This window comes from Streptomyces sp. H39-C1 (assembly GCF_027158125.1).
GTDB lineage: Bacteria > Actinomycetota > Actinomycetes > Streptomycetales > Streptomycetaceae > Actinacidiphila > Actinacidiphila fildesensis.
The window spans coordinates 1-49,151 of the sequence record NZ_JAPVLS010000075.1; the positions used below are offsets into that span (position 1 = coordinate 1).

43 protein-coding genes and 5 pseudogenes are annotated in these 49,151 nt (G+C 69.9%); 28 read left to right on the plus strand and 20 right to left on the minus strand.

Annotation, left to right across the window (positions count from 1 at the left end; all coding sequences use genetic code 11):
- The 4 genes from O3W51_RS35660 to O3W51_RS35675 form a co-directional block, all read left to right on the plus strand.
- Positions 1 to 1,591: SulP family inorganic anion transporter (locus O3W51_RS35660; RefSeq protein WP_269288367.1), on the plus strand; the 1,591-nt coding region annotated here is incomplete at its 5' end.
- A complete protein-coding gene (locus O3W51_RS35665) occupies positions 1,588 to 2,037 on the plus strand; it encodes a pyridoxamine 5'-phosphate oxidase family protein (RefSeq protein ID WP_138351966.1) in 450 nt (149 codons plus the stop codon). The genes O3W51_RS35660 and O3W51_RS35665, both read left to right, overlap by 4 nt.
- 32 nt (positions 2,038 to 2,069) lie before the next feature.
- Positions 2,070 to 2,450 (plus strand): ATP-binding protein, encoded by a 381-nt coding sequence (locus tag O3W51_RS35670; RefSeq protein ID WP_138351967.1) that lies wholly within the window; start codon positions 2,070 to 2,072, stop codon positions 2,448 to 2,450.
- Between the two features lie 51 nt (positions 2,451 to 2,501).
- A complete protein-coding gene (locus O3W51_RS35675; protein ID WP_269288368.1) occupies positions 2,502 to 2,915 on the plus strand; it encodes an anti-sigma factor antagonist in 414 nt (137 codons plus the stop codon).
- 30 nt (positions 2,916 to 2,945) lie between these two features.
- Here O3W51_RS35675 and O3W51_RS35680 read toward each other — a convergent pair.
- From O3W51_RS35680 to O3W51_RS35695, 4 genes and pseudogenes are all read right to left on the minus strand, one after another.
- Positions 2,946 to 3,101: pseudogene (locus O3W51_RS35680) on the minus strand (aminotransferase); the annotation flags it as partial.
- 48 nt (positions 3,102 to 3,149) lie between these two features.
- Positions 3,150 to 4,355 carry a malic enzyme-like protein gene (locus tag O3W51_RS35685; RefSeq protein ID WP_164293193.1) on the minus strand — a complete coding sequence of 402 codons (1,206 nt, stop codon included), beginning with the start codon at positions 4,353 to 4,355 and terminating at the stop codon, positions 3,150 to 3,152.
- 55 nt (positions 4,356 to 4,410) lie between these two features.
- The gene (locus O3W51_RS35690) at positions 4,411 to 4,821 is read right to left on the minus strand and encodes a pyridoxamine 5'-phosphate oxidase family protein (RefSeq protein WP_164293192.1); all 411 of its coding nucleotides are present in this window, start codon (positions 4,819 to 4,821) and stop codon (positions 4,411 to 4,413) included.
- A gap of 240 nt (positions 4,822 to 5,061) precedes the next feature.
- Positions 5,062 to 5,259 carry a hypothetical protein gene (locus O3W51_RS35695; protein WP_138351971.1) on the minus strand — a complete coding sequence of 66 codons (198 nt, stop codon included), beginning with the start codon at positions 5,257 to 5,259 and terminating at the stop codon, positions 5,062 to 5,064.
- Between the two features lie 547 nt (positions 5,260 to 5,806).
- Between O3W51_RS35695 and O3W51_RS35700 the strand changes: the two genes are divergently transcribed.
- From O3W51_RS35700 to O3W51_RS35710, 3 genes are all read left to right on the plus strand, one after another.
- Positions 5,807 to 6,181, plus strand: a complete 375-nt coding sequence (locus tag O3W51_RS35700; protein WP_138351973.1) for a hypothetical protein — start codon at positions 5,807 to 5,809, stop codon at positions 6,179 to 6,181.
- Positions 6,182 to 6,331: 150 nt separating this feature from the next.
- Positions 6,332 to 6,694 carry an ArsR/SmtB family transcription factor gene (locus O3W51_RS35705; protein WP_138351974.1) on the plus strand — a complete coding sequence of 121 codons (363 nt, stop codon included), beginning with the start codon at positions 6,332 to 6,334 and terminating at the stop codon, positions 6,692 to 6,694.
- 34 nt (positions 6,695 to 6,728) lie between these two features.
- Positions 6,729 to 7,118, plus strand: a complete 390-nt coding sequence (locus tag O3W51_RS35710) for a CBS domain-containing protein (RefSeq protein ID WP_138351975.1) — start codon at positions 6,729 to 6,731, stop codon at positions 7,116 to 7,118.
- A gap of 661 nt (positions 7,119 to 7,779) precedes the next feature.
- Here the strand turns inward: O3W51_RS35710 and O3W51_RS35715 are convergent.
- Positions 7,780 to 8,148 (minus strand): ArsR/SmtB family transcription factor, encoded by a 369-nt coding sequence (locus tag O3W51_RS35715; protein WP_138351976.1) that lies wholly within the window; start codon positions 8,146 to 8,148, stop codon positions 7,780 to 7,782.
- A gap of 515 nt (positions 8,149 to 8,663) precedes the next feature.
- Here O3W51_RS35715 and O3W51_RS35720 point away from each other — a divergent pair.
- From O3W51_RS35720 to O3W51_RS35755, 8 genes and pseudogenes are all read left to right on the plus strand, one after another.
- Positions 8,664 to 9,173: a flavodoxin domain-containing protein gene (locus O3W51_RS35720; RefSeq protein ID WP_138351977.1), complete on the plus strand. Its 510-nt coding sequence runs from the start codon at positions 8,664 to 8,666 to the stop codon at positions 9,171 to 9,173.
- Positions 9,170 to 9,751 (plus strand): Rv1733c family protein, encoded by a 582-nt coding sequence (locus O3W51_RS35725; RefSeq protein ID WP_138351978.1) that lies wholly within the window; start codon positions 9,170 to 9,172, stop codon positions 9,749 to 9,751. Before O3W51_RS35720 ends, O3W51_RS35725 begins: the two co-directional genes overlap by 4 nt.
- Positions 9,752 to 9,939: 188 nt before the next feature.
- Positions 9,940 to 10,161, plus strand: a pseudogene (locus O3W51_RS35730) (hypothetical protein); the annotation flags it as partial.
- A gap of 100 nt (positions 10,162 to 10,261) precedes the next feature.
- Complete coding sequence (gap, locus tag O3W51_RS35735; protein ID WP_138351979.1) at positions 10,262 to 11,278, plus strand: type I glyceraldehyde-3-phosphate dehydrogenase; 1,017 nt, start codon at positions 10,262 to 10,264, stop codon at positions 11,276 to 11,278.
- Between the two features lie 77 nt (positions 11,279 to 11,355).
- Positions 11,356 to 12,099 carry an HAD family hydrolase gene (locus tag O3W51_RS35740; protein ID WP_138352089.1) on the plus strand — a complete coding sequence of 248 codons (744 nt, stop codon included), beginning with the start codon at positions 11,356 to 11,358 and terminating at the stop codon, positions 12,097 to 12,099.
- A 2-nt stretch (positions 12,100 to 12,101) separates the two neighbouring features.
- Positions 12,102 to 14,573, plus strand: a pseudogene (locus O3W51_RS35745) (glycoside hydrolase family 65 protein).
- 228 nt (positions 14,574 to 14,801) lie between these two features.
- Positions 14,802 to 15,293, plus strand: coding sequence for a Crp/Fnr family transcriptional regulator (locus O3W51_RS35750; RefSeq protein ID WP_269288372.1), 492 nt, complete (start codon positions 14,802 to 14,804; stop codon positions 15,291 to 15,293).
- A gap of 127 nt (positions 15,294 to 15,420) precedes the next feature.
- Positions 15,421 to 16,035 carry a helix-turn-helix domain-containing protein gene (locus tag O3W51_RS35755; protein ID WP_232486254.1) on the plus strand — a complete coding sequence of 205 codons (615 nt, stop codon included), beginning with the start codon at positions 15,421 to 15,423 and terminating at the stop codon, positions 16,033 to 16,035.
- A 126-nt stretch (positions 16,036 to 16,161) separates the two neighbouring features.
- Here the strand turns inward: O3W51_RS35755 and O3W51_RS35760 are convergent, their stop codons facing one another.
- From O3W51_RS35760 to O3W51_RS35780, 5 genes are all read right to left on the minus strand, one after another.
- Positions 16,162 to 17,127 (minus strand): carbamate kinase, encoded by a 966-nt coding sequence (locus O3W51_RS35760; protein ID WP_138351983.1) that lies wholly within the window; start codon positions 17,125 to 17,127, stop codon positions 16,162 to 16,164.
- Between the two features lies 1 nt (position 17,128).
- Positions 17,129 to 18,151, minus strand: coding sequence for an ornithine carbamoyltransferase (gene argF, locus O3W51_RS35765; protein ID WP_138351984.1), 1,023 nt, complete (start codon positions 18,149 to 18,151; stop codon positions 17,129 to 17,131).
- 70 nt (positions 18,152 to 18,221) lie between these two features.
- Positions 18,222 to 19,472, minus strand: a complete 1,251-nt coding sequence (locus O3W51_RS35770; protein WP_138351985.1) for an arginine deiminase — start codon at positions 19,470 to 19,472, stop codon at positions 18,222 to 18,224.
- 62 nt (positions 19,473 to 19,534) lie between these two features.
- Complete coding sequence (locus O3W51_RS35775) at positions 19,535 to 20,920, minus strand: amino acid permease (RefSeq protein WP_198359471.1); 1,386 nt, start codon at positions 20,918 to 20,920, stop codon at positions 19,535 to 19,537.
- Between the two features lie 117 nt (positions 20,921 to 21,037).
- Complete coding sequence (locus O3W51_RS35780) at positions 21,038 to 21,937, minus strand: slipin family protein (RefSeq protein ID WP_138351986.1); 900 nt, start codon at positions 21,935 to 21,937, stop codon at positions 21,038 to 21,040.
- 421 nt (positions 21,938 to 22,358) lie between these two features.
- Between O3W51_RS35780 and O3W51_RS35785 the strand changes: the two genes are divergently transcribed.
- The 3 genes and pseudogenes from O3W51_RS35785 (at position 22,359) to ppdK (ending at position 27,073) form a co-directional block, all read left to right on the plus strand.
- Entirely contained in the window at positions 22,359 to 23,945 is a 1,587-nt protein-coding gene (locus O3W51_RS35785) for an oleate hydratase (protein ID WP_164293182.1), read from the plus strand.
- Between the two features lie 240 nt (positions 23,946 to 24,185).
- Positions 24,186 to 24,335, plus strand: a pseudogene (locus tag O3W51_RS35790) (universal stress protein); the annotation flags it as partial.
- Between the two features lie 80 nt (positions 24,336 to 24,415).
- Entirely contained in the window at positions 24,416 to 27,073 is a 2,658-nt protein-coding gene (gene ppdK / locus O3W51_RS35795; RefSeq protein WP_138351989.1) for a pyruvate, phosphate dikinase, read from the plus strand.
- A gap of 67 nt (positions 27,074 to 27,140) precedes the next feature.
- Here ppdK and O3W51_RS35800 read toward each other — a convergent pair whose 3' ends face one another.
- The 4 genes from O3W51_RS35800 to pflB form a co-directional block, all read right to left on the minus strand.
- Entirely contained in the window at positions 27,141 to 27,635 is a 495-nt protein-coding gene (locus O3W51_RS35800; RefSeq protein ID WP_244809705.1) for a DUF5994 family protein, read from the minus strand.
- 49 nt (positions 27,636 to 27,684) lie between these two features.
- Positions 27,685 to 28,173 carry a universal stress protein gene (locus tag O3W51_RS35805; protein WP_138351990.1) on the minus strand — a complete coding sequence of 163 codons (489 nt, stop codon included), beginning with the start codon at positions 28,171 to 28,173 and terminating at the stop codon, positions 27,685 to 27,687.
- Positions 28,174 to 28,334: 161 nt separating this feature from the next.
- The gene (gene pflA, locus O3W51_RS35810) at positions 28,335 to 29,063 is read right to left on the minus strand and encodes a pyruvate formate-lyase-activating protein (protein WP_138351991.1); all 729 of its coding nucleotides are present in this window, start codon (positions 29,061 to 29,063) and stop codon (positions 28,335 to 28,337) included.
- Positions 29,060 to 31,321, minus strand: coding sequence for a formate C-acetyltransferase (gene pflB / locus O3W51_RS35815; protein WP_138351992.1), 2,262 nt, complete (start codon positions 31,319 to 31,321; stop codon positions 29,060 to 29,062). The genes pflA and pflB overlap by 4 nt, the downstream gene beginning before the upstream one ends.
- Positions 31,322 to 31,553: 232 nt before the next feature.
- On the opposite strand from pflB, the gene O3W51_RS35820 reads away from it, so the two are divergent.
- Positions 31,554 to 32,120, plus strand: coding sequence for an acetate--CoA ligase family protein (locus O3W51_RS35820; protein ID WP_269288375.1), 567 nt, complete (start codon positions 31,554 to 31,556; stop codon positions 32,118 to 32,120).
- A 103-nt stretch (positions 32,121 to 32,223) separates the two neighbouring features.
- Here O3W51_RS35820 and mgtA read toward each other — a convergent pair whose 3' ends face one another.
- The 4 genes and pseudogenes from mgtA to O3W51_RS35840 all read right to left on the minus strand — a co-directional run bounded on the left by mgtA (position 32,224) and on the right by O3W51_RS35840 (position 36,638).
- Positions 32,224 to 34,884 (minus strand): magnesium-translocating P-type ATPase, encoded by a 2,661-nt coding sequence (mgtA, locus tag O3W51_RS35825; protein ID WP_269288376.1) that lies wholly within the window; start codon positions 34,882 to 34,884, stop codon positions 32,224 to 32,226.
- Positions 34,881 to 35,168, minus strand: a complete 288-nt coding sequence (locus O3W51_RS35830; RefSeq protein WP_269288377.1) for a BON domain-containing protein — start codon at positions 35,166 to 35,168, stop codon at positions 34,881 to 34,883. The genes mgtA and O3W51_RS35830 overlap by 4 nt, the downstream gene beginning before the upstream one ends.
- A 189-nt stretch (positions 35,169 to 35,357) precedes the next feature.
- Positions 35,358 to 35,612 (minus strand): annotated as a pseudogene (locus O3W51_RS35835) (phosphotransferase); the annotation flags it as partial.
- Between the two features lie 216 nt (positions 35,613 to 35,828).
- The gene (locus O3W51_RS35840; protein WP_164293175.1) at positions 35,829 to 36,638 is read right to left on the minus strand and encodes a GbsR/MarR family transcriptional regulator; all 810 of its coding nucleotides are present in this window, start codon (positions 36,636 to 36,638) and stop codon (positions 35,829 to 35,831) included.
- 222 nt (positions 36,639 to 36,860) lie between these two features.
- On the opposite strand from O3W51_RS35840, the gene O3W51_RS35845 reads away from it, so the two are divergent.
- A complete protein-coding gene (locus O3W51_RS35845) occupies positions 36,861 to 37,529 on the plus strand; it encodes a DUF4097 family beta strand repeat-containing protein (RefSeq protein ID WP_269288384.1) in 669 nt (222 codons plus the stop codon).
- 139 nt (positions 37,530 to 37,668) lie between these two features.
- Here O3W51_RS35845 and O3W51_RS35850 read toward each other — a convergent pair whose 3' ends face one another.
- The gene (locus O3W51_RS35850) at positions 37,669 to 38,253 is read right to left on the minus strand and encodes a TerD family protein (RefSeq protein WP_138351997.1); all 585 of its coding nucleotides are present in this window, start codon (positions 38,251 to 38,253) and stop codon (positions 37,669 to 37,671) included.
- Positions 38,254 to 38,658: 405 nt separating this feature from the next.
- Between O3W51_RS35850 and O3W51_RS35855 the strand changes: the two genes are divergently transcribed.
- The 3 genes from O3W51_RS35855 (at position 38,659) to O3W51_RS35865 (ending at position 40,915) form a co-directional block, all read left to right on the plus strand.
- Positions 38,659 to 39,894 carry a GNAT family N-acetyltransferase gene (locus tag O3W51_RS35855; protein ID WP_269288378.1) on the plus strand — a complete coding sequence of 412 codons (1,236 nt, stop codon included), beginning with the start codon at positions 38,659 to 38,661 and terminating at the stop codon, positions 39,892 to 39,894.
- Between the two features lie 103 nt (positions 39,895 to 39,997).
- Complete coding sequence (locus tag O3W51_RS35860) at positions 39,998 to 40,381, plus strand: VOC family protein (protein WP_138351999.1); 384 nt, start codon at positions 39,998 to 40,000, stop codon at positions 40,379 to 40,381.
- Positions 40,382 to 40,489: 108 nt separating this feature from the next.
- Positions 40,490 to 40,915 (plus strand): DUF3592 domain-containing protein, encoded by a 426-nt coding sequence (locus tag O3W51_RS35865; protein WP_198359574.1) that lies wholly within the window; start codon positions 40,490 to 40,492, stop codon positions 40,913 to 40,915.
- Between the two features lie 25 nt (positions 40,916 to 40,940).
- Here the strand turns inward: O3W51_RS35865 and O3W51_RS35870 are convergent, their stop codons facing one another.
- On the minus strand, positions 40,941 to 41,279 hold the full coding sequence (locus O3W51_RS35870; RefSeq protein WP_198359573.1) for a HEAT repeat domain-containing protein: 339 nt from the start codon (positions 41,277 to 41,279) through the stop codon (positions 40,941 to 40,943).
- Between the two features lie 263 nt (positions 41,280 to 41,542).
- Between O3W51_RS35870 and O3W51_RS35875 the strand changes: the two genes are divergently transcribed.
- The 5 genes from O3W51_RS35875 to O3W51_RS35895 all read left to right on the plus strand — a co-directional run.
- A complete protein-coding gene (locus O3W51_RS35875) occupies positions 41,543 to 42,769 on the plus strand; it encodes a serine hydrolase domain-containing protein (protein ID WP_269288380.1) in 1,227 nt (408 codons plus the stop codon).
- A 334-nt stretch (positions 42,770 to 43,103) separates the two neighbouring features.
- Entirely contained in the window at positions 43,104 to 43,652 is a 549-nt protein-coding gene (locus O3W51_RS35880) for an FABP family protein (RefSeq protein WP_164293170.1), read from the plus strand.
- Positions 43,653 to 43,878: 226 nt separating this feature from the next.
- Complete coding sequence (locus tag O3W51_RS35885) at positions 43,879 to 45,099, plus strand: MFS transporter (protein ID WP_269288381.1); 1,221 nt, start codon at positions 43,879 to 43,881, stop codon at positions 45,097 to 45,099.
- Complete coding sequence (locus O3W51_RS35890) at positions 45,096 to 46,259, plus strand: aminotransferase class V-fold PLP-dependent enzyme (RefSeq protein WP_269288382.1); 1,164 nt, start codon at positions 45,096 to 45,098, stop codon at positions 46,257 to 46,259. Before O3W51_RS35885 ends, O3W51_RS35890 begins: the two co-directional genes overlap by 4 nt.
- A 303-nt stretch (positions 46,260 to 46,562) precedes the next feature.
- The coding region (locus O3W51_RS35895; RefSeq protein WP_269288383.1) for a tetratricopeptide repeat protein at positions 46,563 to 49,151 on the plus strand (2,589 nt) is incomplete at its 3' end.

The following is a 49,151-nucleotide window of genomic DNA, read 5'->3' on the forward strand; positions in this document are numbered from 1 at the left end:
GGCTTTGGGGTTCGGGGTCTCGTCCGGGCTCGGCGCGGAGGCGGGGCTGGCCACCGCTGTGGTGGCCGGCGCGGTGGCTGCCGTCTTCGGCGGGTCGAATCTGCAGGTGTCCGGGCCCACCGGGGCGATGACCGTGGTGCTGGTCCCGATCGTGGCGCGGTACGGACCGGGCGGGGTGCTCACCGTCGGGCTGATGGCCGGGCTCATCCTGATCGCACTGGCTGTGGCGAAGGCCGGCCGGTACATGAAGTACGTTCCGGCGCCGGTCGTGGAGGGCTTCACGCTGGGTATCGCCTGCGTGATCGGACTGCAGCAGGTGCCGGCCGCGCTGGGTGTGGCCACGCCAAGAGGAGAGAAAGTACTCGTCGTGGCCTGGCGCGCGGTGGAGGAGTTCGCGGCGCATCCGAACTGGACGGCCGTCGGCCTGTCGGCCGGTGTCGCGACGCTGATGCTGGCCGGTGCCCGTTGGCGTCCGACGGTGCCGTTCTCCATCGTCGGGGTCATCGCAGCGACCCTCGCGGCACAAGCCGCCCACTTCGACGTGGCCCGGATCGGGCATCTGCCGGCCGGCCTTCCCGCGCCCTCCCTCGGATTCCTGGACCTGTCCACAGTGTCCTCGCTGCTGGGTCCGGCGATCGCGGTGGCCGCGCTCGCCGCCCTGGAGTCGCTGCTGTCGGCGACCGTGGCCGACGGCATGACGGTGGGGCAGAAGCACAATCCGGACCGTGAACTGTTCGGGCAGGGCCTCGCCAACCTGGCCGCTCCGCTGTTCGGTGGAGTTCCCGCGACGGCTGCCATCGCGCGTACCGCGGTCAATGTGCGCTCCGGGGCGGGTTCCCGGCTTGCCGCCCTCACCCACGCCGTGGTCCTGGCGGCGATCGTGTTCGCGGCGGCGCCGCTGGTGGCCCGGATCCCGTTGGCCGCGCTGGCGGGGGTCCTGTTGGCCACCGCGATCCGGATGATCGAGGTCGGTTCGCTGCGGGCAATGGTCCGCGCCACGCGGGGTGATGCACTCGTCCTGATCCTCACCGCGCTGGCGACACTGGCACTCGACCTCGTGTACGCGGTAGTCCTGGGGCTGGTGGTCGCGGCGGTGGTCGCCCTGCGCGCGGTCGCCCAGCACGCCCGGTTGGACCGGGTCCCGCTGGAGCACGACCCGGCGGGCGATCACAGCGTCGAGGAGCATGAGCTGCTGGCCGAGCACATCGTGGCGTACCGGATCGAGGGGCCGCTGTTCTTCGCCGCCGCGCACCGGTTCCTGCTGGAGCTGACCGATGTCGCCGATGTGCGGGTGGTGATCCTGCGGCTGTCACGCATCACCGCCATGGATGCCACGGGGGCACTGGTCCTCAAGGACGCGGTGCACAAACTGAGTCGTCGCGGGATCACCGTGATGGCATCGGGCATCCAGGCCGGCCAACGGCAGGCTCTGGACGCGCTCGGTGTCCTGGATCCGTTGTATGCCAACGGCGGAGTCTTCAGCACCACGCCGGAGGCGATCCGCGCGGCCCGAACCCACCTGCAGCGCACGGGAGTTCTGGTGATCCCCGCTGAAGCCGCCAAAATCCCTACCGAGGAGCCGGCCGGATGACCTCCATGTCCCACAGAATGACGGAAATGATGGGGCCCGAAGCCCTGTGGCTGCTCAGAGGCACCACCGGTGGCCGTCTGGTGTTCGTCCAACGCGGGCTGACCCAGGTCCGGCCCGCAGTCCATGTCCTGGAGAACGGTCGTCTCATCGTCCGTGTCCCGGCGCCCGAAGGCGCCCTCGCGGGACCAGCCGTTGTGACGTACAACGCCGAGGAGATCGTTGCGGCACGGCGCAGCGGGTGGTCGATCAGCGTCACCGGACCGGTCGGACTGATCGTTGACGTCGACGAGGCCGCACACTACCGCCGTACGCTCCCCGGCTGGGTCTTCGGTCCGCATGACACGCTCGCCCACATCAGCCCGCAAACCGTTCGCGGCTATCGGCTCGCCGCTGCTACGGCCGCCACTGCGGAGATTGCCGATTCAGGAAGGTCGAACGGTTCGTGACCCGGATCGCTGACTTGCATCACCGGCACGTGATGACCGTTCCCATGGCGCCCGGTGCGGTGGCCCGGGCGCGTGAGACCGCCGAAGACGTCTACCGCGCCTGGGGCATCAACCGGGCTCACCCCGTCATGGGGCCCGCGCTGCTCATCCTGAGCGAACTGGTCGCGAACAGTGTCCGGCACGCCGCTACGGCGTCCCCGCAGGCCACCGTCACGTACGCGGCCGGGGCGGATGTTCTGGCCTTCGCGGTCCACGACCGTCATCCCCATCAGCCGGACCTGGTCGAGTTCGCCGTCGCCGGTGGTGGCCTGGCGATGATCGCCGAGCTGACCGCCGAGCTCGGGGGTACCTGCACGGTGCGTCCCGACGCCGACGGAGGCGGGAAGAACATGTGGATCACCCTGCCGCTGTAGAAGCCCGGCCCGCAGCGGTCACATCGAAGAAGGAAGAGCGAGAAGCAGAACATGACCATCCAATGGCACTACACCACCCTCGAGGGTCTGGGGCTCCTGTCCGTCTCCGGCTTCCTGGGCGCTGACTCCGTCTCCCGTTTCGGCGGAGCGGTGGGCTGGGTGCAGGCCCGAGGCGCCGGCCCCGTGATTCTCGACCTGGCTCTCCTGCGGGGATGGTCAGCAGCGGGGCAGGAGGCCGTGACCGAAGCGGCCCGCCGCCTCGCTGCCGCCGGCCGGCCGCTGGAACTCGCTGCGATCCCCGCCGACGGGCTGGTCGTCCCCGGCGAATCGCATCCGCCGGTGACCATCCACTACGACCTGGCCGCGGCCTTGTCAGCCCATTCCGTGTCTGCTGAGGACTCGAGCGGCCAGCAGGAGTGGCGGACCACCGGCTGGCCGGAGAACGGTCTGACACCCGCCACCTGAACCACCGCCGGACCGACTCGTCAGGGCTGGCTCCGGCGGGGCCTCGAAGCCGAAGGCCGCCGGGTTGCCGGTGTTGAGTTTCACGATGGGGTGCCCCGCAGCCTCCAGCCGCATTGCCTCGTGGAGCACTGGTCCGCGAATGTCGTAACAGACATTCGCCAGCTTGGCGGACTGGGTCACCTGCATGCGCATCGCCTTACGGGTAGAGAGCGACCAGGGGTGTGATCCCTGGGGTCAGACATCGGTGGGGTGCGAGGAGCCGGGCAGCAACGCGAGCGTCAGCGCCTGGACCAGCCCGGCTTGCCCGACCGGCGGCAGCAGGCCCCCTGCCGGAGCCCGTGCGGCCAGCGCCCGCACAGCGCTCACCAGGCCGTGCGGACCCAAGTGGCGGGTGCGGGCAGCGACGGTGAGCAAGGCCGGCAGTGCGTGAAAGGGGTGTGGCTGCTGAGTGCTCGCATGCAGAGGCGGCAGCTCCTGCGGGCAGGCACGCAGGACCGGAGTCCCGTCCCGGGGTGCCGGCAGACCGAATAGATCCACCACCAGATCAGCGGGAAACGGCGTGATAGGTGAGCCGGACGTATCGATGGTCAGGTCACGGATACCCGCGGACAGCAGTAGACCGGACAACTCGCAGCCGGCTTCGGGCCCGGACAGCACCACCCGCGCCGTGTCCAGCGGAATCCCTTTGCGGTCCAGGGCGTTGAGCGCGGCTGCCGCGGTGGCGACGGCATGGGCGTGGCAGACGGCATCGACGACGGGGGTCGAGGAGCCCTCCAACGCCGCCCGGACGGCATGGGCGTACAGCGGATGGGTGTGGATCAGGCACAGGACAGCGAAGCCGGGTGCGAGAGCGGTGGCGATCGTGGCGAGGGCCCCAGGGGTGTCTGCCGCCACCGGCAGGGGGTGAATGTCCAGGCCGGTGGCACGGCGCAAATGGACCGCGGCGGACTCCAGAGCGGGCAGCACACAGGTGACCGGCAGAGGACCCAGGCCGGCGACTGCGGAGGCGTTGGACAGCAGCGCGATGCGCCGACCCCGGCCGGTGTACCGGTCCACGTCACCGCGTTGGAGGAGCAGGTGCTCGATGACGCGCCGGTCCGCCGTGCTGTCCAGCAGGGCCCGATCGCGCTCAGAGGCGGCCGGCACGCACAGTCGCTGCGTGGTCTTGCCGGTGGCGGCCGCTTCGAACACGGGGTCCGCCAGGTGGATCAGGTCGTCGCCGAGCCGGTCACGCAGCAGGTTGCGCAGGCGGTGCAGGGTCTGCGGACCATCGGTGTCGACCATCACGCGCTGCGCACCGGTGTCCGGATGGATGTCCTCAGCGACCAGTGCCGCCCCTGCGGTCACGGCGAGGATCGCCGCCACCGTGGAGAACGCCGGACAGCGGAACGTCACCTCAAGGCCGTACTCGGGTCGCGTTCGGGCAGGGGGCTGGGTCATCGGGCATTCCCGCTGCTGGACGCTGCCGACCGGTGCGGCACCCGGAGTGCACCCGTCACCAGGTGTCGCGGGTAAGGCGGTATCCCGTGATGCGCCGGGGGTGGATGAGCAGGAAATGCTCGGCGTGCACCGTTGCTGTGGCACCCAGTCGCGCCCGGTAGTGCCTCAGGCGGGTGCCGGTGATCTGGTCGGCGAGACCGGTGACGATGACGGTCCATCCGGTGTGGTCCCGCATGTTGATCTGGTCGACCTGATAGGTGAGCTGCCTGGGGAAGGCGAACCGGGATGCCGGGGCGGGCCGTTGCGCGCGCAGGATGAGTTGTCCGTCGTCGAGCAGGTGATGCTGGACCGGGATGGCCGCCAGGGCAGGATCGCAGCGTGTCAGCCGGCCGGCCCTGTCGGACGCCAGCAGGGACCGGGCCATGTCCGCAGAGACGGGCAGCAGGTTGGGCAGAGCTTGCGTCATCGGTGGGCTCCAATGTGGGAAGCGCTCTGTGGGCATGGGGCGGCCGAGGCCGCAAGGGTGCGCGGGCGAGCTCCCACGGCCGGATCGCCTGCGGTGGAACAGGTCGGGCCGAATACCCGCGCCTCCTGTCGCGCACGAGCCCACGTCATGGCTCGGCGCCAGATCCCCCTCGCCCCGGGCCCCGGCACGGGGATCCGCGGTGGTGGCAGGAGGAGCTCGAGCCGCGGCACGACACCAAGATCACCTCTGCCTCACCGCGGCAGGCGGCACCGGGACCGGCAGTTCGACATCGTGCGTCCGTCCCAGACGCTGCAGTTCCTCCAGGTCGACCGAGTACACGGCGACCATCCACACGTCTCCCGCCTCGGCGGCATCAGCCAGCGCCTGACACAGCGTGGCCGCCTGCCGCTGCAGAGCGGCCCTGAATCCCTCGCCCATCAGCAACTCCCTTGTTTTCCGCCCACACCCGGTAGCGGGGAACGACGGACCGGCAACAGCCATCGGCGCACCTGTGCAGTGGGTGAAGTGGCCGCTCCGGATGTCAGGGCCCCGGAGCGGCCACTAGATGCCAACCTTAGCACTTGCTAAGATTGGCAACTATGAAGAATGGAATGAAGAGGCGGATGCGCATCACACCCATCCGCGGCGACGAAGCTCCGGTCCTGTTCTGCCCCGCCTGCACCCTGCGCTGCAGGCCCGCCGCCCTCGACGCGAGCAGCCGCTGTCCGCGGTGTGGGAACGACCGCATGCTGCACCCGTTCTCCAGCACCGCACGCCGTGCGGGCCGGAGCGCTCACGCGATGCCGCCCCATGAGAACGGCCAAGCCGGAGGCGACCTCGATCAACATCACCCCTGGCCGGGATGGCTCCCCTCCACATGGGCGCGGCGGTTTCGCGACGGGCACCTGGCACCAGGGCAATCGGTGGCCACCGCCGGCCCTGCGGGTGTGATCCCCAGCAGTGAGCGACGGGGGCGGAAGTAGCCATGGAGTGGAATTTCGAAGACCGCAACGGCACCGGCGTGCTGCATCTGTACGGCCATCTGGGCCGACGCGTTACCGACCGCTTCGCCGGAGCGGTCGGCTGGGCCCGGGCGCGAACCACGGGAACGCTGGTGCTGGACGTGTCCGGGCTGATGGGCTGGAGCCCGGACGGAGAGGCCGCGATCCTCGCTGCAGCGCCCGCCGGCTTGGCGCTGTGCGGGCTCCGAGGTCGCCCCACCCCGCTGCTGACGGAGAATGCCCTGGTCGGTGTCCGGGTCTTCCCCGACCTGGATGTCGCTTTGACGGCTCTTGCCCAGGCTCCGGAGCCCGCGGAAACCGGCCGACGGCGGCAGGCGGGGCCCTCGCGCGCCGCCTGAACGAGGAGAACCGCACGGAATTGCTAAAGTCGGCAAGAGATCAGTTCCTTGCTTCGCCCGGGTCGGGACAGGGTGCTCGCACGCCGTTGCTGCCCGGAATCCACCGACCATGTGCCGGGACCCGGCCCCGGAACCCTGGAGGCGGCCCACGTGAGCGCCCCGCTGTACCAACTCAAGGCCGATTTCTTCAAAACCCTCGGCCACCCGGTCCGCATCCGCGTGCTGGAACTGCTCAGCCAGCGGGAACACGCGGTGGCGGAAATGCTGCCCGAGGTGGGAATCGAAGCCGCCCACCTCTCCCAGCAACTCGCCGTGCTGCGCCGCGCGAACCTCGTGGCAACCCGCAAGGAGGGCTCCACCGTCTACTACCGGCTCACCAGCCCCCAGGTGGCCGAGCTCCTGACGGTCGCCCGCACCATCCTCAGCGGCGTCCTGGCCGGCCAGGCCGAGCTCCTGCAAGACCTCCGTGCCACCAATCCCACCCTGACGACCTCGCCACCCGGCCACTCCTGACCGGACCGCGGGCCCGAACCTTGCGGAGCCGACCATGACCGATGCCGCCCGCCCGACCGTCGCCGACGCCATGGCGCTCCCCGAGCTACAGGTGAGCGACCACACGACCATCGACCGAGCCCTCGCCGTGCTCCACGGCGCCCGCACCGACCACGTCCTCATCCGCGACGACGAGGGTCACTGCGCCGGCATCGTCACCCGCGATCAGCTCACCGCCCACAGCGCCCAGCCCTGGTATACCGAGGCCACCCGCGTGCGCGACATCCCCCACGACTGCAGTCCCTTCGCCCTCTCAGACATGCCCCTCAGCGAGGCCGAGGCCACTATGCGCGAGAGGTCACTGGCCGTGTGGCCCGTAGTGGACGACGACGGCGTTGCGCTCGGCGTCCTCACCCTCGGTCCGAATCCAAGGACGGCGGCGTGACGGCCACCGGCGCAGCAGCTGGAAGCGGTTCCGCCGAAGAAACGCTCACCTGTCATGCTGTGGCCAACCTGCGGCCCGGGCGGGGAACTGGGCCCTACCGCCCGCAACATGCCGCCTAGCGGTGCCTGCCCCTGCATTACGGTCCCACCGCAGGCACAGCTTGCGCGTTCCCGCTCTGCACAGGCTCTATAGTTGCTAACATTGGCAATTAACGAGTCTCGTAGATTCAGGTGGCCAACGGACCACCCCAGAGGGCCAACTTCCTGCGCCCGCCTGGTTCGACCTGACACCCACGAACGGCGGCCGCCCTGCAGGAGAACCCCCGCTCCGGCAATGCGGGGTGGCCGCTGCACCACGTGCAAGGCGCACCATCGATCGACGGGCAAGGGCCTGGATGATCCTGCTGCGCGGGATCCGCGACACCGGGCGGGTCGCGGAGGCCTCATCGCCACGACTCGTGCCGGATCCGCCTCCCGGCACGCGGACGCAACGCTGGTCACCGGACCATGACACGGAGCATTGCCGAGCCGCTGCACCGAACCGTCGCGGCAATGCCCCAGCCCTCTGAGGGTGGCGGTAGTTGATCGCGCGATCGACTGTGGTGAGTTCGCCAACGGCCACGGCACCCGGGGCGCGGTACCGGACGTCGCGCCACGGCGCTTCACCGGATGACCTGATCCCCGTTGACTGCGTCATCCGCTCCCTGGTCCGCGTGAAGTTCTGCCAGCAGTCCCTCCTGGCCCGCCAGCAACTGCCCCAGGGTCCGCCGTGCGGCTTGCAGCAGATCCGCCACATCCGCGCCCGCCAACTCATAGTTCACGGTTGCCCCCGAACGGCTGGCGACCACGATCCCCGAACGTCGTAGAACAGCCAACTGCTGCGAAAGGTTCGACGGCTCAACCTCAATTGCGGCCAGGAGATCCCGAACCGGCATGGGCCCAGCTTGGAGGAGCTCCAGCACACGGATGCGTACCGGATGCCCCAGCATTCGAAAGAACTCCGCTTTCGCCTGATAAAGCGGAATCTGCACGTTTGGCAACGTCTCATCTCCCACCTTCTGCAGCCTTCGCTTACGCCGAGCTCCGCCACGAACGCTGGGCAGCGTTCCGGTCCCCCAGCCGCTGCCCTCACGCCACGCGAGTCGACCTGTTCACACCTCACATCGATGAAGGGCCTCGTCACACCTCGCCAGTCGATCCTCATCCATTAAGCAGTCCGTTAAATGCCAAATTGAAGAACTCTTCAAGTGTAAGTCATGTTGGGCCGGTCGGACGGGCCTGCTGGTCACCCGGACCGCCCGACCAGCCGAACGATGAACACCAAGGCCCAACCCTGTGAACATCGCCGCCACCACCGCCGCGTGATGGCCAGGGTTCATGGGGCCGGTCGGGCCCTTGGCAGGGCCCTGCGGCCCCTCCCCCAGCGGGTTCACGGCCTTCAGGCTGGAACGGAGCCGGTCCGCCGGCCACCGGCGGGCTCGGGGACGGAGCGCGCTGCCGCGCCGCACCGAATTCGCCGGCTGTGAAAGCTGTCAGGAGACCTGTGATGACCGAACGCGTACTCGTCGCGTATGCATCGAAGAACGGCTCCACCGCGGGCATCGCCACGATGATCGCCGAGGCGCTGCGTGAGCAGGGTCTGGCGGCGGAGGCCCGGGCTGTCGGAGAAGTGCAGAGAGTCGGCCCCTACGACGCTGTTGTCCTCGGCAGCGCCCTGTACGCGGGCCGGTGGCGGCGCGAGGCGGTCCGCTTCGCCGGGCACCACGAGGCGGATCTGACCGAGCGGCCCGTCTGGCTGTTCAGCAGCGGACCTCTCGACGCCACAGCCCGTGGAGGCCTCATCTCTCCGGTGTCAGGTGTCCAGCGCCTCGTCGACCGTCTCAAGGCCCGCGGACACGTCACGTTCGGCGGCTGCCTGCAGGACGGCGCCAAGGGCCGGATCGCCCGCATGATCGTCAAGTCCGGCCGGGGCGGAGACTTCCGCGACCCGGAGCAGATCCGGCTGTGGGCACGCGGTGTCGCACGCGAACTGGTCAAGGAGGTCGCGACACCGTGAAGAAGCAACTGCGGTGGCGGCAGCGGCGGAGCAATCCGCTGTGCCGCCGCTCGGACGTGATCGAGAGTTGGGTGAACCTGGCAACGGCACTTGCGCTGTTGCTCCTTCTGCCCGCGGCCGCCTTCACCGCCGGGCGCGCGGCCCACACCGCCGCACTCCAGGCCTCGAAGGAGCAGCGGGCGTCGCGGCATCCCGTAACTGCGGTCCTGCTGGAGAACGCGCCGGAGGCGGTTCCGCGACCGGGCGGCGGCACTGTGCACTATGACGTCAAGGTGCGCTGGACCGCCGCCGCCGGAACCACGGGGACCGGTGCGGTGCAAGCAGATGCCGGAAGTCTGCGCGGTTCGAGGACCACGGTGTGGCTGGACCGGACCGGCCGGCAGGTCCCGGCGCCCGTGGCCGGCGAAGAGCTCACGTCGATGACGTTGGTCGGTGGTGCGCTGGGCGTCGGCTGCGCGGCATTCGCGATCGTCATGGTGCGCGGACTGGTCCGCCGGGGTGCCGATCGGCGGCGCATGACGGAATGGGAAAGGGCCTGGGCGTTGACCGCTCCCGAGTGGGGCCGGCGTCCGGTGTGACGACGAACCGCGCCTCGACGCCAGCACCGAACAGGTCGGACTCAACGTACCCGGCCGGCTGAACGGGCCCTCGGAGTAGGGACGTTCGGCCCGGTCGTCGGGACTGCGGGCCCCTGCGGTCCCGGCTGCCGCGACGGCACATTGAGAGCGGACGCGGTTGCCGCGTCCCTCCTCCAGATCCCGGAAGGGGCACCGCCATGATGGCGCTGATGTGGATGGCGGAATGGCCGCCGGCCCGCCACGCCTCCGACGGAACGCTGAGCATGTCCAGCAACCCGCTCGTCGACCACCACCTGCTCTACGCGGCGGTCATGATCGCGCTCGCCGTCGCCTCCGCCGGCACCGTCTGGGGCCTCGGCCGGATCTGGGCGCGACTGCCGGTCGTCCGCGACCACCGCAGGCTGCTCTGACCCCCACCCCGACACCCGCCCAGCACCGTTGCGTCCAGCCACGTCGCACGACCCGGCGGGACACGACGGACCATCACCGACCGAACGAGGAGACGTCATCATGGCCATACGTGTAGGCATCAATGGATTCGGCCGCATCGGGCGCAACTACCTGCGCTGTGTCCTGGACCGGGCAGACGCCGGCACCGCCCCGGTCGAGGTGGTGGCCATCAACGACATCGCCCCGGCCGCGACACTGGCCCACCTGCTGGAGTTCGATTCGACCTTCGGACGCCTCGGACGGGCGATCAGCCACGACGAGGAGTCGATCACGGTCGACGGCCGGCGCATCGTGGTGACCGCGGTCCGCGATCCGCCGGAACTGTCCTGGGGTACCTACGGGGTGGACATCGTCATCGAGTCCTCGGGCCGCTTCCGGACCCGCGACGAGGCATCGCTGCATCTGAAGGCCGGGGCTCGCAAGGTGTTGATCTCCTCGCCGGCCAAGGACGTGGACCTCACCGTGGTCATGGGCGTCAACGAGACCGACTACGACCACGGCCGGCACCACATCGTCTCGAACGCGTCCTGCACCACCAACTGCGTCGTACCGATGGTCCACGTTCTGCACGAACGCTTCGGGATCATCAAGGGCATGATGACCACCGTCCACGGCTACACCAACGACCAGGCACTGCTCGACGGCCCCCACAAGGACCTGCGGCGCGCCCGGTCCGCCGCCGTGAGCATCATCCCGACCAGCACGGGCGCCGCCCGCGCAGTGGGCATCGTGCTCCCCGAACTGGCCGGGGTCCTGGAGGGCATCGCGGTACGGGTTCCGGTGGAGGACGGGTCCCTGACCGACCTGACGGTGCTGCTCCGGCAGGACGTCACCTCCGAGGAGGTCAACGCGGCATTCACGGAGGCCGCCGAGGGGACGTTGCGAGGCGTCCTGCGAGTGACCGACGCGCCGATCGTCTCGCGCGACATCATCGGCGACCCGGCGTCGTGCATCGTCGACGCGGGGCTCACGCAGGCGCAGGGTGACCTGGTGAAAGTCTTCGGTTGGTACGACAACGAGTGGGGTTACAGCAACCGCCTGCTGGACCTCACCACCTACGTCGCGGCCCGGCTGTGACGACGGCGGGCCACGACGCCGCGCGACGGCTGCGCCCCCTGACGAAGGAGAACGCCGACGCGTCAGCGGCGACGCCGATGCTGCCGATCCTGCAGTCGGTCCGGGCCGTGGTGTTCGACACCGACGGGGTCATCACCGACTCGGCCCGGGTGCACGCCGCCGCCTGGCAGACCGCATTCGACGCCTGCCTGCGGGCAGCGGGAGACGACCGCCCGTTCGACCCGGTGGAGGATTACCGGCGCTACGTCGACGGTAGGAGCCGCCTCGACGGCGCGGCCGCCTTCCTCGCCTCGCGCGACCTGCGGCTTCCCCTGGGCGATCCCGACGACCCGCCCGGAACGAGCACCGTGCAGGCGGTCACCGCCCGCAAGGAGCAACTGTTCACGCGGCAGCTGCGGTCAGGTGGCATCGCCGCCTGGCCGGGCACCGTGCGGGTACTGCACGCGCTGCGTGCCGCCGGTGTGCCCTGCGCCGCCGTATCCGCCTCCCGCCACGCGCCCGAACTCCTCGCGGGCGCGGGCGTCCAGGACCTGTTCCGGACCGTGGTGGACGGCAAGGAAGCCGCCCGGTTGAAACTGGCGGGAAAACCCGACCCTGCACTGTTCCTGGAAGCCGCCCGTCGCCTGGGCGTACCCGCGGCGGAAGCGGCCGTGATCGAGGACGCTCTGGCGGGCGTGGAAGCGGGCCGGCGGGGCGGCTTCGGCCTGGTGGTCGGCGTCGACCGCACCGCGGGACCGACCAGCGCCACCGATCTGCGCGAACACGGCGCGAGCATCGTGGTCCGCGACCTGGCCGAACTGCTGATCGGTGGAGGAAGCTGACGATGCCGGACCGGACCTGGAACTATGAGGGATACGACCCAGCGCAGGAGCGGCTGCGCGAATCGCTGTGCACCCTCGGCAACGGCTACTTCGCCACCCGCGGCGCCGCGCCCGAGGAGGCGGCGGGCACCGCGCACTATCCGGGGACCTACGCGGCGGGCTGTTACAACCGGCTGACCTCGAACATATCCGGACGTACGGTCGAGAACGAGGACATCGTCAACCTGCCGAACTGGCTGCCGCTGCGCTTTCGCGCCGGTGACGCGGCCTCCGACCCGGATCCCGACGGCGGCACCGCGCCCGGCCCCTGGTTCTCCCCCGACGACGGTTCGCTGCTGGAGTACCGACAGGTCCTGGATCTGCGCCAGGGCACGCTGACGCGACGGATGCGGTTGTGTGACGTGCGGGGCCGCCGGATCACCGTGGTGCAGTCCCGACTCGTGCACATGGGCGATCCACATCTGGCCGCCTGCGAACCGAGTTCACCGCCGAGGGCTGGGCAGGCGAGCTGGAGGTGGAATCCGCCCTCGACGGCGATGTCACCAACTCGGGCGTCGACCGCTATCGCGATCTGAACGGCCGGCACCTCGGCCGCTGGCACACCGGGGTCACCGCGCCGGACACCGTGTGGCTGGAGTGCCGCACCACCACCTCCGACATCCTCATCGCGTTGGCCGCCCGAACCCAGGTGGCCGGCAGCATCCCCACCTCGGTACGGCTCGTCGCAGGGGACCGCACCGCCACCCATGCGCTGAGGCTGCCGATCGCGCCCGACGCCCCTGTCGTCGTCGAGAAGACCGTCGGCCTGCACACGTCGCGCGATCCGGCGATCAGCGATCCGCTGCACGCGGCCATCGGCCGGGTGCGGCGGGCCGGCGACTTCACCACGTTGCTCGCGTCCCACGAAGCCGCGTGGGAGCGCCTGTGGCAGCGGGCGGAGCTGGAGGTGCCGGGCGAGGCCGGGGAGGTGCTGCGGCTGCATCTGTTCCATGTGCTGCAGACCCTCTCCCCGCACACCGCCGATCTCGATGCAGGCGTGCCGGCCCGCGGGTTGCACGGCGAGGCCTACCGCGGCCATGTCTTCTGGGACGAACTGTTCGTCCTGCCCTTTCTGAACCTGCATCTCCCGGAGGTCTCCCGGGCCCTGTTGTCCTACCGCTACCGGCGGCTGGGCCAGGCGTGCCGGTCGGCGACCGCGGCCGGCCGGACCGGCGCCATGTATCCGTGGCAGAGCGGAAGCGACGGCCGCGAGGAGACCCAGACACTGCACCTGAATCCCCGGTCGGGACGGTGGCTGCCCGATCACTCACGCCTCCAGCACCATGTCGGTTCGGCGATCGCCTACAACGTCGTGCAGTACTGCCAGGCCAGCGGGGACACCGAGTTCCTGCACACGGCGGGTCGCGGAGATGCTGTTGCAGATCGCCCGCTTCTGGGCGGACAGGGCGGTCTGGGACAAGGAATACGGCCGTTACCGGATCCGCGGCGTGGTCGGCCCGGACGAATACCACGACGCGTACCCCGGTGCCGCAGAGCCAGGCCTCGACGACAACGCGTACACCAATGTGACCGCCGCCTGGGTCCTGGCCCGCGCTCTGGAACTCGCCACGAGCCTGCCGGCCCCACGCCGCCAGGCGCTGTTCGAGCGCATCGGGCTGGACACGGGAGAACTCAAACTCTGGGAGGACGTCTCGCACCGGCTGCGGGTGCCCTTCCATCGCGGGATCATCAGCCAGTTCGAGGGCTATGGCGACCTGGCCGAACTGGACTGGGACGGCTACCGTGCCCGGCACGGCGACATCCGGCGCCTCGACCGGATCCTGGAGGCCGAGGGCGACACCGTCAACGGGTACCAGGCGTCGAAGCAGGCCGACGTTCTGATGCTCGGCTACCTCTTCTCACCGGCCGAACTCACCACGCTCTTCCGACGCCTCGGGTACGGACTCGACGACGACACCTGGCGCACGACCGTCGGCTACTACCTGCGCAGAACGAGCCACGGTTCGACCCTCAGCGGGCTGGTCCACGGATGGGTACTGGCCCGGGCCCGCCGAGCCGGCGCCTGGAAGTACTGCCAGGAAGCGCTCACAGGCGACGTTGCCGACCTTCAGGGCGGCACCACCGCCGAGGGCATCCACCTGGGCGCCATGGCCGGCACGCTCGACCTCGTCCAGCGCGGTCTGACCGGACTGGAACTCCGCGAGGACGAGCTGTCACTCGACCCGGCGCCGCTCCCGGAACTGTCGGAATACGGCCTCTCCATCCGCTACCGAAGCCATTGGGGCATCGGGCTGACCATGCACGCCGGAAGCCTGAGCATCAACGTTCCGCCGTCCGACGAGCCTCCCGTCCGCATCCGGCTCGCGGGCCGCGCCCTCACCCTCGCCCCGGGAACCTCCCGCACCCTCCAGCTGCCCGCGGACGGGATGGGGTGCGGTGGCGGTGAGACCACCTGTGAGCCCATCGAACACTGAAGGGGCGGTGCGGGCGGGGCGGGGGGATCGTCACTTTCCGTGACCAGCTTGCAACATCATCGTACCCGGGCCGCCCTGCCGCCGGCTGAGGACGTTCGGCCCCTGCCCGCGTCCGCGCCCCGGGGTGAGGATGAGAGGGCAGGCAGGAACGACGGTCGACCAAAGCGGCGAAGCGCGACCACGCCTGCACACGTCGAAGACCGCGGAGCCGCGGAAACGGACAGTGCGATGTCCACGACACACTCCATTCTTGACACGCTGACCACCGCACACCGTGACCGGCTGATGGCGCTGTCCAGACCGGTCGCCTTTCCCGCGGGCGCACGGATCTTCGACGCCGACCAGGCCGCTGAACGCTTCTGGGTCCTGGACCGCGGCGAGGTGACCCTGGACCTGCACGTCCCCGGACGGCAGGCAGCCGTGGTGCAGACCGTCTCGGCGGGCGAACTCCTCGGCTGGTCCTGGCTGTTCCCGCCGTTCCGGTGGCAACTCGGCGCCCAGGCACACACCGCCGTGCAGGCCACCGAGTTCCCGGCGGCGGCGGTCCGTGAACTGTGTGCTGCCGATCCCGCTCTGGGACATGAGTTCGTCCTGCTCTGCGCCGCGGTCATCGGAGACCGGCTGCGCTCCACGCGCACCCGGCTGCTCGACCTGTACGGCCCCTTCGGCGTGAACCACGGCGCCTCCGTATCGGTGGGCGGTCCGGAGGACGACAGCTGACACCGGAACTGACACCGAACCCGGGGACCCACCGACATCACCAGGGAAGCGATTGGCCATGAACCAGCAGACGAGAACAGACGCCGCTTCCGTCAGTCACCGGCCTGTCGGAGACATGGGACGGCGCATGGCATTGCGTCGCGAGCAACTGGGCCTCACCCGCGAACAGGTGGCCGACCTGGCAGGTATGGCCACTCCCTATCTGGAGTACCTGGAGCAACAGCCGACCGCAGTCCCCAGCGCGGTCCTCCTCCTCAGCCTCGCCGACGCGCTGCAGACCACGGTGTCCGAGCTGCGCGGGGGCGGCACGGATCTGCCACCCGGCCTCGGAAAGGCGGCGCGCCATCCGGAACTGGTGGAGATGACGCCGGAAGAATGCCGAGCACGGCTGTCCACGCACGGGGTGGGACGCGTTGCCGTGACCGGGGACGACGGTCCCGCCATCGTCCCCGTCAACTACCAGATGGCGGACGGGTCGCTGGTCTTCAGAACATCGCCGGGATCCGCGCCCGCACTGTCCATCGGGGCCCGGGTCGCCTTCGAGGTGGATCACATCGACGAGGCGTTGAGCCAGGGATGGAGCGTGCTCGTCGTCGGCAACGCCGAACATGTCACGGACCCGGACACTGTCCGGCACCTCATCGAACGGACCCACAGCGGGCCATGGGCCGGCGGCGACCGCGCCATGTGGGTGCGGATCGCCCCGGACCGGATCACCGGACGCCGGATTCACGTCCGTTGACCCCGTCGGTCACCCGGAGCCGCGCACGCTCAACGGGCTGCGGCCGGGGCACAGCTGCTGACCGTGGGCAGCCTGCGGCACGGCACCTCCGCCGGCCCAGCTCAGCAGCCGGGCCGGCGGAGGTCATCAGCGCCCGACTGCCGCGTCCGCCCCGGCCGTCATCCCGCTGCTCGTATCCGAAGAATCGCCGGGGACGACGACCGTTCCGGCGTCGCCCGTGAGTACCGCCGCGGCGTCGTCGAGCGATCCGATGGCGGCTGTTCTGCCGGTGGCCCCGACGAAGTGCCGACAGGCCGCGATCTTGGGTCCCATGGAGCCTGCGGGGAAGTGCAGCGCTGCCAAACCGTCCAGGGCCAGCCGGCGCAGTGGGGTGGCCTGCGGGGTGCCGAAGCCCTCCATCACCGCGGGCACGTCCGTCAGGATCAGCAGTCGGTCGGCCTTGACGGCCACCGCGAGAAGAGCGGCCGTAGCGTCCTTGTCGACCACCGCCTCGACACCCTTCGACTGACCGGTACCGTCCTGGGTGACCGGGATACCGCCGCCTCCCCCGCAGATGACGGTCGCTTCGTGGTCGAGCAACAGGTCGATCGATTCCTGCTCGATGATCCGCAGTGGTTCGGGTGAGGCGACGACCCGGCGCCATCGGTCGCCGTCCACTGCGATCGTCCAGCCGTGCCGGTCGGCGAGCTGCTGGGCCTGCCGGTGCGGGTATCCCGGCCCGACGAACTTCGTCGGGGTCGCGAAGGCGGGGTCCGACGGGTCGACGAGCGTCTGGGTGACCAGGCTCATGACCGGCTTGATCACCCCCGCGTTGCGCAGCGATTGGGCCAGCCAGTAACCGATCATGCCCTGGGTCTGCGCGACCAGTGCGTCGAACGGGTACGGGTGCGTCAGTTCGCGGTCGTTCTCGCTCTCCAGGGAGAGCATCCCGACCTGGGGACCGTTGCCGTGGCAGATGATCAGCTGGTGCTCCAGTGCCAGCCGCGCGAGTGCCTGGGCGGCGGCTCGGATGTGGTCGACCTGCACGGTGGCATCGGGCCTCTCACCGCGCCGCAGCAGTGCGTTGCCGCCGATCGCGACCACGATGCGCATCTCAGGCACCCAGCGCGGCGACGAGGACGGCCTTGATGGTGTGCAGGCGGTTCTCGGCCTGGTCGAAGACCACTGAGCGCGGCGACTCGAAGACCTCGTCGGTGACTTCCGCCCCGTCGAGGCCGAAGCGGTCGAACAGCCGCCGGCCGAGCTGCGTGCTGCGATCGTGGACGGACGGCAGACAGTGGAGGAACTTCGTGTCGGGCTTGCCGGAGGCCAGCAGCACCTTCTCGGTGACCCGGTAGGGCAGCAGTTGCGGTATGCGGGTACTCCACTGCTCGTCCGACTCCCCCATGCTGACCCAGACATCGGTGTAGACGAAGTCGGCGCCCGCCACGCCCTGCTCGACGTCCTCGGTCACCATCACCCGTGCCCCGCTGGTCACCGCGAGCCGGTCCGCTTCAGCGATCACGTCGTCCGGGGGCCACAGGTCGCGCGGTGCGGCGATGCGGACGTCCATGCCGAGCAGTGCCCCGGTGATCAGCAGGGAGCGGGCCACGTTGTTGCGGCCGTCGCCCAGGAAGCAGTAGGCGATCTCCTCGACGGGGCCGGCATGGTGTTCGGTCATGGTGAGGACGTCGGCGAGCATCTGGGTCGGGTGCCATTCGTCGGTGAGCCCGTTCCACACCGGGACGCCGGCGTGGTCGGCCAGTTCCTCCACGGTGTCCTGGGCGAATCCGCGGAACTCGATACCGTCGAACATCCGGCCCAGCACCCGGGCGGTGTCACGGATCGACTCCTCACGTCCGATGTGGGATCCCTCCGGGCCCAGGTAGCTGACATGTGCGCCCTGGTCGTGAGCAGCGACCTCGAACGCGCAGCGGGTGCGCGTGGAGCTCTTCTCGAAGACCAGCGCGATGTTCCTGCCCTCCAGCTGGGGGCGCTCGGAGCCGTTCGCCTTGGCTGCCTTGAGCTGCCCGGCCGCGGTGATCAGCGCCAGGAATCCCGACTTGTCGAGGTCGAGTTCCTTCAGGAGGGAGCCGGGCCGGTGGTGGGTGGCGGTCGTGGGCGTCGACGTAGGCATGGGGGAAGTCCTCACAGGGGGCTGATCGTGGATGGTGGCGGATTCGCCGGGGCACGGGTCGCGGGGTGGGTCAGATTCCGTCGCGCTGGGTGGGGCAGGTCATGCAGCGTGCGCCGCCCCGGCCGCGGCCCAGTTCGCTGCCAGGGATGCTGATGACCTCGATGCCGTTGTCCCGGAGCATCGCGTTGGTCACGGTGTTGCGTTCGTAGCCGACCACGACCCCGGGTGCGACGGTGAGGAAGTTGTTGGCGTCGTCCCACTGCTCGCGTTCGGCCGCCCGAGCGTCCTCATCGGCGGACAGCACCCTGATCTTGTCCAGGCCCAGGGCGTCGGCGATGGTGGCGAACAGGTCGTCGCGCTGCTCGACGTGCAGGCCGCCGGTGTCGTGCTCGACGGTCTCCTGCGGGTCGGCGGGGACGATCACCCAGGTACGCAGGGCCTTCGGGTCGAGGTAGGGATAGCGGACGAAGGTGTCGACGTCGATCATCGTCAGCACGGTGTCCAGGTGCATGAAGGCGTGCGATTTGGGGAGCTGGACGGCGATCACGGTGCTGGCCTGTCCGCTGCGGAAGAGCTCGCGGGCCAGGATCTCCACGCCCGTCGGAGTGCTCCGCTCCCCCATCCCGATCAGGACGACACCTCGGCCCAGGACGTGGATGTCGCCACCTTCGAGGGTGGCCGGCTGGTGGTTGGTGTCGTCGTTGCCGTAGTACACCGGGAAGGTCGCGTCCGCGAACAACGGGTGGAACGTGTACACGGCACGGCTGTGCAGGGACTCGCGCTGCCGGGCGGCCTTGGCCATCGGGTTGATCGTGACGCCTCCGTAGATCCAGGCCGAGTTGTCGCGCTGGAACAGCGTGTTGGGCAGCGGCGCGAGGACGAAGTCGTCCAGTTCCAGGCTCTGCCAGCGCAGGCTGCGCACCCGCAGGGGCGACAGGTCGGCGCGGGTCACTCCGCCGATGAGCAGTTCGGCCAGCGTCGCTGGGTCCGCCTCGTCGGCGAGCCGTCGCAGGGGTGTCGCCAGGGTCGGGCCCACCAGTTCCGGGGTGCAGATGCGGTCCAGAACGAAGGCCCGTGCCTCCGGGCGCTCCAGCGTCCGGGCGAGGAGTTGGTCGAAGTGGTGGACCGTCGTGCCGCGGTCGCGGAGTACTTGGACGAAGGTGTCGTGCTCCTCGCGGGCCTTGGCGGCCCACAGCACGTCGTCGAAGAGCAGTTCGTCGCAGTTGCCGGGCGTCAGGCGGTTCAGCTCCAGCCCGGGGCGGTGGACGATGGCCTCGCGCAGCGGGCCGACTTCGGAATGCACACCGAGGGTGCGGGTCATGGTGGTCTCCTTGATGTGCGGCGAAGGTCGGGCGCCGGTTCCGGAAGGTGTCAGGGACCGGGTCACGTCGTGTGCCCCACTGGGGTGTCCGCCGGAGCCGCGGGTGGGAGCGGGACCGCGCCTGCGACGGAGGGCTCACCGTCCGGGATGACGGGGGTCTCGCCGTACTCGTTGCGTGCGGCCTTGAGCCAGATGTAGACCGGCAGACCGAGGAGCAGGCAGAACAGCCCGTAGTAGACGGCCTGGTAGCCGCTGCCGGCGAGGGACCAGAACGAGAAGGCCAGGGCGACGGCGGACACCCCGCAGTCGCGGAACAGGTGCGGCCACCGGGTCTGGCGCCCGCGGGTGAGCAGCCAGTACAGCTGGGCGCCGGCGCTGAAGATGTAGGGGATCACGGCGGTGACCACGGACAGCAGGACGAGGGTGGTGAAGACCTTCTCGAACTGGCTGTAACTGACGGCGGTCAGGACGGAGGCGAGCAGCGTCGAGCTGATGATCCCGAATGCCGGGACGCCCTTACGGGTGCGACCGAAGGCGGCCGGGAACAGGCGGTCCTTGGCCGCGGCCATCGGCATCTCGGCGACGATGAGGGTCCAGCCGATCAGGGCGCCCAGTCCGGAGACGATCGCGGCGACCGCAACGGACTGGCCGGCCCATCGGCCGCCGAAGATGGCATCCGCCGAGTCCGTGAACGGCGCGGCCGACTTCTGCAGAGCCGCGTTGGAGACGGTGCCGAACACCGTCACCGTGCCCAGGATGTAGACGACCGCGCAGCCGACGGTGCCGAGGATCGTTGCCCGGCCCACGTTGCGCTGCGGGTCCCGTACCCGTCCTGCGGCCACCGATGCGGTCTCGATCCCGAGATAGCTGAACAGGGCGATGGCCGCGGCGGCGGAGATCGCGGCACCGGCGGAGGTGCCGCTGGCGTTGAAGGCGCCGAAGTTGTGCGCCTTGATGAACAGCAGCCCGACGGTGGCCATGAACAGCAGTGGCACGAACTTCAGCACGGTGGTGACGATCTGGGTGACCGCCATGTTCCGGATACCGGAGAGGTTGATGACCGCCGGTATCCACAGTCCGACCATGGCGATGACGATCGACCAGGTCTTGGCGTGGCCGGTGTTCCAGAACACCTCCACGTACCCGACCCAGGCCACGACGATGGCCGCGTTGCCCGCCCACGCCGTGATCCAGTAGGACCACGCGTTGAGGAAGCCGGCGAAGTCGCCGAAGGCGTCCCGGGCGTAGACGTAGGGGCCGCCGGATCCCCGCACCCGTTTGGACAGCGCACCGAACGTGAAGGCCAGTGCCAGCGCGCCGACGGTGACCAGCACGAACGCGACCAGGCTGATCGGCCCGTACGGAGCCAGCGCGGTCGGCAGGGCGAACACCCCGGTACCGATCACGGAACCGATGACCAGCGCGGTCGCGGTCGGCAGTCCGAACATCCCCTTCCTCGGTTCCTGGTTTGGAAGGTCGGACTTCGTATCGTTGTCAGCCGGCGGGTTGTTGGTCATCTCAGGCACGGATCTTCCTCACTTCTGAACACGGTCGCGGTCGGCGGACTACTTGCTGATCGCGCGAGGAACGCCGTTGGAGGAGACGGCCGGGGTGTCGGCTGTCGTGATGTCCACGAACGCGGGCTCGGTGGCAGGTTCCGCTTCCGTGTTCCTGGCCGTCGGCGGGACGACCGGGATCGCCGCCGCGGTCTCACGGGCGAGGAAGGAGCCGAGTTCACCGATGGTGCTCATCAGCGGGGCCGGGAAGACGACGGTGGTGTTCTTGTCCACGCCGATCTCCACCAGGCTCTGCAGGTTGCGCAGTTGCAGGGCCAGCGGGTGGGCCATCATCACGTCCGAGGCGTCACCGAGGGCCGCGGCGGCCAGCGACTCGCCCTCAGCGTTGATGATCTTCGCGCGCTTCTCCCGCTCGGCCTCGGCCTGACGGGCCATCGCCCGCTTCATGCTGTCGGGCAGCTGAATGTCCTTCAGCTCCACCAGCGTCACCTGGACGCCCCACTCGACCGTCGTGACGTCGAGGATCTCGCGGATGTCCAGGTTGATCGTGTCCGTCTCGGACAGCGTCTCGTCCAGGGTGTGCTGTCCCACGACCTTGCGCAGCGTGGTCTGCGCGATCTGGTCGATCGCCGCGTACACGTTCTCGATGGCGACGACGGACTTCACCGGGTCGACCACCCGGAAGTAAGCGACCGCGGACACATCGACGCTGACGTTGTCGCGGGTGATGATGCCCTGCGACTGGATCGGCATGGTGACGATCCGCAGCGACACCCGGTGCAGGACGTCGACGAACGGAATGATCAGCCGCAGACCGGGCTTGCGCTCGCCCAGCACCCGGCCGAGCCGGAACAGCACCCCCTGCTCGTACTGCTTGACGATCTTCACGGCCATCGCACAGATCAGCAGGAGGAGCAGGACCACGACAGTAATGATCAGGACGGGCATGGCGTGCCTCGGTTCGATTGGCGGGCGAGAGCGTCGCTGGCGGCCGTGGTCCTCAGGCCTGCCGGTGCGTCTCGCCACTTCAGAGCACGGCCGGATCGCCGTCTGCCCTCATCCTGATGCGGGTTCGAGCCGGGCTGGAGGGCCCGCCGGGACCAGAAGGAGGGCCATTGGTCCCGCAGGTGGGAGGAGTGAACGGCTGATGGTCCTGCCCGCCCTCTGCCCCCAGGCCATCACCCCGGCACCCCCTTCGCTCCGAGGGACAAAGGTCCCTGGACCTGGGTACCGGACAGCCCACGACGGCGGTGACCCTCGTGGCGTTGGCTGGGGATCCAGCATCGGACCGCACACCTGTCGATCAGGCGGAGCGGGCTCCGACGCATCGGTCCCAGCGCTCTGGGCGGCATCAAAGGGGAACCAGCACATGGACACAGCACGGCACACCCGGGCCTATCTGGTCGGCGGCGGCATCGGAGCACTCGCGGCAGCGGTGTTCCTAATCCGTGACAGCGGCCTCCAGGGCGAGAACATCCACATCCTGGAGGAACTCCCCATCGCCGGCGGTTCCCTGGACGGCGGCGGTGGCCCGGAAACTGGTTATGTGACGCGTGGCGGGCGGATGCTGGAAGAGGAGGCGTACGTCTGCCTCTGGAACCTGCTGGAGACCATCCCCACGCTGGACGACGAGAACGTCTCCGTGCTGCAGGAGACGCGGGAGTTCAACCGGCAGACCGTCACCGGCGCCAAGGCCCGGCTCATCGCCGGTGATCACTCCATCCTCGACGCGGCTCAACTCGGGTTCAACACGCGTGACCGGGTCGACCTGGCCCGCCTTCTGGCACTCCCGGAGTCCGTGATCGGCCCCCGCCGGATCGAGGACTTCTTCTCACAGCACTTCTTCGACACGAACTTCTGGGCCATGTGGCGCACCACCTTCGCCTTCCAGAACTGGCACAGCGCCATCGAACTCAAGCGGTACTTCCTGCGCTTCATGCAGGAGTTCCCGCGGATCCACACTCTCGCCGGAGTGCGGCGCACCCGTCTCAACCAGTACGACTCCCTGGTCCGCCCGGTGCAGAAGTGGCTGGAGAGCCGCGGTGTACGCATCGAGTACGGCGTGACGGTGACCAACGTGGACTTCGTCGGAGACATCGGTGACCGGCGCGCGTCACGGATCGAGTTCCAGCAGAACGGCAGCAACGGTGGTTACGACCTCGGCCCGGAGGACTACGCGTTCATCACGCTCGGCTCGATGACCGCCGACAGCACGTACGGCGATGACGACACCGCCCCCGAGCTGATCCGCGACAAGCGCGACGGCGGCTGGACGCTGTGGGAGACCCTGGCCCGCAAGGCGGAGGACTTCGGCCGCCCCAGTTCCTTCAACGCCGACGTCGACGAGGCCAAATGGGAGTCCTTCACCCTCACGATGCGAAGCCCGGCACTGCTGAAACGGATCGAGGAGTTCTCCGGCAACGCGCCCGGTACCGGCGGCCTGATGACGTTCAAGGACTCCAACTGGCTGATGTCCATCGTGGTGCCCTCCCAGCCGCACTTCGACGGCCAGCCCGACGACGTCTTCACCCTCTGGGGCTACGGCCTGTTCGTCGACAACGAGGGCGAGAACACCGGGAAGAAGATGTCGGAGGCTACCGGCCAGGAGATCCTCACCGAGCTCCTCGGCCACCTCGGCTTCCAGGACATCGCGCGGGAAGTCGCCGCGACCACGACGGTGAGAACCGTGATGATGCCGTACATCACCAGCCAGTTCGAGCGCCGCAGCGTTCGGGACAGGCCGCTGGTGATCCCCGCGGGAGCGGCGAACTTCGCCTTCCTCGGGCAGTTCGTCGAGATTCCCGAGGACGTGGTGTTCACCGTCGAGTACTCGGTCCGCGGTGCCATGCACGCCGTGTACGGGCTGCTGGACGTGGACAAGGAGATCCCGGGCATCTACCACGCCCTCTCCGACCCGAAGGCCGCCTTCGAGGCGCTGAAGACCGCTTTCAGCTGAGGAGACGCGGCCGGTTCGGCCAGGCACTCCGACGTCACGGACCTCTCTCCGCGATGCGGGCCGGTTGGACCCCTGTACCGGGTCCGAGTGGCCCAAGCGGCCGGCACCGGTGCCGGGCCAGGCTGTACCTGAGGGACTGCGGAACGGACACCGGCCCGCCGGCCCGTTCCCACGGCACGCGGGCCGAGGTCCCCCGGCGGAAGCCGCAGCAGGACGCCGGACGCATTCGATGAAGGGAACGATCACATCGTGGTCACCGCGCACCGCAGACAGGGCCTGCTGGGACCTCAGCTCGGCCCGGTCACCACTCTGCTGCACCACTCCCACTGCCCGGTCCTGCTCGTCCCCGAGACACCACAAGGCTCGTTGCCCGGCCCATCGCACAGCTGAGTCAGGCCCACTGAACGGCGCGTCGACGGCGGGGCCGCTCCCGGCCCCGATTCAATCCTGCGAAGTGAGGCGGCCGCACCATGGTCCAGTACGTGTACGACTTCACCGAGGGTGGCCGTGAGATGGCCGGCCTCCTCGGGGGGAAGGGCGCCAATCTCGCCGAGATGACCCGTATCGGCCTGCCCGTGCCACCCGGCTTCACCGTCACCACCGAAGCCTGCCGGGCCTTCCTGGCCACCGGAGGCGAGCCGGACGGCCTCGGAATACAGGTTGCCGCCCGGCTGTCAGCCCTGGAGCTCGCCGGCGGGCGCAAGCTGGGCCACCCGGACGACCCGCTGCTGCTCTCGGTACGCTCCGGTGGACGTTTCTCCATGCCCGGCATGATGGAGACGATCCTCGACATCGGTCTGAACGACGACTCGGTGCACGGCCTGGCGAAGACCACCGGCCGCGAGCACTTCGCCTGGGACTCCTACCGGCGACTCATCCAGATGTTCGGCAGCACCGCGATGGGAGTCGACGGCTCCCTGTTCGCCGACGCTCTGGCGGAGCACCGGGACCCGGACGACTTGCCTGACGTCGTGGAGGAGTTCAAACGGATCGTGCGTGACGCGACGGGTGAGGACTTCCCGCAGGACCCCGCCGACCAGCTCAGCCGCGCGATCCTCGCCGTCTTCGAGTCCTGGAACGGCGAGCGGGCCCGGCTGTACCGCAGGCGCGAGCACATCCCCGACGACCTCGGCACGGCCGTCAACATCCAGACCATGGTCTTCGGCAACCTCGGCCCGGACTCCGGCACCGGCGTGGCGTTCACCCGCGATCCGGCCACCGGCCGCCGGGGCATCTACGGCGACTATCTGTCCGACGCCCAGGGCGAGGACGTCGTCGCCGGCATCCGCAATGCTGTTCCGCTGCAGGAGCTGGAGGCCATCGACCCGCTCTCGTACACACAGCTGCGCGACTACCTGGGCATCCTGGAACACCACTACCGGGACCTTTGCGACATCGAGTTCACCATCGAGCGCGGCCGGCTGTGGATGCTGCAGACCCGCGTCGGCAAGCGCACGGCGGAAGCGGCCTTCCGTATCGCCGCCCAGCTGATCGACGAGGACGTCATCTCCCCGGCAGAGGCCCTCCGCCGGGTGACCGGTGAGCAGCTCACCCATCTGATGTTCCCCCGCTTCGACGACGCGGCAGCGGGAACACCGCTGGCGCGTGGCATCCCGGCATCGCCGGGTGCGGCCGTCGGCGCCGTGGTCTTCACCTCGGCGGAGGCGGTACGCCTGGCTGCCGCGGGCTCCAGGACGGTGCTCGTCCGGCGTGAGACCACCCCCGACGACCTGCCGGGAATGATCGCCGCGCAAGCCGTCCTCACCAGCCGGGGCGGCAAGACCAGTCACGCGGCCGTGGTGGCGCGAGGCATGGGCAAGGTCTGTGTCTGCGGAGCCGAGGAGATCACGGTCGACGAGACGGCCCGGCACTTCACCACGCGCGACGGCACCGTGGTCGCCGAGGGCACGGTGGTGTCCATCGACGGCTCGGCCGGCACCGTCCACCTCGGCGCACAGCCGCTGGTCGAGTCACCTGTGATGCACTACTTCGAAACCGGAGAGCGACCTCCTGGCGTGGTGGACGCGGTGGCCCGCATCCTCGCGCATGCCGACGAGGTGAGCCGGATGGAGACCCTTGCCAACGCCGACACCCCCGAGGACGCCGCGCGCGCCCGGCGCTTCGGCGCCCAGGGCATCGGACTGTGCCGCACCGAGCACATGTTCCTCGGCGAACGCCGGCGGCTGGTCGAGTCGATGATCCTGGCCGACAGCGACACCGGACGCAAGCGCGCCCTGGACGCGCTGCTGCCCCTCCAACGCGCGGATTTCACCGCCATCCTGGCGGCGATGGACGGGCTGCCCGTCACCATCCGGCTGCTGGACCCCCCGCTCCACGAGTTCCTGCCCGACCGCGTCGAACTGGCCGTACGGGTCGCCTCGGTCCGCGCCACCGGACAGATTCCGGACCCGCACGACGTCGACCTTCTCGCCGCCGTCGAGCGTATGCACGAACAGAACCCGATGCTGGGACTGCGCGGCGTCCGTCTCGGTCTGGTGGTGCCCGGCCTGGTCGCGATGCAGGTACGGGCCGTCGGTGAGGCGGTCGCCCAGCGGCTGAACGACGGCGGGCACCCGCAGGCCGAGATCATGGTTCCGCTGGTCGGTACGGTCGAGGAACTGCGCATGGTGCGCCGGGAGGTGGAAGCCGTCCTCGCACAGGTCTCCCTCTCCGCGGGAGTGACGGTGACGTGCCCCATCGGCACCATGATCGAACTTCCGAGAGCGGCCCTGACCGCCGACCGGATCGCCCAGGAGGCCGACTTCTTCTCCTTCGGCACCAACGACCTCACCCAGACCACCTGGGGATTCTCCCGCGACGACGTGGAAGGGTCCTTCTTCGCCACCTACCTCGCTCAGGGCATCTTCGCCGCCTCGCCGTTCGAGACGATCGACCGGGACGGTGTCGGCCGCCTGGTGGAGATCGCGGTACGGGAAGGCCGTGCGGCCCGGCCAGCCCTCAAAATCGGCGTCTGCGGCGAGCACGGCGGCGATCCCGACTCGATCGACTTCTTCGAGCGGACGGGACTCGACTACGTCTCCTGCTCCCCGTTCCGCCTGCCGGCCGCCCGGCTGGAGTCCGGACGCGCCGCACTGCGAATGAACTCCCCCGAGGACAACGACACATAGCCCTGGAACCACTGCAGCTGGGGCCGGCCCGCAGGCCGGCCCCGGCTGTCGTCGACTGCTGTCGCCCTCAGAGGGCTTCCCACGGAGCCGCGTGCGTGGTGGTGTGCCGCACCGACCGCGGGCCGGCCATCAGCTCCCGGACGCTCTGCCGGTTGTCCACGTCGCCCGCGGCGCACATCAGCCAAGCGGCGCGCTCGGGGTCGCACTCCGGCGGCACGATCAGCAGGTCCCAGCGCCCGACGGTGTAGGAGAGCAGCAGCAGGTCGTCGGGGTCCTGCTCGGCGTCGAACCATCCGACGCTCACGGTATGGATTCCCGCGGGCACCTTCTTCGGGATCTCCGGCCAGCTGTGGGGATTCACCGCGACCCGGGTGATCCGGCCCCAGCGCTCGTCCAGGACCGCGACCAGGAACGGCAGTTCACGGGCCAGGTCACGTGTGCGCGGCCACCAGGCACCGTCGACCATTCCCCGGTCCGCGCACTGCGGTTTCAGCAGCATCCGGACCTCGGGGATGGCGGTCACGTCCGGGTGCGAAGCCTGCGACAAGCTGATGGTGGTCATGATGCGAACCTGTCCCCGGGTCCGGGACCCGGTGTCGTTGCGATCGGAGTTACGCGGCGTCGGGGTCGTCGCCGGGGACGACCAGGACCGGAAGGTGTGCGTGGTGCACGACCTCCGTGCTGGTCGAGCCGAGCCTGAGGCGCCCCCAGGAGCTCGCTCCCCGGGTGCCGACCACCAGCAGACAGGCGTCCGCACTGGCTTCGAGCAGCACCTGCGAAGGGCGTCCCGGTTCGACCACGACCTCCACTTCCACCGGGGTACCGCCGAGCTCCTTCTGGAGTTCGGCGACGGTGTCGGTCACAGCCTGTTCCGCGATGTCACGCAGCTGCACGTACAGACCGGCGTTGTCCGACGCGGTCAGCCACTCGTAGCCGGCATAGCGGTCGGGCCCGTAGTCGTAGGCGCAGACGGCCCGCAGTCCGGTGCCGCGCAGCTGTGCTTCGCGCAGCGCGACGAGCACGGCGTGGCGGGCGGACGGTGAGCCGTCCGTGCCCACCACGATGGGGCCGTCGGAAGTGTTCGCGCTCGTGTCGGACATGGAGCCCTCCGGAGAGTCGTCGGACCGCGGTCGATGGTGTACCGCACGAAGTCATGGAGTGATGTGCGGTCTCCCGCTCGCTTCCAGCCTCACAGGCCCAGGAGCGGATGCAGAGGGGCCTTGCAGGTCCCTCCGGGGGGCCGAACGTCCCTGCCCGCGGCCTACACGGCCGGCACGCCGTGCACCCGGAACTGACCTCGCACCCGTTCCAGGAGCGCGGGCCCCGGTGCGGGGGTGTCGCGCAGCACGAAGGGGATGCCGAGGTCGTCGTACTTGTGGGTGCCCATCGTGTGGAAGGGCAGCACGTCCACCCCTTCGACGTTGTCCAGACCGGCGACGAAGGCGGCCAGGCCGTCCACCGCGGCCCGGTCGTCGGTCAGGCCCGGCACCAGCACATAGCGGATCCGGACCGGGATTCCCAGTCGGTCGAGCCGTCCGGCGAAGCTCAGGGTGGGGGCCAGGTGGCCGCCGGTGAGCCGGTGGTAAGCCTCGATGTCGAAGGACTTGATGTCGAGCAGGACCAGGTCGGTATCGGCGAGCAGCGCGTCACCGGCGCGGGCGCCGAGAGCGCCGGAGGTGTCCAGGGCGGTGTGGAGACCCAGCTCGTGGCAGCGGTGCAAGACTTCGGCGGTGAAGTCGGCCTGCAGGAGCGGCTCACCTCCGCTGAGCGTGACTCCCCCGCCGGCGGTGTCGATGAAGGAGCGGTATTTCGCGATCTCTGCCATCACCTCGTCGACAGTCATACTGCGCCCGTCGCGCAGTTTCCAGGTGTCGGGGTTGGCGCAGTACGAGCAGCGCAGCGGGCAGCCGTTCATGAAGAGCACGAACCGGGTGCCGGGCCCGTCCACGCCCGTGGACAGGTCCCAGGAATGGATCCGGCCGGTGCTCACATCGCACCGTGGAAGGTGCGGCTGATCACGTCGAGCTGCTGCTCGCGCGTCAGGCGGACGAAGTTGACGGCGTAACCGGAGACCCGGATGGTCAGCTCGGGATACTTCTCCGGATGCTCCATGGCGTCCTCCAGAGTGGCCCGGTCCAGAACGTTGACGTTCATGTGGAAGCCGCCGGAAGCCGTGTAGGCGTCGAGGATGCCGACCAGGTTGGTGGCACGTTCCGCGGGGTCGTGCCCGAGCCCTTCCGGGGTGATGGTCGAGGTCAGCGAGATGCCGTCACGGGCCTGCTCGTACGGGATCTTGGCCACCGACAGGGCGGAGGCCGCCAGCCCGTGGCGATCACGGCCGTTCATGGGGTTGGCACCGGGCGCGAAGGGCAGCCCCGCGCGACGGCCGTCCGGGGTGTTGCCCGTGTGCTTGCCGTAGACCACGTTGGAGGTGATGGTGAGCACCGACTGGGTCTGCTCCGCGCCCCGGTAGGTGGGATGCCGGCGCAGCTTGGCCATGAAGGTGTGCACCAGGTCGACGGCGATGCTGTCGGCACGGTCGTCGTGGTTCCCGTACGCGGGGTACTCGCCCTCGACCTCGTAGTCCGTGGCCAGTCCGGTGTCGTCCCGGATCACCTTCACCCGGGCGTACTTGACGGCCGACAGGCTGTCGGCTGCCACCGAGAGGCCGGCGATTCCACAGGCCATGGTGCGCTGCACGGGATGGCCGTGCAGCGCCATCTCCAGCCGCTCGTAGGCGTACTTGTCGTGCATGTAGTGGATGACGTTGAGGGCGTTGACGTACGTGCCGGCGAGCCAGTCGAGCATCCGGTCGTACGCGGCGGTCAGCTCGTCATGGTCGAGATACTCGCCGGTCAACGGAGTGGACACCGGTGCGACCTGCTCGCCGGTCATCTCGTCCCGGCCGCCGTTGATCGCGTACAGCAGGGCCTTGGCGAGGTTCACCCGGGCGCCGAAGAACTGCATCTGCTTGCCGACCGCCATCGCCGAGACACAGCAGGCGATCGCGGTGTCGTCACCGGTCCGCGGGCGCATCAGCTCATCGGACTCGTACTGGATGGAGCTGGTGTCGATCGACACCTGGGCGCAGAACCGCTTGAAGCCCTCGGGCAATCGCGGGGACCACAGGACGGTGAGATTGGGCTCGGGGGCGGGCCCGAGGTTGGCGAGGGTCCGCAGGAACCGGAAGGAGGTACGGGTGACCAGCGGCCGACCGTCGTCGCCGATGCCGCCGATGGACTCGGTGACCCACGTCGGGTCGCCGGAGAACAAGGTGTCGTACTCCGGGGTGCGCAGGAACCGGACGATGCGCAGCTTGATCACGAAGTCGTCGATCAGCTCCTGGGCGCGGCTCTCGTCGATCCGTCCCTCGGCCAGATCCCGGGCCAGATAGACGTCCAGGAACGTGGAGGTGCGGCCCAGGGACATCGCGGCGCCGTTCTGCTCCTTCACCGCCGCCAGATAGCCGAGATAGAGCCATTGCACGGCCTCGTGGGCGGTGGTTGCCGGGCGGGTGACGTCGCAGCCGTAGGTGGCCGCCATCTGTTCCAGTTCGCCCAGCGCGCGGATCTGTTCGGCGATCTCCTCACGGTCGCGGATGACATCGGATGTGGAGGGCCGGGCGTCCAGCAGGGCCCGCTCGGCACGCTTGACCTCGATCAGCCGAGACGTGCCGTACAGGGCGGCTCTCCGGTAGTCGCCGATGATCCGTCCCCGGCCATAGGCGTCGGGCAGGCCGGTGATGAGGCCGGCCTTGCGTGCGCGGAGCATCTCGGGGGTGTAGGCGTCGAAGACGCCGGTGTTATGGGTCTTCCGGTAGGTGCCGAACACCCTCGTGACGAACGGGTCGGGCTCGTATCCGTAGGCCCGCAGGCTGTTCTCGACCATCCGCAGGCCGCCGTTGGGCATGATCGCCCGCTTCAGCGGGGCATCCGTCTGCAGACCGACGATCAGCTCACGCTCCCGGTCGATCCATCCGGGACGGTGCGAGGTGATGGTCGAAGGCGTCCGGGCGTCGATATCGAGAACGCCTCGGCGGCGTTCCTCGGGGAACAGCGCGGAGACCTTGTGCCATACCGCGAGGGTGCGCGTCGTCGGGCCTGCCAGGAAGGAGGCATCGCCTTCGTACGGTGTGTAGTTGGTCTGGATGAAGTCGCGTACATCGATGCGGTCGCGCCAGGACCGGCCGGAGAACCCCTGCCACGCGGCCTCGGACACGCCCATGGTGGATGGCGTTGTCACAGTCATCGTCGCCTCACTCCTTCACAGTTCAGGTGTCTCCATGCTCGTTCGCCGACGAGAGGCCGCCCAGGGTCCGCAGGTCCCCGCGGAGCAGCCGTTCGGCCCTGCCCGGCTCACAGCCTGTCGGGACCTCCGCACGCATCAGGGCCGAACGGCCCTCGCGGCTGCCCCGGCCAGCCCCTGCGCGCTGGCCCACCGTCGGCAGGATCGTGGAACGGAACCCGAGGTCGCCCGGCACATGCCGGTCCTGACCGTCGACACCGGCGGCCCGCACCCCGGCCGGCGTTCGGCCGCCGTAGGCAGCGCGGACCATGACGTCCCGGCCACGACCCGACAGGCGCTGTTCACCCAAGCCGGAGTCATCGTCACCCGAACCCTTGGCGAACTCCTCGACGCCGCGGACATGCTGCACTCCCAGCCGCTGCCGCCCGGGACCAACGTCGCCGTGGTGTCGAACTCACGCGGCGCGGGCATCATGGCCGCCGACGCCTGCCGTATCGCCTGCGATCCGCTTGCCGAACCGGCCACCCGGCCCGCCCCGCTCACCGAGCGTGACGCTCGAGCGCTGCTCGCCGACCCGCGCTGCTCCTCGCTGCTCCCCGGGCGCCACGGCGGTAGCGCGGACATCGAGGGGGTGAAGACGCTGCTGCTGCGGTTGTCACGGATGGCCGAAGATCTGCCACAACTCGCGGAAGCCGCCATCGACACGGTCGTCGCCGGGCCCTGCGGCGTCACCGCGCGCGACGCCCGCATCCGCCTGCTGCCCCGCCGCGTCCACGATCCGTACCTGCGCCGGCTGCGTTGAACCCGGGTCCGCGAAAAGGCACTTCACGGACGTGCGGAGTGCGGCCGGTCAACCTGCGCGGCTGGGCCCCAGGGCTCAGCCGCGCAGGTCCTGCCTTCCCTGTTCAGCCGGCCCGTACGAGGGGCCGGCGGTGGCCCAACCGGCCGGGAACGCTGAAGCCGGCCCGACGACGCCGCAGATGCCGCCAGGGGTCCCGCCTGCGGATCGGATCGGTCGGAGCGGCGGACTGTTGCCGGTAGAAGAGCCGTTTGCCGATCTCGATGAGACCCAGATAGCAGCCCACCATGGCCGCCAGGGCGGCGAAGAAGCCCAGCGGGAGCGGCGCGAAGCCGAGTGTGTGCGCCAGGGGCGTTGCCGGCAGTACCGCTCCCACCGCGACCACCCCGAAGGCGGCCAGTGTCAGCGGCAGGCTGGGACGGCTGCGCCAGAACGGGCTGCGGCGGGTGCGGATCGCGAAGATCACCAACGCCTGGGTCGCCAGGGACTCCACGAACCAGCCGGTGCGGAATTGGACCGGTCCGGAGTGGAAGACCCACAGCATGACGCCGAACGTGGCGAAGTCGAACACCGAGCTGATCGGACCGAAGCAGACCATGAAGCGGCGGATGAACCCGATGTCCCAGTGCGAGGGCCTGCGCAGCTGCTCCTCGTCGACATGGTCGGTGGGGATCGCCAGCTGGCTGGTGTCGTAGAGCAGGTTGTTGAGCAGGATCTGGGACGGCAGCATCGGCAGGAAGCCCAGGAACAACGACGCACCGGCCGCGCTGAACATGTTGCCGAAGTTGCTTGACGTGCCCATGAGGACGTACTTGATGGTGTTGGCGAAGATCCGCCGCCCCTCCACCACGCCGTCCGCGAGCACATCCAGGTCCTTCTCCAGCAGGATCACGTCCGCGGCGTCCTTCGCCACATCGGTGCCGGACTCCACGGAGATGCCCACGTCGGCGGCGTGCAGGGCCAGCGCGTCGTTGACTCCGTCGCCCAGGAACGCGACGTCGCCGCCGGTCGTCCGCTGGATCCGGACGATCCGTGCCTTGTGCTCAGGGCTGACCCGGGCGAAGACGGTGGTGCGTAGGATCGCCGCGGCGAGTTCGGCGTCGTCCAGCGCGTCGAGGTCAACCCCGGTCAGTGCTCGTCCGGCGGGCAGTCCGAGGTCGTCGCAGACCTTGACCGCGACCGCCGGATTGTCCCCCGTGACGATCTTGACCGTGATCCCGAGACCGGCCAGCCTCAGCAGCGCCGCGGCAGCGTCGGGTTTGGGCGGGTCGAGGAAGACCAACAGGCCGGCGAGACGAAGGCCTCGTTCATCCACGGCAGTGGGCCGTTCCTCGCCCACCGGGGTACGGGTGGCCACGGCGACCACGCGGTTCCCTGCGGCGAACTCGGCGGCCAGCGCTTCGCGGGCCGCGTCAGGAACATCGACGCAGCGCTCCAGCACGCTCTCAGGAGCGCCCTTGGTGACCAGCGTCGTCACACCCGCGCTGTCACGCACCACGGCGGAGACCATACGCCGGTCGTGATCGAACGGCAGCAACCCGAGCCGAGTACTGCCCGCCAGGGTCCCGCGGAGGCTCTGCGACGCGGCCGACTCCCACAGGGCCTCGTCCAGGGGATTGCCTCCCACCGCCGGACCGTCCGCACCGCCGCTCTCCGTGCACAGCAGGCCCCAGCGCAGCAGCGCGTCCGCCGTGGAACCGTCGGCGGGCAGCGCCCGCATGAAGTCGATGCGGCCGGCGGTCAGTGTGCCCGTCTTGTCGGTGAACAGCACATCGACGTCCCCGAGGTCCTCGATGCACACCAGCCGCTTGACCAGTACCTTCCGCCGGCTCATCCGCCGGGACCCGGCGGCCAGACTCGTCGACACCACGGCCGGCAGCAACTGCGGCGTGATCCCGACGGCGATCGCCAGCGAGAACAGCAGCGCTTCCAACAGCGGTTTGTGCAGGAGGACGTTGACGGCGAAGATCGACGTGGTCAGCGCGCCCGCGACGTAGACCAGCAACATCGAGAATCGGCGCAGTCCCACCTGGAACTCGGTCTCCAACTGGTGCGTGCCCAGGCCCGCCGCAATCTTCCCGAACTCCGTCGCGGCACCAGTGGTCACCACCACCCCCCGGCCACTGCCGGCGTGCACGACCGTGCCCATCAGAGCGCAGCCCGACAACTCGGCCAACGGGGTACCGGACGGCACCGCGGACGTGCCCTTGGGCAGTGGCAGCGACTCCCCCGTGAGGACCGACTCGTCACACTCCAGACTCACAACGTCAAGAAGCCGGATGTCGGCCGGAACGATCTCTCCAAGCCTCAGCTCGACCACATCGCCCGACACCAGCTCGGTGACGTCAACCTTGCAGGGACGGCCGTCCCGAAGAACCACCGCCTCGTGGTGGATCTGGCCGTGCAGCGCCTCGGCGGCCTTCTCCGCGCGGTACTCGTTCACGAAGCCGAGCCCCACCGACAGGGCCACGATCGCACCGATGATCACCGCGTCACCGCGTTGCCCGACGAAGTAGGAGGCCGTCGCCGCCGCGAGCAGCAACCCCAGCAAGGGAGAGCGCAGCTGACGCCAGAGCACCGCCGGCAGCCTGGCCTGATGGGAGGTGACCGCATTCGGCCCCCAGGTGCGCAGCCGTTCGGCCGCCTCGCGCGCCGACAGACCGTCCCGCGTCGTACCCGCCGCCCGGAGGGCGTCGTCGCCGGACCGGCCGGCCGCCGCGGTGATTCCGGAGCCGGTGGCCTGCGGTGCGGGTGCGAGAACGGTCACGGGGTCGCCGGCAGCGCGGCCGACGGTTCCGGGAGGGCCGGGGCGTCGTCGACGTCGAAGGCCATCGGATCGTGGACGTTCACCACCCCGTCGACGCCCTGCGCGAGCCGGACCACGAGCGGGCCCAGGCTGCGCAGGCCGAGCGTTCCGCGGAGGGTGACGACGCCCTCCTGGACCTGGACCGCGCCCTCGGTGATCTGCAGCGTTCTGCCGAGGATGACATCTCGTACGGTGCGGTGCTGCACGGTCTCACGTCTTTTCGGCAGATGGATCAGGGGCGACACGACCCGGCGGGAACCGGTCCCCACTTCCACATTGAGGCAGCCGGGGTGGGCGCAGCAGGGCCTATCAGGACCCTCCGGAGGTCCGACCGGCCCCATCGTCGGACGGCAGGATGTTCACCCCCACTCCACAAGCCGCGGAACCGTCCCGGCAGCACCGGCAGCACCGGCAAGGGACCAGAAGGACGGTCGGATGGCCAGCGGCAGGTGCGGGGCGAGCCGGGGAAGCCACTGGAGCTCCTTCCCGGCCTGCCCGATGGCCCCGGCATGGCGGGGCAGCCGGACCGACAGTTCCTCGCCCAGCCGGTAGATCGCATGGTCCGAACCGGCCGGGTCGAACAGGCTGAGAGGCAACGCGGCCCACTGCGGGAACTGCGCATCGACCAGGCGCCTGACCAGTTCCGCATCGATCGCCGGACGGGCGTGGGCGGTTGTCCCCGTTGCCAAGAACAGCTCCTGCGGTCGGCCCGCACGGTACGGCAGGCACTCGCAGCCATCACACTGCTTCCCGGGCCGGCCTGTCGACCGGATTTCCCGGCCGGCCGCCCCATCCTCAGCGCGCGCCCTGGACCGGCACCGCAGAGCCGAGCTCGGACGGAAGCTCCGGGTGGCGCCAACCCGGTCCGATCCTCCCCGCACGCCCCATCGCAAGGGGAGGCAAGGTCAGTTCGGCCCGGCAGTGCCCGCCTGTTCCTCCCCTGCGGATGGCTCCCGCGTCCCGAAGGTCTCCTCAGACGACTCGGCAGGACCGCCCGGGGTCGTTCCGGCTTGTGTGTGGAGGACCTCGCGGGCCTGCTGTGCGGCGCGGGTGATGCTCTCGCTGACGAAGTCGAGAAAGCGGGCGATGTTCTCCAGGCGGGCGGCGGCCGGAGTGCCGGAGCCGAGAATGCCGACGCCCTGCCGTGCGGTCTCGATGATCTGGGCGTTGGACCGGGCGCTGGCCATCATCGCCTGGTACCAGACGTCGTCATCGACCACGTAGCGCTCGCGGCGGCGTTCGTCGCGTTCGCGGCGGATGAGGCCCTGGCCGTCGAGGAACGTGATCGCTTTGGAGATGGACGCCGGGCTGACCTGGAGGCGCTGCACGAGTTCGGACGCGGTCAGGCTGCCCGCGTCGGTCGTGTAGAGGCAGACCAGCACCCGGGCCATCATCTTGGGCGTCCCCGCCTGCATGAGGACGGTGGTGAACACTTCCTCGTACTCACGCACGGCCTCGGCATCACGTCCGTGAGGTTGCTCGGGCGCTTCCAACCCCCGGGGGGCGGCCTGGCTGCGCCGATGGGTGCGGTGTTCGGTGGCTCGGTGAGCCAGGTCGGCGCGGTACCCGGTGGGGCCGCCGTTACGTGTCACCTCGCGCGTGATCGTGGAGGTCGGACGGTCGAGGCGTCTGGCGATCTCGGCGTAGGCGAGGTCGTCGGCCAGTCCCAGCGCGATCTGCCGGCGTTCCTGCTGGGTGAGTCTGCCTCCGGGCATCGCGGTCTCCTTCGTGCTCCGTGGTGCCTCAAGTGTAGCGTTCACTCTCAGCTCATTGCAACGAACAGGCAGCCGTCGTTGCATTCAACTCCAGATCCATTGCAACGATTTATGGGCTACCACCTGCAATTACACTGTCCAGGCGCAACGATTCCGTTGTCAGATCTTTGAATGCAACGTAGCGTTTCCTTCATCAGAAACGACGAGTTGCAGGAGAACATGATGCAGAAGTTCAACACCCCGAACCCGATCTCCGCCGTCCTGAACATCCCCGCGGGACGCGTCCGGTTCATCGCCGCCGACCGCGCCGACACCACGGTCGAGATCCTTCCCGCGGACACCACGAAGAGCCGCGACGTGAAAGCCGCGGAACAGACCACGATCGAATATGACGACGGCGTCCTGCGGATCGAGGCCTCACCGGCGCAGAACCGGATCGTCGGCAACAGCGGATCCATCGAGGTGACCGTCCAACTGCCCGCCGGCTCCCACATCGAGGCCAAGGCCGCCAGCTCCGAGCTCCGGGGCGTCGGACGCCTCGGCGACGTCACCTTCGAGGGCGCGTACCGACAGATCAAGCTCGACGAGGCCGCGAACGTCAACCTCACCGCGATCGACGGCGACGTCGAGATCGGGCGGCTGGGCGGACCCGCGCAGATCAGCACCGCAAGGGGCGACATCCGCATCACCGAAGCCGTCCGCGGCACCGTCACACTGCACACCCAGGTCGGCGAGATCTCGGTCGGCGCCGCCCGCGGCGTCTCCGCCAGCCTCGACGCCGGCACCACCTACGGCCGCATCCACAACACGCTCAAGAACACCGAAGGCACCGCCGACCTGACCATCCACGCCACGACCGCCCACGGCAACATCACCGCCCACAGCCTGTAGCCCCAACGCGACCGCTCGCGGGCCGGCCAGGCAGCACTGGTGGGTGTTCACCAACGGCTGCGGGCGGGCGGACCGGCAGACCGTGCCCACCCCGGAGCCCCCGGCTCGCGTCCGCGAGCCGGGGGCCTGCCCGAATCTGCTACTTGCTCATGGCGAAGCGCATCAGGGCCTGCTCGTCGCCCTGCTTGATCTTCCCGGTCTCGTTGATCACCTGGAGCTTCCAGCCCGCACCGCTCCGGATCGCCTTGGCCACGGCGCACCCGTTGTCGTTGCTGAGCAGGCTCGGCCAGATGTCGGCGACCTGCTGGGTGCTGCCGCCCGTCGCGTCGTACACCTTGAAGCTGATGTTCCGCGCCTTCTGGAAAGCGCTGTGCTTCTTGTACGCGGCGGCAACGAACACGATGGAGGTGATGTTGGTCGGCACCCGGGCGAAGTCGACGGTCACCGTCTCGTCGTCGCCGTCCCCACGGCCGGTCTGATTGTCCCCACTGTGCACCAACGATCCGTTGCCCAACGGATCCAGGGAGTCCAGACCGGCCAGCCGCACCGGCTCCGTCCCCTGCATGGCGATGGCGATCAGGTCAAGGTCGGTGCCGGTCTTCTGACGGAGCTTCCCTATCAGTCCACCACTGCTTCCGACGGTGGGATCCCAGGACGCTCCGATGGACAGGTGGGTCACCCCGTCCAGGTCCGCCGGGCCGTCTTCCTTCGTGAGCGTGATCATGCGTGATCCTCTTGATGATGAGACTGCGTACCAGCAGTGTGCCTGGTGCCCTCGCCGACCGGCTCACCAGGTCCAGGAAGAGCAGCGATCGCCGCGCCGTTTCAGGACCTCTGGCGTGCGTCGTTTCCGCCCGGCCCGGGGTCACTTCGACGGCGAGCACGGGCCGCTGGTGACGTTCAGTGGCACCTTCGTAACGCATCACACGGACGGCGATCGACCGTGCCGCCGTCATCGCTCAGCAGCCCGTCCTGCGTCCAGCGGCGTCGCCATCGTCCCGGATCCGGCCAACCCAGCCATTGGACACAAGCCCAGCCGTAATTCGCTTGACCCCGCCACAGGTCAACGCTGCACTGTGGCGGGGCACCACGAGTCGTGGTGCCGGTATCCCGAGGAGACAGCGGCAGCATGGAGATCCGTCCCACGACCGACCAGGACCTCGACGTCTTCGTCGACACCCTCCATGCCGCGTTCGGGCGCTTCCCGGAAACCCCCAAGGAGAACGGTGGCGGGGTCTGGTGGTCGGCGCTCGAAATGGACCGCAGCCTGCTCGCCATGACGGCGGACGGGCGGCCCGTCGGTACCGCTGGTGCGTACTCCTTCGAGCTCACTCTGCCCGGTGAGGTCCTCGTCCCGGCCGCCGGGGTGACCGCCGTCGGCGTCGTTCCCTCGCACCGACGCCAGGGCGTGCTCAGCGCGATGATGCGGCATCAGCTCAGCGAGCTGCGGGCCCGAGGGGAGTTCCTCTCCGTGCTGCTGGCCTCCGAGGCCCTGATCTACCGCAGGTTCGGCTACGGTCCGGCGACCTACACGCAGCGGCTGACGGTGCCGCGCCACCAGGCCGGGCTCGCCCTCCCCCGGGCGCACCGAACGGCCGACGCCCCCGCGACCGGCTCGGACATCGGCGCGATCGAGCTGCTGCGGCGTGCCGAGTGCGGCGAGATCCTCGAAGAGGTCTACGACCGGTACCGTCGCGCACAGCCCGGCGCCCTGTCCCGGCCGCACCGCTGGTGGGCCTCGGGCGCGGGACAGCCCCCGATCTCTCCGGCGCCGCGCTACGTCGCAGTCCACCGGGACGCCGACGGCATTCCGGACGGGTACGTCAGTTACTCGCTCGACAAGCCCGACACCTTGACGGTCGACGAGACCATCGCGACCGACGATGCCGTCTCCACGGCCCTGGCCCGGTTCGTGCTCGGGCACGACCTGGTCCATCAGGTCGTGTTCAAGCACTTCCCGCCGGAGCACCCGCTGCGCTGGCAGCTTGCGAACTTCCGCGCCGGCGAGGTGAACGGCGACACCGACTGGCTCTGGGTGCGGCTGCTGGACATCCCGCGTGCGCTGACCGCGCGCGGCTGGTTCACGGACGGCGAGCTCGTCCTCGACCTCGACGACCCGTTCCTCGGCGAGCACGGCCGCTACCTGCTGACCGTCCGGGACGGCAAGGCCGAGTGCGTCCCGACGGACCGGGCGCCCGACCTGTCGCTGGACGTGAGCGACCTGGGCTCGGTCTACCTCGGCGGCACCACCCCGAGCACGCTCGTGCGTGCCGGACACATCCGCGCCCACCACCCGGGCGCGGCCACCCTCGCCGACGCCCTCTTCCGCTCCGAACGGTCCCCGCACTGCCTGCACTGGTTCTGACCGCGCGCTCGCCGACCTGCACAGGACGCGATCGGGTAGCAGCGTCGTCCTCCGGCGCGCGGCCGACGACCGACTCCCGGGTTGCCTCCGTACACTGACACGCATGGCATGCCGCATCAGTGAACTGGTCATCGACTGCGCCGACCCCGAGCGGCTCGCCGCTTTCTGGAGCCAGGTCCTCGGCTACGTCGAACTCGGCCGGGAGGACGACGGAAGCATCGAGATCGGGCCGCCCGACGCCGGCTTCGGCGGCCCGCAGCCCACCCTCGTCCTCAGCCCCAGCAGCGACCCGCGGGCCGGCAAGCTCCCCCTGCACATCGACGTCAACGCCACCGACCGCGACCAGGACGCCGAGTTGGAGCGGCTGCTCGCCCTCGGCGCCAGGCCCGCCGACGTCGGCCAGACCGGCACGGAGAGCTGGCACTGCCTGGCCGACCCGGAAGGCAACGAATTCTGCCTCCTGCGCACCCAACTCCAGCCACTCTGACCCACCCTGTGGCCCATGGCGCCGAACCGCTCGGCCGGTCGAGAGTGGCCAGCAGGCTGCCACAGCCCCACCCGCAACCAGCATCCCGACAAAGGCGTCGCACCACCCATGGAACGTGAATGGCTCTTCTCGCTCATCCCGCTGACGATCGGCGCGGTCTTCCTCAGCTTCGGCGTGTACGGACTCCGCCGCTCCAGCGCGCTCCGTCGCACAGGTGTCATCGCAGAGGGGCGAATCGTCCGCCACGATCTCAGGCGCGACAACGAAGGCGCCACGTTCCACCACCCGGTCGCAGCCTGGACGACCCGGGACGGCCGCGAGTATGAGTACGCATCCAGGTTCGGCCGCGGCAGCGTCGGGGGCGACTTCGGAGTCGGGAACTTTGTCACGGTCCAATACGACCCGGAGGATCCCCGTCGGTTTGCGATCAAGGGCTGGGACGTAGCGACGGTCGACCGGCTGTTCACCGTGCTGGGGTCGGTGTTGGCAGCAGGCACGTTGGTCGTGTTGCTTGTCCGCGTACTCATTCCCTGACCGCAGCCGACCCGACGTCGAGAACCTAGGTGGTCATGCCGTTGGCTCGGGCATTCCAGAGCAGGGTCCGGGCCTCGGGGGTGTCGAGCTCGGTCAGGCCGGCGGCCGCCCGGAGTCGTAGGGACTCGTCAGGGCTGTTGAGCTGAGCGCCGAGAGTCGGCAGAGCGGCGGGAGATCGGGCTGCCCCGATGAGCTCGAGCAGCCAGCAGCGCAATCCGTGATCGTCCTGCTCCTGTTCGAACTCCTCGATGAGCTCGTCGACATGCTCTGCGGCGTGCGGTAGGAGTTGGTGGAACCTGTCCTCACGACGTTGCGGATCGCGAGTTCGCATCAACCGCATCGCCTCACGGAACCTGTGCGTCACACCCGTCAGGCTATGACCACGATCGGGGCTGTGACACCGAAATGCGTACATCGTTTCGGTGAGCGCTCCGCCCGCGGAGCAGCTACTGCGCACGCTCGCACCCCGATGGATCGACGCGTCTCAGCCCACTCCATCCGCCACCTTGGAAGCTGCGAACGATCACCACGTCCCCCGACCGTCGATGCGGGCCCGATGGGTGATGTTCGTGCGGGTCGGGTGGCCGCTGAGCCGGTCTCCGGGCACTCCAAGCCGATACTGCGCCCATGAGACCAGCCCGCCCGATTACGCTGCTCCGCCTCGCCGCAGCCACCGCCCTCCTTGCCCTCTGCGCCCCGGTCACGACCGCCAGCGGTGCGGCGAGCGATCGCGATCACCGCCACCGGCCCTGCGTCAGTTCTCCGCTGCCCGGCCGCGGCCCGGCACGGGACATCCTGCGGATCGCCGAGCAGGCCAAGGCCGAGATGGATCTCAAGTCCGTGATCCTGCGGGTCACTGTCGACGGTCGCGAGGTCATCACCACCGCGCTCGGCGAGTCGATGACAGGGGTGCCGGCCGAGCCCGCCATGCACTTCCGGAACGGCAACGTGGCGATCAGCTACATGGGCACGGCGCTCCTGCGGCTGGTCGACGAAGGCAGGGTCGACCTCGACGATCCCGTCGCGCGCTGGCTGCCCGACCTTCCGCACGGCCACCAGATCACGCTGCGCATGCTCGGCGCCTCCACCTCCGGTCTCATCGACTACGTCACCTCCCCCGGTTTCTCCGACGCCGTCTATGCGGACCCGTTCCGCCAGTGGACGGCCAAGGAGCTGGTGGCCATCTCGACCAGTAAGCCGCTGTGGTACGAGCCGGGTACCAACTGGAGCTACTCGCACGCCAACTTCGTCCTCCTCGGTGCCGCCCTGGAGAAGATCACCGGGACCCCGCTCGACGTCCTGCTCCAACAGCAGGTCATGGGCCCGCTCGGGCTGAGCGAGACCCGCAACAGCTTCACGCCCGACATTCCGACGCCCGTCCTGCATGCCTTCACCTCCGACCGCGGAAAGTACGAGGAGTCCAGCTTCTGGAACCCCTCATGGACCACTGCCCCCGGCGCGGTACAGACCACGGACATCTGCGACCTGGCCCGCACGGCCGCAGGCATCGGCTCGGGCGAGTTGCTCTCCCCCGCCGCCTACCAGGAAATGCTCAACCCGGGGACGGTGGGCCTGGGCCGTCCGACCAAGACCTGCCCGGCAACGATCTGCATCGCGAACACCGAGGCCACCCACTACGGCATGGGTCTGCTCGTCCTGAACGACTGGGTCTCTCAGCACCCGCTGTTCTTCGGCTACACCGCCGCCCAGGCATACCTCCCCGCTAAGCACCTGGCCATCGCCGTCTCGACCACCACGGGCCCCAAAGCCCCCGACGGCCACACCGCCCAGACGATCACCCAGCGAATCGCCGCCGCCCTGGTCCCGGACCACCCGATTCCCGACTTCGGCTGAGCCGCACCTCATGGCCTCCGTCACTGCATGAAGTAGTGGCCGATGCAGCGACAGCAGCTGCCGCTCCATAAGAAAGACGATCCGGCCGGTCGACCCTTCGAACCGCTCATCCACTTTCCTGACTCGAGTGAGCCTCCCACCCCTGGCCGGGGCGGGAGGCTCACTCGCGGTTGGCGATCCTGTGACGGTCCGGAGGCCTGCGCTGATCAAAAAGCGGCAACATGCGCCAGGGCGGCGTGTGGTGCCCCACGTAGCGGGCCCGCCTTGATCCGGAGGACATACTCTGGGCCCGTGCCGGCCGGTGCCGGCCCCAACCCAGCCAGGAAGGCACGCCATGTTCGACCCCGCCCGGAAGTACCCGTTTCCCGATGCCTTGGGACCGGACGAAGCGCCGGCGCCACACGCACTGCTCGCCCCGGTGAGCGGGCTGCTGGGGACCTGGGCCGGCCGGGGCCGCGGCGGGTATCCCACGATCGGCGAGGAGTTCGAGTACGCGCAGGAGGTCACCTTCAGCCATGACGGGCGGCCCTTCCTCCACTACGAGTCGCGTGCCTGGCTGCTCGACGCGGACGGCGCCCCGCTGCGTCCGTCAGCCCGGGAGAGCGGGTGGTGGCGCATCCAGCCCGAGGGGCGCGTCGAGGCGCTGATCACCCAGCCCACCGGCATCGCGGAGATCTCGGTCGGCAGCGCGGCCGCAGGTGTGATCGACCTCGCCAGCGATCAGGTGGCCCTCGCCCCCACCGCCAAGAAGGTCACCGCCACCCGCCGTCGCTACACCCTGGTCGACGAGGACACCCTCGACTTCGTCCACGACCTCGCGGCGGTCGGCCAACCGCTCCAGCACCACCTCGCGGCCCGGCTCCGTCGCGAGCGCGCCGAGTAGCCCCGAGACCGCCAGCGATCCCGCAGCACCGCCGCCGCTCTCACGGCCTTACTGCACCTGTGACGGTCCGTCATCAACGCAGCGCTGCACGGCAATTCGCGCGTTCGCGGCGCGGTACCGGCCCGACGAGGGGCTGGTGCTTTCGGCGATCGGCCTGCGCCCCGGGGCGGGATCGGCCAGGATACTCACGGGTTCGACGGCGCCGACGAACCGGGGGGTGGGGGCGATGACTGCTGCACGGCCAGGCCTGGCCGTGTTCCTCGCCGCGAAGGCGGCGTCGGACACCGGGTACGCGCTGGACTTCGTCTGCCTGTCGGTGTTCGTCTGGGGGCGGACCGGCTCCGCGCTGGCCACCGGGTTGGTCAGCGTCGCGCTCTACGCCGGGGCGATCCTCGGCGGGCAGGCGGGCAACCGCTACGGGCGCGCCTGGAATCGGCGCGGGGTGATGATCGGCGCGGACGCCGTCCGGATGGCGGTCCTGGTGCTGCTCGCCGTGCTGCCGGCCGGGGCGCAGTTGGCATGGCTGTACCCGGTGGTGTTCTTCCTGGGGGTCGGCCGCTCGGTCTTCGAGGCCACGTTGTCGGCGGCGACGCCGGTGCTGGCCGGCGATGGGGTGCAAACCGTCAACAGCGTGCTGGCCGGGCTCAAGGGGATCGCGTTCGTGGTGGGGATGGGCGCGGCCACGGTCGTCGTGCCGGTCCTCGGATTCCGGGGCGTGTTCGCGCTCGACGCGGGCACGTATGCGCTGTCCGGGGTCGTGCTCATCGCGTTGCGGCTGCCGCTGCGGGAGGCGGCCGCCGTGCCGGTGCCGGCCGGCGCCGGGGCGGCGGGCCGGGATGTCGGTCGGCCGACGTGGCCGCTGTTGGTGCTGACCGGGGTGGCGTCGCTGGTGGTGCTGCGCGGGTTCGACGCGTTCGGCAGCGCCTCGCAGCAGGTGGGCCTGCCCATTCTGGGCAGCCGGTTGCGGCCGGACGAGCCGGCGCTGTTCGCCGGCACGATGTGGAGCGTCTGGGCGATCGGGCTGTTCGTGGCCGGGTTCCTGCTGCGGCCGATGGCCACCCAGATCGTGGCGCGGGCTCCCGCGCTGGTGTTCTGCCTGTCGACCATCGTGATGTCGCTCGGGTTCATCGGGGTGTTCTGGCTGCCGGGTTGGTGGCCGCGGCTGCTGGCGGCGCTGGTCGCCGGGGTGGGCGACGCGTTCAGCGAGATCACCTTCAAACAGGCCCTGCAGCAGCTGCCGGACGAGGAGCGAGGGCAGGCGTTCGGGTTCTGCCAGATCGTCGTCAACGGCGGCCTGATGGCGGGGCTGGCGGTGACGAGCGTGGTCCTGACCCCCGACCTGGCGGCCCGCTGGGTGCTGCTGCTGCACGGCCTGCCGATCGTGCTGGCCGGCTGGCTCGTGCTGACATCCCGGCGGTCGCGCCGGGTTCAGGAGCAGCCCACATGACCGCCGCCGACGGGCGTGACCAGGCGCCGCGCGCCTACCTCGACCACGCCGGGCTCGGCCGGGTCCGCGCTCCGGCCGCCGACGCGATGCGCAGCGCCCTGGCCGAGGTCTATCCGCACGGCAGCGCCCGGATGGGGCGGATCTTCCCGGCCCGGGCCGCGGCCCGGGCGACCGCGGCCGCTCTGTTGGAGTGCTCCCCGGACGAGGTGGCTCTGGTGCCCAACACCTCCACCGGCCTGCATCTGGTGGCCGATGGGCTGCGCTGGGCGCCCGGCGACGAGGTCGTGGTCTTCGATCGGGACTTCCCGGCCAATGTGCACCCCTGGCGGGCCCTGGAGGAGCGCTGGGGAGTGCGGTTGCGGTGGGTGGCGCTGCGGCACGGCGGCTATGAGCCGGACGACATCGCCGCCGCGATCGGGCCGTCGACCCGGCTGATCGCGGCCAGCCACGTGAACTTCGCGACCGGTTTCCGGCTCGACCTCGACCTGCTGTGTGCTCTCGCCGCCCCGGTGGGCGCGCTGGTCTGTGTGGACGCGGTGCAGGGGCTGGGCGCGCTGCCGCTGTCGACGGCCCGTACCCCGGTGGATTTCGTCGCCGCCGGGGCGCACAAGTGGCTGGGCGGCCCGCCGGGCACCGGCCTGTTCTACTGCCGGGCCGGGCGGCTGCCACTGTTGCGCTCGGTTCCCGCGGGCTGGTTCGGCTACGACGGGGCCAACGACATGCTCAGCAAGGGCCCCGGTCACTTCCGGTACGACCTGCCGCTGCGGTCCGGCGCCGGCCGCGTGGAGGGGGGCATGTACGACGTGCTGGGCATGGTGGGGCTGTCGGCCGCACTGGACGAACTGGCGGCGGTGGGCGCCCGAGCGGTGGCGGAGCGGATCGAGTCGCTGACGGGGCGATTGCGCGAGGGGCTGGCCGCAGGGGGCTATCGGGTCGAGTCCCCGGCGGGCGCGGGCGCGTGGTCGGGCATCGTCAGCTTCACCGATCCGCGAAGGGACGGTGGGCGGTTGGTTCAGGAGCTGGTGGCGCGCGGCATCCATGTGTCGTACCCGGACGGCATGATCCGGGTCTCGCCGCACTACTGGACGGACGGGGCCGAGGTCGAGCTGTTGCTCGACGCCTTGGCCGGACCCATGGCGGGCTCCGATGCCCGCCCCTGAAGGGGCAATCGGCGTGGCAGCAACTGCCCAATGTCTTGCGGCCGTTGGCTCGCCGTGCGACAAAGGACGCGTACCCGCACAGACATGTGCGGGTCTTGCTGCGACGGAGGGGATTCCCGATGGAAAAGGAATACGAGAGCTGGGAGCAGCTCGAGGACGAGGTCGAGATCACGACCGGTGCCGCTGACTGCTGGACCTGTCTGATCGACAGCGGCGCCTGACCGTCGCCCCGCACACCACGCTCCCCGCGGTCGCGCCCTGTGCGCGGCCGCGGGGAGACCTTTTCTCACCCGGGAGCTGCGGATGGAACGGTGGCGGTTCAGCCACGGCGTGGTCGGTGTCAACGCCCCCAGCTGGTTGACGTTCGAGGTGCACCGGCCGTATCTCGACGGCGCCGATTCGCCGTTGGCCGAGATCCAGGCCCGCGCCCCGCTGCTGGCCGCCCGCCGGTTCGACCAGCGCGCAGCGACCGCCCTGCGGTTCGGGATGAACATGCCCACCAGCTACCGCCGGCTGCTGATCGAGGAGTCGCGGCTGCGCGAATACCGGGCCGTGGTCCCCACCGACCTCCCGGCGCACTTGGCTTCGGCGTCCTGGACCCGGCTGACGCAGGCGTACATCCGCCGCGCGGAGCTCGACCCCGTCGACCGGGCCACGTTGGCCCAGTGGCTGGTGGCGGTGTGCCTGCCGGCGGCGGTGCTGGAGGTCGTGCCGGACGATCTGGACCGGTTGCGCTGCCGCGACGAGGTCGAGGCCACCGCGCAGGCCGCACGGGCCGCCGCGCTGTTCCAGGCCGAGGGGCTGTCCGCGCGCACCGCCGCGGCCTTTCAGGTTCTGGTCGAGGACCCGCCGGACACCTTGTGCCACGCCCAGGCCGCCGGTTCCTGGGGCTACCTGCTGGCCCGGCACGCCGGCGACGACGCGGCAGCACCCGATCTGGCCCGCCAGGCCCGGGAGCTGCTGGCGCGAGCGGCCGGCGGGCGCACCGCGTTCGAGTGCGCGATCGCGGCGGTCCGGCTGGACCTGCGCGAGGTCATGCGCGCCGAGCGCGAGGAGGACTTCGACGGCGCCGCGACGCTGCTGGCCGCGGCGGCCGCTTCGCTGGAGCCGCTCACCCCGGCCGGCCCGGATGACGAGTTGCTCCTGCTGGAGGCACGGCGGCGGCTGATCGACCGCCGGCTGGAGATCGCGGTGCGCCGCGAGGACGCCGCAGGCGAGCAGCAAGCGCTGGCCGAAGGCATCGCCCTGGACCCCTACTCGGTCAAGATCCGGATGCAGGCCGCGCAGGCGCAGCAGCGGCTGGGCCGGCCCGATCGGGCACTGGCCGGCTATCTGCACGCCGCCCGGCTCGGTCCGCTCGGCACCGGTTTCGCGCTGGTGGCAGCCGCCGAGTGCGCCCGGCAGGCCGGCCACGAGGAGTTCGCGTTGCTGCTCGCGGAGCGGGCCTTTCGGGCCGCGCCGCGCTCAGCCAGGACCAAACAGCTGCTCGTCGACGGCTACGCCCGGGTCGGTGAGGAGGCGCTGGCGAAGGTGGCGCGCCGGGCCGGCCGCCGCACGTGCCGGCCGCCCGGGTACGAGAACAACTGGCACTACCAGATGTACGCGTCCTACTTCAATCTGGGCCGGTCCCGGTCACCGAACCTGTACGCCGAACTGCCCACGCTCGCCTACCGGCACGCAGCGGCGGGCACCGCCCCGGAGATCACCTACCAGCGCCTGATGCCACCGGCCTTCCGCGGCAACCTGGTGCGCGAGTCCGGGCTCGCGGAGTTCGCCGTCGCGCATCCGGCGGAGCTGCCCCAGCACCTGCGCACCCCCGCCTGGGAGCACCTGTGCGAGTGGGTCGACGGCTTCGAGAAGGCGGACCCGGACCGGCAGCTGCTCACCTCCGCGCTGCTGTTCCGGCTCGGCTTCGGCCGGCTGGTGCTCGACCTCATCCCGCAGCGCCCCGCCGCTGAACTGTCCGGTCCGGCCGAGTTACGGCTGCACCACTGGCGCGACCTGGTGCGCTATGTGGGTTCGGTCGGCGGCGGCCGGCAGCAGGTGGCCGCCCCCACCACCTCCTTCGACGTCGCCCGGCACCCCGACTGCCCACTGCGGCTGCGGTTCGTGATCGCGGTGTTCGCCGTGGTCTTCCACGCTCGGGAGACGAAGTCGCTGGACGAGGCGCTGGCCTGGCGGGCCATAGCCGAGCAGGCGCTGACCGAACTGCTCGCGGACCCCGACTGCACACCGCTGGACCGGCTGATGCTGGAGAGCCGGTTCTACCGCAGCGTCACCTACGTGCCGTTCCTGCAGCGCGACGAGGCGCGGTTGACCGCCGAGATGGACCGGGCCGAGGAACTGGCCAGGGCGATCACGTCGGCCACCCCGTACGAGGAGTTCCTGCGGCGGGAGAACCTGCGCGCCTGTTTGGAGAGCCGCTCCAAGGAGGCGCTGGGGTTCGGCCGCGAAGACCTCGCCCACCGGCGGATCACGGAAGTGATCGCCCTCGACCCGTACGAGCCCAAGAGCCATATCGAGCTCGCCGAGTCCCTGGTGCGCCAGGGCCTGCACCGGGAGGCCGCCGACGCCTACCTGCGCGCCGCCCGGCTCGGGCCCACCTCGACCGCGATGAGCTACGGCCTGGCCGGCGAGTGCCTGGCCAAGGCCGGACTGCCGGAACTGGCCGAGGACTGCTTCATCCAGTCCCTGCGCATCGACCCGTACGCCGTCTCGTCCGCCCGCGGTTGGGCCAGAACCGGCCGCGATGACGGCATGGGGGCGCTGGGCCGGGAGTACCGCGACGGTCTGGAGGCGTGGGCCGCGACGCGACGCGCGGCCAGGACCCAGGCCCGCAAGGGGACGACGGCGGGCGGGGGTACCGCGGCGCACGCGGTGACGGCGGACGGG

Bases quoted from the DNA above. Each gene is read 5' to 3' on its own strand.
- O3W51_RS35665 (WP_138351966.1), top strand. From the start codon at position 1,588: ATGACCTCCATGTCCCACAGAATGACGGAAATGATGGGGCCCGAAGCC.
- O3W51_RS35670 (WP_138351967.1), top strand. From the start codon at position 2,070: ATGACCGTTCCCATGGCGCCCGGTGCGGTGGCCCGGGCGCGTGAGACC.
- O3W51_RS35675 (WP_269288368.1), top strand. From the start codon at position 2,502: ATGACCATCCAATGGCACTACACCACCCTCGAGGGTCTGGGGCTCCTG.
- O3W51_RS35685 (WP_164293193.1), bottom strand. From the start codon at position 4,355: ATGACCCAGCCCCCTGCCCGAACGCGACCCGAGTACGGCCTTGAGGTG.
- O3W51_RS35690 (WP_164293192.1), bottom strand. From the start codon at position 4,821: ATGACGCAAGCTCTGCCCAACCTGCTGCCCGTCTCTGCGGACATGGCC.
- O3W51_RS35695 (WP_138351971.1), bottom strand. From the start codon at position 5,259: ATGGGCGAGGGATTCAGGGCCGCTCTGCAGCGGCAGGCGGCCACGCTG.
- O3W51_RS35700 (WP_138351973.1), top strand. From the start codon at position 5,807: ATGGAGTGGAATTTCGAAGACCGCAACGGCACCGGCGTGCTGCATCTG.
- O3W51_RS35710 (WP_138351975.1), top strand. From the start codon at position 6,729: ATGACCGATGCCGCCCGCCCGACCGTCGCCGACGCCATGGCGCTCCCC.
- O3W51_RS35720 (WP_138351977.1), top strand. From the start codon at position 8,664: ATGACCGAACGCGTACTCGTCGCGTATGCATCGAAGAACGGCTCCACC.
- gap (WP_138351979.1), top strand. From the start codon at position 10,262: ATGGCCATACGTGTAGGCATCAATGGATTCGGCCGCATCGGGCGCAAC.
- O3W51_RS35740 (WP_138352089.1), top strand. From the start codon at position 11,356: ATGCTGCCGATCCTGCAGTCGGTCCGGGCCGTGGTGTTCGACACCGAC.
- O3W51_RS35750 (WP_269288372.1), top strand. From the start codon at position 14,802: ATGTCCACGACACACTCCATTCTTGACACGCTGACCACCGCACACCGT.
- O3W51_RS35755 (WP_232486254.1), top strand. From the start codon at position 15,421: ATGGCATTGCGTCGCGAGCAACTGGGCCTCACCCGCGAACAGGTGGCC.
- O3W51_RS35760 (WP_138351983.1), bottom strand. From the start codon at position 17,127: ATGCGCATCGTGGTCGCGATCGGCGGCAACGCACTGCTGCGGCGCGGT.
- argF (WP_138351984.1), bottom strand. From the start codon at position 18,151: ATGCCTACGTCGACGCCCACGACCGCCACCCACCACCGGCCCGGCTCC.
- O3W51_RS35770 (WP_138351985.1), bottom strand. From the start codon at position 19,472: ATGACCCGCACCCTCGGTGTGCATTCCGAAGTCGGCCCGCTGCGCGAG.
- O3W51_RS35775 (WP_198359471.1), bottom strand. From the start codon at position 20,920: ATGTTCGGACTGCCGACCGCGACCGCGCTGGTCATCGGTTCCGTGATC.
- O3W51_RS35780 (WP_138351986.1), bottom strand. From the start codon at position 21,937: ATGCCCGTCCTGATCATTACTGTCGTGGTCCTGCTCCTCCTGCTGATC.
- O3W51_RS35785 (WP_164293182.1), top strand. From the start codon at position 22,359: ATGGACACAGCACGGCACACCCGGGCCTATCTGGTCGGCGGCGGCATC.
- ppdK (WP_138351989.1), top strand. From the start codon at position 24,416: ATGGTCCAGTACGTGTACGACTTCACCGAGGGTGGCCGTGAGATGGCC.
- O3W51_RS35800 (WP_244809705.1), bottom strand. From the start codon at position 27,635: ATGACCACCATCAGCTTGTCGCAGGCTTCGCACCCGGACGTGACCGCC.
- O3W51_RS35805 (WP_138351990.1), bottom strand. From the start codon at position 28,173: ATGTCCGACACGAGCGCGAACACTTCCGACGGCCCCATCGTGGTGGGC.
- pflB (WP_138351992.1), bottom strand. From the start codon at position 31,321: ATGACTGTGACAACGCCATCCACCATGGGCGTGTCCGAGGCCGCGTGG.
- O3W51_RS35820 (WP_269288375.1), top strand. From the start codon at position 31,554: ATGCCGGTCCTGACCGTCGACACCGGCGGCCCGCACCCCGGCCGGCGT.
- O3W51_RS35840 (WP_164293175.1), bottom strand. From the start codon at position 36,638: ATGCCCGGAGGCAGACTCACCCAGCAGGAACGCCGGCAGATCGCGCTG.
- O3W51_RS35845 (WP_269288384.1), top strand. From the start codon at position 36,861: ATGCAGAAGTTCAACACCCCGAACCCGATCTCCGCCGTCCTGAACATC.
- O3W51_RS35850 (WP_138351997.1), bottom strand. From the start codon at position 38,253: ATGATCACGCTCACGAAGGAAGACGGCCCGGCGGACCTGGACGGGGTG.
- O3W51_RS35855 (WP_269288378.1), top strand. From the start codon at position 38,659: ATGGAGATCCGTCCCACGACCGACCAGGACCTCGACGTCTTCGTCGAC.
- O3W51_RS35860 (WP_138351999.1), top strand. From the start codon at position 39,998: ATGGCATGCCGCATCAGTGAACTGGTCATCGACTGCGCCGACCCCGAG.
- O3W51_RS35865 (WP_198359574.1), top strand. From the start codon at position 40,490: ATGGAACGTGAATGGCTCTTCTCGCTCATCCCGCTGACGATCGGCGCG.
- O3W51_RS35875 (WP_269288380.1), top strand. From the start codon at position 41,543: ATGAGACCAGCCCGCCCGATTACGCTGCTCCGCCTCGCCGCAGCCACC.
- O3W51_RS35880 (WP_164293170.1), top strand. From the start codon at position 43,104: ATGTTCGACCCCGCCCGGAAGTACCCGTTTCCCGATGCCTTGGGACCG.
- O3W51_RS35885 (WP_269288381.1), top strand. From the start codon at position 43,879: ATGACTGCTGCACGGCCAGGCCTGGCCGTGTTCCTCGCCGCGAAGGCG.
- O3W51_RS35890 (WP_269288382.1), top strand. From the start codon at position 45,096: ATGACCGCCGCCGACGGGCGTGACCAGGCGCCGCGCGCCTACCTCGAC.